A 56931-nucleotide genomic window follows, 5' to 3' on the forward strand; every position below is an offset into this window, starting at 1 on the left:
AACGAACAGATCCAAGTCAATCCAGTCTCTCTCACATCCAACCACTCAAACCAAAGGCCCAAGCAATCAAACTCGAAACACTTAAAAACGCATATCCAAAAGACATACGAAAAACAGCATCCCAAGAGAAACCAAAACACCCAGAACAAACCAGATGCCCAATCCTCCAAAACAACCCAAATCTCTCCAGGTCGTCAGAACGCCGCCAACATATCCCTTCCAAATCACATATTCTATTGTCAAAGACCAGGACCGAAGGGGCAGTGCCGTTCGGTGAAGCGGCTTTTACGGGGACTGGCGGGGGATGTCAACACACTGTCTCGCCTGCCAAAAATCGCCGTTTCCGCCGGAAAACCGCCATTCCCGCCCCCTATCCCCGCAGGCGGGCCGAAAGAATGATGAATTTTTTTCGTCAGCGACCGGCAAATGACCGGGGAAGGCGGAATCCGCCTTCCCCGGTCGCCGTCAGGCCGCCCCGATCGGCTTGCCGTTGATGGTCAGGCCGCCTTCGTTGGCAGACACCCGCACCGTTTCCCCATCATGGATGGTGCCTTCCAGCAGCAGGCCCGCCAGCGGGTTCTGCAAGGCGCGCTGGATCACCCGCTTGAGCGGACGCGCGCCATAGACCGGATCGTAGCCTTCCTCGGCCAGCCACAGGTGGGCGGGCTCGTCCAGCGTCAGTTCGATATGCCGGTCGTCCAGCAGCTTACGCAGGCGGGCGATCTGGATATCGACGATGCGGGTCATGTCGGCGCGTTGCAGGCGCGAGAACAGGATGATCTCGTCCAGGCGGTTGAGGAATTCCGGCCGGAAATGATCCCGCACCACCTTCATCACCTCGGCCTGCACCATGTCGGTCGATTCATTGTCCGGCAGGTGGGCCAGCACGTCGGACCCCAGATTGCTGGTCAGCACGATGATGGTGTTGCGGAAATCGACCGTCCGGCCCTGCCCGTCCGTCAGGCGTCCGTCGTCCAGCACCTGCAGCAGGATGTTGAACACGTCCTCGTGCGCCTTCTCGACCTCGTCGAACAGAATCACCTGGTAGGGACGACGCCGCACGGCCTCGGTCAGCACGCCGCCCTCCTCATACCCGACATAGCCCGGCGGGGCGCCGATCAGGCGGGAGACTGCGTGTTTCTCCATGAACTCGCTCATGTCGACACGCAGCAGCGCCTTTTCGTCATCGAACAGGAAGCGGGCCAGGGCCTTGCACAATTCGGTCTTGCCGACACCGGTCGGGCCGAGGAACAGGAACGACCCGATGGGCCGGTTCGGGTCCTGCAGACCCGCCCGGGCGCGGCGCACGGCGTGGGCCACGGCCGTCAGCGCCGGCTCCTGACCCACGACACTGCGGCGCAGTTCGTCCTCCATCCGCAGCAGCTTGGCGCGCTCGCCCTCCAGCATCCGGTCCACCGGCACGCCGGTCCAGCGCGAGACGATCGCGGCGATGCCCTGGTCGGTCACGGCCTCGCTGACCAGGCCGGCCCCTTCGGCCGCCCCCTCGATCTCCTCCTGCGCGCGGGCGATCTGGTCTTCCAGGCCGGGGATGACGCCGTACATCAGTTCCGACGCCCGCCCCAGGTCGCCGCGGCGCTGCGCCACCTCGACATCCGAACGCGCCTGATCGAGCTGTTCCTTCAGCTTCTGGACCGCGTTCACCCGGTCCTTCTCGGCGTGCCAGGCGGCGGACATGGCGTTCGATTTTTCCTCGATCTCCGCCAGTTCGGCCTCCAGCTTCACCAGCCGTTCGCGGCTGGCGGAATCCTCTTCCTTGCGGATGGCCTCGCGCTCGATCTTGAGCTGGATCAGGCGGCGGTCGAGTTCGTCCAGTTCCTCGGGCTTGCTGTCGATCTGCATGCGGAGCCGGCTGGCGGCCTCGTCCATCAGGTCGATCGCCTTGTCGGGCAGGAAGCGGTCGGTGATGTAGCGGTTGGACAGCGTCGCCGCCGCCACCAGCGCATTATCGGTGATCCGCACGCCGTGATGGAGTTCGTACTTCTCCTTGATGCCGCGCAGGATCGAGATCGTGTCGGCCACCGACGGTTCGCCGACATAGACCGGCTGGAACCGGCGGGCCAGGGCGGCGTCCTTCTCGATATACTTGCGATATTCGTCCAGCGTCGTCGCGCCGATGCAGTGCAGCGTGCCGCGGGCCAGCTCCGGCTTGATGAGGTTGGACGCATCCATCGCGCCATCGGACCGGCCGGCGCCGACCAGCGTGTGCATCTCGTCGATGAACAGGATGACCTGCCCCTCGGCGCTTTCGATTTCCTTCAGGACGGCTTTCAGCCGTTCCTCGAACTCGCCCCGGAACTTCGCCCCGGCGACCAGCGCGCCGAGATCGAGCGACAGCAGCTTCTTGTTCTTCAGCGCCTCGGGCACGTCGCCATTGACGATCCGCAGCGCCAGCCCCTCGACGATGGCGGTCTTGCCCACTCCGGGTTCGCCGATCAGCACGGGGTTGTTCTTGCTGCGCCGCGCCAGGACCTGGATCGCGCGCCGGATTTCCTCGTCCCGGCCGATGACGGGGTCGAGCTTGCCCTGCTGCGCGACCTCGGTCACGTCGCGGGCGTATTTCTTCAGCGCGTCGAAGCTGGCCTCGGCGTTCTCGCTGGTCACGGTGCGGCCCTTGCGGATGGCGGCCACCGCCTTGTCCAGCGCCTGCGGGGTGGCGCCGCCGTCGCGCAGGGCGCGGCCCGCCGGCGTCTCGGACGCCGCGATGGCGACCAGCAGCCGGTCCTGCGCCACATATTCGTCGCCGGCCTTCTGGGCCGATTGCTGCGCCGCATCCAGCAGCCGGACCAGGTCCGGCGTGGCCTGCGGCTGCCCGGCGCCACCACCCTGCACGCGGGGCAGTTTCGCCAGCGCGGCCTCGACCGCCGACACGATCGCCGGCGTCTGGCCGCCCGCCGCGCGGATCAGCGCCGACGCGGCCCCTTCCTCGTCATCCAGCAGGGCCTTGAGCAGATGCTCCGGCGTCAGCTGCTGATTGTACTCCCGCACCGCGATGGTCTGCGCGGCCTGGAGGAAGCCGCGCGACCGTTCGGTGAATTTTTCGATATTCATGATCCCATGTCCCTTTCACTCAGGCGACCTGACAACCGGCGACATCGCCCCTTCTCGAGGCAGCGGCGTCACCGGATCAAATCCGAGATGGGGTGCCCCAGGCGTTATGACAAGAGGACCGCCATGGGCGGGCGGGATGGCGGCCCCCCGTGGGACGGGAAGGTCGGGCTTCGCCCGAACCCGGCAAGGGCCGAGGCCCTTGCCTTCCCCTTTCGCCCCGCTTCAGTTCCGGAAGTCGATCACCATGCGGCCCTGCACCGTGCCGTGTTCCAGGTCGTCGAAGATGCGATTGATGTTCTCCAGCCGTTCCGGCGCCACCACGGTGCGGACCTTGCCGTCGGCGAAGAAGGACAGGGCTTCGATCATGTCCAGGCGAGTGCCGACGATGGACCCCCGCACCGTGGTGCCCGCCATCACCATGTCGAAGATCGAGATCGGGAATTCCCCCGGCGGCAGGCCGTTCAGCACGATCGTCCCGCCCCGGCGGGCATAGCCCATGGCCTGGGCGAAGGCGCTGCGCGACACCGCCGTCACCAGCGTGCCATGCGCGCCGCCCACATGGTCCTGGATGAAGGTGGCGGGATCGGCCTGGGCCGCGTTGACCGTCAGCGCCGCACCCAGCGACCGGGCCGTGGCCAGCTTGTCGTCGTCGATATCGACGGCGATCACGTTCAGGCCCATGGCCACGCCATATTGCACCGCCATCTGCCCCAGCCCGCCGACGCCCGAGACCGCCACCCACTGGCCGGGGCGGGTATCGGTCATCTTCAGGCCCTTGTAGACCGTCAGCCCCGCGCACAGCACCGGCGCGACCTGGACCGGATCGACCCCCTTGGGCAGATGCGCCACGTAATTCGGGTCGGCCACCACGAACTCGGCGAAGCAGCCATTGACAGTATAGCCGGTGTCGTCCTGCGTCTTGCACAGCGTTTCCCACCCGCCCAGGCAATGTTCGCAATGCCCGCAGGCGGAATACAGCCAGGGCACGCCGACCACGTCGCCCTCGCGCACCCATTTCACCGCGCTGCCCACGGCCACCACATGGCCCACCCCTTCATGCCCCGGAATGAAGGGCGGCGTGGGCTTGACGGGCCAGTCGCCGCGCGCGGCATGCAGGTCGGTGTGGCAGACGCCGCAGGCGTCCATCTTCACCAGGATCTGGTCGGGCCGGATGTCCGGAATGGCCAGTTCCTCGATCGTCAGTGGTGCGCCGAACGCCCGCACGACGGCCGCCTTCATTGTTCCCGCCACCCGTTCCTCCATCCGAACATATTCCGGCCCTCAGCAAAGGAGGTACAGCCCCCGTGCACCATGACGCAGATCAACGCCAGGGGCGCGGGTCGGCCGGCGCGCTAGCGGAACTGCGGCGAGACCTCCTTCAAGGCATCGACGGCGCAGGCCTCATCCTTGTCGCCGCCGGGGGCGCCGGACACGCCGAGGCCCCCCAGGATGCTCCGGTCGGCGCGCCGGATCAGCGCGCCGCCGGGCACGAACAGAACCTGCGGGATGGTGTTCAATGCCCCGTTTTCCGGACCGGTCACCTTGGCCGCGATCAGGGCGCTGGTCGTGTCCTTGTCGAAGACCATGCCGTAGGCATAGGCCGTATAGGCCTTGCGATAGGACACCGACAGCGATTGCAGCGGCACGGTATCGCCCTTGATGATGACCTGTTCATGCCCCGACGGGTCGACCACCGCCGCCGTCACCGACCAGCCGCGCTCGGCGCAGATCCGCACCGCCGTCGCGGCCAGGCGTTCGGCCAGTTCCCATGACAGTTTCTGGGTCGTGACGACCGGCGAGCCGGCCGCCCGGGCGGAGGACGCGGCGATCAGGGCGGAGGCGACGAGGGCGGCGCAGGCCATGCCCATCGCCATGAGGGTGGAACGGGTCACCGCCGCTATGCCGTCTTGATCGAAGGGCCGAGCAGCAGCAGGTCCGCCGCCGACAGCCGGTCCGACGCCGTGCTGGCCTGGTGCCAGTACGGATAGAGCAGCGGCGGCGCGCTGGCCGCGTCCAGCCGGGCCATCTCCTCGGTCGACAGCGCCAGTTCGGCGGCCTTCAGGTTGTCGGCAAGCTGGGCGTCGGTACGGGCGCCGATCACCACCGAGGTGATGGCCGGGCGATGCGCCACCCAGGCCAGCGCCACCTGGGCCGCCGACACCCCGCGTTCCGCGCCGATCGCCACCAGGACCTCGACCACGTCGTACAGCTTTTCGATGTCGTGGACCGGCGGTTCGTTCCACTGGGCCAACTGGCGCGTGCCTTCGGGCTCGGGCTTGCCGCGCCGGTGCTTGCCCGACAGCAGGCCGCCGGCCATCGGGCTCCAGACCTGGACGCCCAGGCCCTGGTCCAGCGCCAGCGGCAGCAATTCGTACTCGGCCTCGCGCGCCTGCAGCGAATAATAGATCTGCTGCGATACCGGAGCGATCAGGCGATTGCGCTCCGCCGTGCCCAGCGCCTTCATGATGTGCCAGCCCGAGAAATTGGACACGCCGGCATAGCGGATCTTGCCCGCGCGGGTCAGGGTGTCCAGGGCCTCCAGCGTTTCGTCCAGCGGGGTCTGGCCGTCCCATTCATGCAGGTAATACAGGTCGATATGGTCGCGCCCCAGGCGGCGCAGGCTGGCCTCGCACGCACTGACGATATGATAGCGCGAGGACCCGGCGTCGTTCTGCCCCGCCCCCATGCGGAAGCGGGCCTTGGTGCCGACCAGGATTTCCTGCGAGCGACTCTTCAGCGCCTCGCCCAGGATCTCCTCGGACACGCCCGAGGAATAGACGTCGGCGGTGTCGAACATGTTGATGCCGGCGCTGATGCACATGTCGATCTGTCGCTTCGCGCCTGTCAGGTCGGTGCTGCCGGTCTTGGCGAAGGCGCCCTTGCCGCCGAACGTCATCGTCCCGAGGGTGAAGACGGAAACGCGCAGGCCGGAGCGGCCGAGCTGGCGATACTGCATGATGGATCCTCCCGGTCGAATATGATCGAATATCCGTGGGGACTATGGGCGCCGCCGCCGGGGAATGATAACCGTCGAAATCGGGAAACAGTTTCCGGAAAAGGCGAAGGATCAATGCGCGACTCGGACGAAATGGAGATTTTCGTCGAGATCGTCCGCCAGGGCGGCCTGTCGGCGGCGGCCCGTCACCTGGGGCTGGCGCCCTCGGTCGTCAGCGAACGGCTGTCGCGGCTGGAACGCCGGCTGGGCGCCCGCCTGCTGGTCCGCACCACCCGCCGCCAGACCCTGACCGAGGCGGGGCGGATCTATCTGGACGAGGCCGCCGCCATCATGGCGGCCACGGCGGAGATGGAAGCCCGGGTCCGCGCCACCGTCAGCGCCCCCGGCGGCATGCTGCGCGTCACCGCCCCCGTGCCGTTCGGCCGCATCCGCCTGGCGCCGTTCGTCGCCGGGTTCGTCCGGCGCCATCCCGACATCCGCGTCCATCTGGCGCTGGAGGACCGGATGACCGACATCGTGGGCGAGGGGTACGACATCGCCATCCGCGCGGCCCCGGTGGTCGACACCACGCTGACCGGGCGGCGGCTGATGGAAAGCCGGCGGGTGCTGGTGGCCAGCCCCGACTATCTGGTGCGGCACGGGCGGCCCGACACGCCGGGCGACCTGGCCCGCCATGCCTGCCTGGTTGCCAACATGACGGGACAGTGCCGGGGGGAATGGCGGTTCGGCCGGGGAAAGGACGTCCGCATCCTGCGGGTCGACGGCGTGCTGGCGTCCAGCCATTCGGAATTGCCCGTCCACTGGGCGCTGGACGGGCTGGGCCTGACCCAGAAATCGCTGTGGGAAGTCGAGGACCATCTGCGCGCCGGCCGGCTGGAGACGGTGATGGAGGCCTGGGAACCCGACCCGGTCACCTTCTACGCCATCCACACCGTCAGCACCGCCCAGTCGCACAAGATCGCCCTGTTCATGGGCGAATTGCTTCAGCCGGGCGGGATTGACCGGGCGCCATCATAGTAAAGGAAGGTCGGGCTCCGCCCGAACCCGGCAAGGGCCTCGGCCCTTGCATCCCATTCGTTTGTAAAGGCCTGGGTTTCCAAGAGGCCAGGCCCTCGCCTTGGCGCCCGATCACGCCCCGTAGGTCACGTCCAGTTCGCCGATGCCGTCGCAGGTCGCATGCAGCACGTCGCCGGGCTGCACCGCGCCCACGCCCGCAGGCGTGCCGGTCATGATGAGGTCGCCCGGGGCCAGCGCCACGAAGGCGCTGAGCTGCGAGACGATTTCGGCCACCGGCCAGATCATGTCCGCCAGATCGCCCTGCTGCCGGACCGTGCCGTTCACGGCGAGGGCGATCCGGCCGGCGTCCGGGGCGCCGAACTGGTCCGCCGGCACGACGGGGCCGATCGGGCAGGATTGGTCGAACCCCTTGGCCAGCGCCCAGGGCCGGCCGGCCTTCTTGGCCTCGGCCTGCAGATCGCGCCGCGTCATATCGAGGCCCAGCGCGTAGCCATAGACATGCGACAGGGCGTCGGCCGCCGGGATGTCCCGCCCGCCCCGGCCGATCGCCACGACCAGTTCGACCTCGTGATGCAGATTGGACGTCTTCACCGGAAAGGGCAGCGCCCCGCCGCCCGGCACCACTGCGTCGGCGGGTTTGGCGAAGAAGAAGGGCGGCGCGCGGCCGGGTTCCTGCCCCATCTCGCGCGTGTGTTCGGCATAATTCTGGCCCACGCACCAGATGCGGCGCACCGGAAAGCGCGCATCGCTGCCCACGACCGCCAGGCTAGCCTGCGGCGGCGGGGGAATGACATAATCGACCATCTATCCTGCGTCCTGTCTGTTGCCACGATAAGCGTGCCGCCACATAGCATGCACGATGCGGCGGGATGACGCACGAGCCGGTGAGGCCGCATCCGTGTCGCGTTACCCAGGGAAAGGGCCCGCCATGCGCCGTCACGTCGTCAGGCATGCGCGACATATCGGGGTCGTCGCCCTGGCCGCGGGCCTGGGGGGATGCTTCGCGCCGACCGGCCCCATCTACGGCCAATGGTCGGGCTATCAGCCGGACGGCGCCCTGGGGTACGAACGCAATGTGCGGCTTGTCCTGGAGGGCACGCCGGACGCGCGCGCGGGAACCTACCGGATGCGGATAACGCCGATCAATCCGGCCGCGCTGCTGCAAGGCGCGTCGAGCGCCTACTACAGCGATCGCTGGACACTGGAAACCGGGGTCGCCGACGGGCGGGCCTGGACGCGCCTGCATCTGACGGGCCTGCCCGGCACGCAGTTCGATACCTACGACATGCTGCCGGACCGGACGCTGGTGCCCTACACCTACGACCCGTCGCCGCAGGGGGCCATGCCCTACCGGCTTGGCCCCCTGCCGCCGACCACGTACGGCTACGGGCGGATCTGAAACCGTCCTGCCCGACGTTCGGGGCCGCAGGCCCCTGACGACTGGATTTCAAAGGCAAGCCTTTGATGGGGTCCAAGGGGCAAAGCCCCTTGAACCTTCACCTGCCAGGATCAGTTGCGGGTCTTGTCGACCAGCTTGTTCTTGCCGATCCACGGCATCATGGCGCGCAGCTTCTCGCCGACCTGTTCGATCTGGTGGGCGTTGTTGCGGGCGCGGATCGCCTTGAAGCCGACATTGCCGGACTGGTTTTCCAGGATGAAGTTACGCACGAACGTGCCGTCCTGGATGTCGGTCAGGACGCGCTTCATCTCGGCCTTCGTCTCCGGCGTCACGATGCGCGGGCCGGTGGCGTATTCGCCATATTCGGCGGTGTTCGAGATGGAGTAGTTCATGTTCGCGATGCCGCCCTCATAGATCAGGTCGACGATCAGCTTGGTTTCGTGCAGGCACTCGAAATAGGCCATCTCGGGCGCGTAGCCGGCCTCGACCAGCGTTTCGAAGCCGGCGCGGATCAGCTCGACCAGGCCGCCGCACAGCACCGCCTGCTCGCCGAACAGGTCGGTCTCGACCTCTTCCTTGAAGGTCGTCTCGATGATGCCGGCCCGGCCGCCGCCATTGGCCGAGGCATAGGACAGGGCGATTTCCAGCGCGTTGCCCGACGCGTTCTGCGCCACGGCGACCAGCGAGGGCACGCCGCCGCCGCGCTGATATTCGGAACGCACGGTGTGGCCCGGGCCCTTGGGCGCGATCAGGAACACGTCCAGGTCGGGACGGGCCTCGATGATGCGGAAATGGATCGACAGGCCATGCGCGAAGGCCAGCGCCGCGCCCTGCTTCAGGTTCTTTTCCAGATGCTCGGCATACAGCGCGCCCTGGCCCTCGTCCGGCGTCAGGACCATGACGACGTCGGCCCAGGCGGCGGCCTCGGACGGACCCATCACCTTGAAGCCCGCGGCCTCGGCCTTGGCCACCGCGGATGAGCCCGGACGCAGGCCGATCACCATGTCGGTGACGCCGCTGTCCTTCAGGTTGTTGGCGTGGGCATGGCCCTGGCTGCCGTAGCCGATGATCGCGACCTTCTTGGACTTGATAAGGTTCACGTCGGCGTCGCGATCGTAATACACGCGCATGGAAAACACTCCTGTTGAAACGATGGAAAACGAAAAGACCCGTCGCGTCGGGACCGGCCGGGGGCGTCAGATCGTCCGGGGACCCCGGACGATGGCGGCGACCCCGGTGCGGGACACCTCGGCCAGGCCGAGCGGACGCATCAGGTCGATGAACGAATCGAGCTTGTCGGTCGCGCCGGTCAGCTCGAAAACGAAGGATGTGGCCGTCGTGTCGACGGCGCGGGCGCGGAAGGCCTCGGCGATACGCAGGGCCTCGGTCCGGGCCTCGCCGGAGGAGACCACCTTCACCAGCGCCATTTCACGCGCGACATGCGGGCCCAGCGCCGTCAGGTCCGACACGCGATAGACCGGCACCAGCCGCCCGACCTGGGCCTTGATCTGCTCGATCACCTGCGGCGTGCCGGACGTCACGACATTGATGCGCGACTGGTGGCGCGATTCCTCGACCGGGGCCACCGTCAGGCTTTCGATATTGTAGCCGCGCCCCGAAAACAGGCCGATCACGCGGGCCAGCACGCCGCTCTCGTTCTCGACCAGAATGGAAATGACCGCGGAGACCGTCGTCTCCTCCTGCGTGGTCATGATATGTCCGTTTCCTGCATGGGTATCGGCGCGGGGCCTCGTTGCCCCTGCCGCCGACTGGAAAAAATGAAGCTCCGGCCGAAAGCCGGGGGCGCGTCGGTCAGACCAGCATGCGCCCCTCGGCACTGACCGTGACCTCGCCATCCTGTTCCGGCCCCAGCAGCATCTGGTTGTGGGCGGCCCCGGACGGGATCATCGGGTAGCAGTTCTCGTCCTGCGCCACGCTGATGTCGGCGACCACCGCGCCGGGTTCGGCCAGCATCGCGCGGATCACGTCGTCCAGTTCGCCCACGCAGGTCGCGCGCATGCCACGGGCGTGGAAGCTTTCGGCCAGGCGGACGAAATCCGGCAGGGCGGCGCTGTAGCTTTCGGAATAGCGCGACCCATGCAGCAGTTCCTGCCACTGCCGGACCATGCCCATATACTGGTTGTTGAGGATGAACAGCTTCACCGGCAGGCGGTACTGCGCGATCGTCCCCAGTTCCTGGATGTTCATCAGGGTCGAGGCCTCGCCCGCGATGTCGATGACCAGCGCGTCGGGATGGGCGATCTGCGCGCCGACCGCCGCCGGCAGGCCATAGCCCATCGTGCCCAGCCCGCCCGAGGTCAGCCAGCGGTTGGGCCGGTCGAACTGGAAATGCTGGGCCGCCCACATCTGATGCTGGCCGACCTCGGTCGAGACATAGGTGTCGCGGCCGGTTTCCATGGCCAGTTCGTACAGGCGGCGCACCGCGTGCTGCGGCCGGATGATCGCCGAGGGCGTCATGTCCTGCTCGAAATGCAGGCTGCGGATGCCGCGCCAGGCGTCGATCTGCTGCCACCACTGCGCCAATGCCACATTATCGGGGGCGGCGGACTGGCGGGCCCATTCCTCGATCATCATCTCGATGGTCCGGCCGGCGTCGCCCAGGATCGGCACGTCCACCCGCACGATCTTGTCGATCTGCGACGGGTCGATATCGGCGTGGATCTTGAACGAGCCGGGCGAGAACGCATCCAGCCGCCCGGTGACGCGGTCGTCGAAGCGCGCGCCCAGCGCCACCAGCACGTCGCACCCATGGGTGGCCAGGTTGGCCTCATAGGTGCCATGCATGCCCAGCATGCCCAGGAACTGCCGGTCGGTGGTGGGAAACGCCCCCAGCCCCATCAGGGTCGAGGTGCAGGGAAAGCCCGTCATCCGCACCAGCCGGCCCAGCGCCTCGCTGGCCTGGGGGCCGGAATTGATGATGCCGCCGCCGGTATAGAACAGCGGGCGCTTCGCCCCCTTCATCGCGGCGACCGCGCGCGCCACCGCCTCGCGGTCCGGCTCGGTGCGCGGACGATAGGACGGATGCGGCGTGCGGGGCGCCGGCTGGTAGGGCGCGGGACCCACGGTCAGGTTCTTCGGCAGGTCCACCAGCACCGGGCCGGGGCGGCCGCTGCGCGCGATATGGAAGGCCTCGTGCGCCACGCGGGCCAGGTCGCCCGCGCGGCGCACCAGATAGTTATGCTTGGTCGCCGGGCGGGTGATGCCCGTGGTGTCGGCCTCCTGGAACGCATCGGTGCCGATCAGCGGCACGCCGACCTGGCCCGAGAAGCAGACGACCGGAATGGAATCCATCAGCGCGTCGACCAGGCCGGTCACCGCATTGGTGGCGCCGGGGCCGCTGGTGACCAGCACCACGCCGACCTTGCCGGTCGAACGCGCGTACGCCTCGGCCGCGTGCACGGCCGCCTGTTCGTGCCGGACCAGCACGTGGCGGATCGCGTTCTGCCGGAACAGCGCATCATAGATCGGCAGCACCGCCCCGCCGGGATAGCCGAAGATGACTTCGACACCCTGATCGACGAGAACGCGGAGCAGGACCTCGGCCCCGGAGAGGACGACGTCCCCCGCCCCGGCGCGCGTGTTCGGCTTCAGATCGTTCAGGTTCGGTGTCGCGTTCATATCCCTGGCTCCTCCGTCCGGCGTGTTTCGGAAAGCCCCCAACGTGGGCCGTCCGGACGGAATGTCGGCTGGGTTTAGGGAATGCTCCGGCCCACGTCAATCCGGTTTAGAATAAAAGAAACGATATCGCCGTCATTTCTTTCCATTTGTTGCGTATCGGCGGAAATCCTCGCCCCGACCACCCGGCTGTCCTCGGGCGCGGCCAGGGCATGATGGCCGAACCAGGTCGATTGCCGCCGGGTGTAGCGCCCGGTGGCCAGCACGGCGCGGCGTTCGGCCTCGTCCAGCGCGATCTCGCCCCGCAGGTGGGCGGCCAGTTCGGGCACGCCGTGCGCCCGCATCGCCGGCAGGGCGGGCGACAGGTCCCGGGCCAGCAGGGCGCGGACCTCGTCCAGCGCGCCGGCCCGCACCATCGCCGCGAAACGGGCCGCGATCGCCGCGCGCAGCATCTCGCGCGGCGGGTCCAGGCGCACGGCGACGAACCGGCAGGCCAGCGGCGGCAGCGTCGCCTCGCGTCGCCACTGGGCGATGCCCCGGCCGGTGCCCGACCAGACCTCCCACGCGCGGGCGATCCGCTGGGTGTCGGCGGGGTGCAGGGCGGCGGCGCTTTCGGGGTCCGCCTGCACCAGGCGGGCATGCAGGGCGGCGGGGCCTTCGGCCGCGACCAGCGCCCGGGCCTGCGCCCGCGCATGGGCGCCGGGGTCAGGGATGTCCGTCAGGCCGTCGGTCAGGGCGCGCAGATACATGCCGGTGCCGCCGCACAGCACCGGCAGCCGGGATTGGGCCCACGCGGCCTCGATTTCCGCGATCGCGCGCTGGCGCCACCAGGCGACGCTGCCGGTTTCCCCGGCCGGCAGCACGCCGTAGAGGCGGTGCGGCGCCGCGTCCTCGTCCGCCGGCGAGGGGCGGGCGGTCAGGATCCGCAGGTCGCGATAGACCTGCATGGAATCCGCATTGACGATCACCCCGTCCGCCGCGCGCGCCACCGCCAGGGCCAGCGCCGATTTCCCCGAACAGGTCGGCCCCGCGATCACCACCACCGGCCGCGCCGGCCCATCCGCCGCTTGCGTCATGCCGTCATCCCTGCCACACGCCTTGCGTCATGTCGCTGTCCCATACCCTTACGCTCGTCGCCCGCCGCGACGCCACAACCCTGACCGACGCCCTAGTCCGCGCCGCGCGCGACATGGTGCGGGGCGCAGCACCGGTCATCCTGTCGCCGGGCGAGGCCGTGGACATCCCCTGCCCCGCCACCGAGCCGGGCATGCCGACGCTGGACACCATCCGCGCGGTCTTCGGCCCCCGCCATGTCGACACCCTTCTGACGCGTTCGCGCGGACGACGCAAAGGGCTTCTGATCGCGGATATGGACAGCACCATCGTCGCGAACGAGACCCTGGACGACCTGGCCGCCCATGCCGGCATCGGCGAACGCATCGCCGAGATCACGCGGCGGTCGATGAACGGCGAGATCGACTTCGAATCCGCCCTGCGCGAACGGGTCGGCCTGCTGAAGGGCCTGCCCGCGTCCCTGCTGGAAACCGCATGGAAGGATGTGCGGCTGAACGAGGGCGCGCGCGAACTGGTGGCGACGATGCGCGCGCGCAATGCGCGCACCGCGCTGGTGTCGGGCGGCTTCACCTTCTTCACCGGCCGCGTTGCGGCGCTGTGCGGGTTCAGCGAACATCACGCCAACGTGCTGGAAAGCCGCGACGGCACCCTGACCGGCGAGGTCGGCGCCCCCATCCTGGGCCCCGACGCCAAGCGCGCCCACCTGCATCGCCTGGCCGAGGCCGGCCGGCTGAAACCCGCCGCGACCCTGGCCGTCGGCGACGGCGCCAACGACCTGGCCATGCTGCGCGACGCCGGGCTGGGCATCGCCTTCCACGGCAAGCCGATCGTCCGCGCGGCGGTGGCCAACCGCGTCGATCACACCACGCTACGCACCCTGCTGTTCGCCCAGGGCTATCCGGCCGCGTCCTTCGTCGGCACGGACTGACGACGGGGGCATCGCCCCTTGAACCCCGTCCAGTCGTTTACGAGGCTGGTTCAGCACTACAGTTGCGCCTCAAGGCTTCATGACGACCTTGATGCATCCGTCGCGCTTGTCACGGAACGTCTTGTAGAGCTCGGGCCCCTCTTCCAGCGTGGCCCGGTGCGTGATGACGAAGGACGGATCGATATCGCCCTTGACGATCCTGTCCATCAGCCTCGGCAGGTAGTGCTGTACGGGTGTCTGGGCCATGCGGAACGTGAGGCCCCGGTTGATGGCCGACCCCATGGGAATCTTGTCCAGAAGGCCGCCATAGACCCCGACGATGGAAACGGTGCCGAAATTCCTGCAGCACATGATGGCCTGCCGCAGCACATGGGGACGGTCGGTTCCCAGGAATGTCGCCGTCTTGATGCGGTCCACGACCGCGTCGATGCCACTCCAGGTATCGGCCTCGGTGCCCACGGCGTCGATGCAGGCGTCGGCGCCACGGCCGCCGGTCAGGGCCTGGATGCGGTCGTAGACGTCCTCGCTCCTGAAATCGACCGTCTCCGCACCGCCCTCCCGCGCCAGGGCGAGCCGTTCGGGGACGGTATCGATGGCAAGGACGCGTTCGGCGCCCAGTAGAAAAGCGCTGCGGATCGCCATCTGTCCCACCGGGCCGCAGCCCCAGATCGCGATCGTCTGTCCGGGCTGGATAGCGCAGAATTCCGCCGCCATGTAGCCGGTCGGAAAGATGTCCGACAGAAACAGCGCCTGTTCGTCCGTCAACTGGTCCGGAACCTTGATCGGTCCGACATCGGCGTAGGGAACACGCAGATATTCCGCCTGCCCGCCCGCATAGCCGCCAAGAAGGTGGGAGTAGCCGAACAGGCCGGCCGGCGAATGGCCCCACAGCTTCTCCGCCCTGGCATGATCCGGGTTGGTCCGCTCGCAGCCCGAGTAAAAGCCGTTCCTGCAAAAGAAACATTCCCCACACGCGATGGTGAACGGCACCACCACGCGGTCGCCGACCCTCAGGTTCCCGACGCCCTTGCCCACCTCCACCACTTCGCCCATGGTTTCATGGCCGAGGACGTCGCCACGGTGCATTTCCGGTATCATTCCATCGAAAATATGAAGATCCGAACCGCAGATTGCACAAGCGGTCACCCGTATGATCGCATCCCGGCCATCCTCCAGAATCGGATCCCGGACGCTTTCGCAGCGGATATCGCTCTTGCCGTGCCATACCAGTGCCTTCATGGATCGTCTCCTTGCCCCGGGGGCGGCGGGGCGGCCGCCCGGACGAAGCATCCAACGGTTACAACATCGGCCGTCCTCCGGTGACGGGGATGATGGCGGAGGTCATGTAGCTTCCCTCGTCGGAGGCCAGCAGGACATAGGCCGGCGCGACTTCGGCCGGCTGCCCGGCGCGGCCGATCGGGGTGTTCTGCCCGAATGTCCGCACGGCCTCGGGCGGCATTGTCGAGGGGATCAGCGGCGTCCAGATCGGCCCTGGCGCCACCGCATTGACCCGTATGCCCTGAGGCGCGAGAAGCTGCCCCAGACCGGCCGTGAAGTTCGCGATGGCACCCTTGGTCGCAGCGTAGGCCAGCAGGTGCGGAGAGGGCGACGTCGCATTGATCGACGTGGTGTTGACGATCGCGGCCCCCGGCTTCATGTGCGCCGCCGCCGCCTGGCAGAGGAAGAACATGCTGTAGATATTGGTGCGGAATGTCGTGTCCCACTCGGCCTCGTCGATGTCGGCCAGCTTTTCGATGCTTTTCTGATGTGCGGCATTGTTGACGAGAACGTCGATGCCCCCGAAGGCTTCGACCGTCCGCTCGATGAGCATGAGACAATGCTGCCTCTCCGCCACGTCGCCCGGCAGCAGTATGGCATTGCGACCGGCTTTCTCCACCCAGGAGGCGGTCTCGCGGGCGTCCTCGTGCTCATTATAATAGGCAATGGCGATGTCGGCGCCCTCGCGGGCGAAGGCGATCGCCACTGCGCGGCCAATCCCGGAATCCGCCCCCGTGATGAGGGCCCTCTTTCCCGACAGGCGTCCCGAACCTTTGTAGGTGGTTTCGCCATGATCGGGCCGGGGCAGCATGGCGTCGGTCTGGCCCGGCGGCTCCTGTTGCTGCCCGGCGAAGCTCCCGTCGCTGTTTCCTGTCATTCGGCCTCTCCATCGTCGTGAAGATGCGTCTGGCGGCGTGATTTCACGTCGGGCCTGAAAGGCGGCCGATGCCACGCATGCCGGTGACCCTCGACGGACATCTCGCGGCGAGGCAGTGCTGTCTACGCGGCCGGACGATGCGGGTTCCTCCTGCAGTGGCTCCTCGGCGGAGTTTCAGTCTTCGGGGCGGGTCGCCCGACGACGGAAGACAGCCAGTCCCAACACCGTCAGAAGGATCACAATGGCCAGTATTCGCCTGTTGCCCCTGCTCCGCGGCCATGACCGGAGACCACCGTCGATATGTCCCTCATCGCCATAAGGTGCGAACAGATTGCCGTCCGTCGCCGCCGCCGTATCGGCGCTTGCGAGATATCGCGTCAACAGGCGGTTCATGATTCGTGCCGTCGTGGCCGGGGCCAGCATATGGGCGAGCCGCCCGCCCCAGGCTCCGGCCCCGATCATGACGGTGTCCTTCGGGTGCGCCAGAAGGTTCACGATCGCGGCGGCAACGCGCCGCGCATCCAGCAGGGGCGGCGGCGCCGAGAGGCGGTGGCCGGTATAATTCGCGCCATGGGAAATGCCGGGCGTGTCCACGAAGCTGGGATAGACATCGCAGATGTGAATATGGGGATATCCGGACAGTTCCCCGCGCAGGGCCTCGGAAAATCCCCGCAGGCCGAATTTGCTGGCGCTGTAGGCGGCGGCATAGGGGGCGGCGCAGAACCCGCCAACCGAGATGACATTCACGAAGGTGCCGAAACCCTGGTCGAGGAAGATCGGCAGAACCGCATGGGCGTCGTTCATGTGACCAAGCAGGTTTGTCCGGACGACCTGTTCATGCGCCCTGACGGGGACCTCGTGAAATCGGCCGACGGCGCCGACGCCGGCATTGCTGACCCACATGTCGATCGTGCCGGCAAATATACGGGCCTGCTCCGCCAGTTTCCGCACGGCGGCGGCATCCGTCACATCGGTCGGGATCACCACCACCCGGGCCCCCGCCTCGCGGCACCGCGCCGCGACGGCATTCAGGGCGTCGGCATTGCGGGCAGCCAGCACCAGCACCGCACCCGGACGGGCCAGGGTTTCCGCCACCGCCTGGCCAATGCCGCTGGATGCACCGGTCACCACCACATTTGCGGATGGAAATTCGGACATCCGTCGGGTCCTTTCGGAATGGGCCGCCGGCCGCGCGTGATCGCGGGCGCCGGATACGGCGTTCAGGTCTGGCCTTGCGCGGACATGTCCATCCTGATCGCATGCTCGCTCATTTGCCTCAGAGCGCTCAAAACGTGGCTTTGACTGACGGTCCTAGAAGGCGTCCCTATGGCGTCCGCCGACGGCTCCCGCAACGCAGGATATGAATGCTCCGATAAGCATGGAGAAAAACGTATAGAGTGCGAATGACGAGGCGGCTTTACGGGTGACATCTGCAATATGCTTGGCTTTTGCCATGGCGTCCCGCCCGGCGGCAACCGCCTGGTCGACGCGTTTTCCGGCATCTTCGGCCGAAATGCCGGTGCGGGTCGCGACCACCTGAGCCAGATAGTCATGGTCCGCCGGCGTGATTGTGCCGGCGGCGGCGATTGCCAGGATCCGTCCGGCTTCAGTTTTCACGTCCTGACCGGACGACGATGTATCGGGTTGGGTAGGGCGAAAGAGGGTATCAAGCACGTAACCGCTTGCAGGCGACGCGGAAGAGCCGAGGGCGCTGGTGCCCACGCCGGCAACCGCCGCGGCGGCGCCTTTCCCCATGCCTGCGGCCACTGACCAGGTGCCCGCACCCACCAATCCAGCGAAAAGCACAACTGCGACCGCCCAGGCTACGAAACCGGCTGCGGTGTCGCGAAACGTAATTTCGGTTCGATGGACACCAGAGGCGGCAGGGCGGAGCCGACCGGCAAGGTATCCTCCAAAGAACGAGGAAACCCATTGGACCACGATCAGCCAGATTGCGGTCACTACGGTAAAGGTCATGCCTGATGGGTTGTTTTCGGAAACAGGTGAAACCCACGCAAGTCCAAGACCCGAGCCAAGCGACGTCAGCATGATGGCCACCGCCGTCGCGACGACGGCGCCACCGAGAACGGCTGCCCACGATATTCCGGCACGCGGTAATATTGCAGCCGTGTCATCTCTCACTATGGGCATGACTGATCCTTTCAGTGATAGAGCAGAAGGAGAAGGATGATGATTGGAATGGGGATGCCAAGGAGCCAGAGTAGAATTGGCATGATATGAATCTCCTGTGTGGACGGCTCCAACGTCCTCGGTTCTCCGAAGTTCGCAAGCGTGTTCCAGGAGAAGAAAACGGAAACCACAGCTATCAGAGTCCTCGGGGCCCGATTGCCGATGAGGCCACAATGTCGCCTCTCCTCGGGACGGCGGGTGCAGATCCGTGTCCACGAATGTTATCGGCGCGGGCACGAGCCTCTCGGTTGTTCGCCGACATGGGGTCGCGGGTGCTTGCATGAAATATGCGCGAGAAACTTTTAATCCCCGGCAACCATTCCCGCTGGAACGCGTAGGTTCGAACGTGGCCCCCAATGGAAGATGCCATCGATGTTGGCCCTGCGCGACGGGTCAAGCCTCTTCGCCGGGATTGTGCAGATGCTGGCGAATGCCCGCACGCGAAGGCCGCCTTGAAGACATCCTTGGGAAAAAGAAGCTGCATGCCGGAGTGAGGCGGCCTGCATCTCGCCGAGAGTTCGACGCTTTATGTGACGTGCACAAGGAAAATGCCGGCGTAAGGCCGCCTTGGAACGCACGGGAATCCGCGCTCCAGCGGGCGCGACTCCATATGTTCGATGGTGCGGGCGCCGCCGGGTCCTGACGCAGCCGTCCAAACGGAGAGGAATTTCATCATGGTCACGCAGGAGAAGACCCTGTCGGACGCGTTTTATGAGACGCTGAAAGACGTTTATTTTGCCGAAAAACAGATCCTGAAAGCTCTCAAGAAATCGGCGCGTGCCGCTCAGGCTCCGGAATTGAAGAAGGCATTCGAAACCCACGCAACCGAGACTGCCACTCACGTCGAGCGATTACACGAAGTATTCGGAATGATCGGCAAGACGGCCCGCAGCAAGACCTGCGAGGCGACGCAAGGCATTCTGGCCGAAATGGAAGAAGATCTCGAAGAATTTGGAGAAACCGAAGCGGCGGACGCGGTCCTGATCGCCTGTGCCCAGGCCATCGAGCATTATGAGATTGCTCGGTACGGCACGCTGAAGGCGTGGGCCGCCAATCTCGAACTCGCCGAAGCGGAAAAACTGCTTGGCGAGACCCTTGAAGAGGAGAAGCGCACCGATGCCTTGCTGTCTGACATCGCCGAACGTGACAGTAATCTGAAGCCTCATCAGGCGGCATGAGACCCGCACGGATCGCGCCACCGGCAGCGTGTGCTGGCCCATGGTGAGCAGTCCGGACGACGTGGGTCATGCCGGCTGCACGAAGTGGGCCGCCCTTTCCGCCGTGGGCGCAGACAGTGACGTTCTGTCCGGGCATCTCCCCCGGCTTTCCCAGGACTGTCGCCGATAAGCCGTGCCGTCAAAAGCCGCCGCTCCAGTGTCGGCCCCCGAGCGGTCGGTGATTCAACCGAGCCATCAGCTTCCATCAGTTGTTGAACAATTCATTTCTTAGCTTGCATTCAACGAAAATTTCTACAAGCTGAAACGCGTTCTGCGTGGCGGCGCCATAGGTGGTGTTGTCGAAGATCGTCCAAACCTCAACGCCGCGCGTGACAAGCGAGGCAACGACTTTCGCATGAGCTTCAATGGCCTCCTTTCCATAAGGTGACTCATAGATGCGAGGGGAGCCGTGCAGCCGAAAATAGGCGAGGCCGCTCCAGCCTCCGGGTTGCGCCGCAAGCGGTGGTTTGGCCGGATCCGCCGCGACCCGTGACACCTGGTGCCTCCCTAACATATGGTCGACCTCCGGCTGGAACCAGCTGGCATGTCTCGGCTCCAAAACGATAGCTCCAGTCATCGTGGCCTTCAGCTCATTGATGAATCGTTCGGCGACGTCGCCGGGATAGGCGAAACTCGGGGGAAGCTGAACCAGGACGGGACCACGTTTGTCGCCCAAGCCGCTCGTTTCCTCGGCAAAGCGCTCGATGAGCGCCCGACAATCGATCAAGCGGCGCTCATGCGTAATCATCCTGGGCAGTTTGACGGAGAAGCGGAACTCGGGCGGCACGCTTGCTGCCCAGCGCTCATAAGTCGTGCGCCGGTGCGGTCGATAGAAACTGCTGTTAACTTCAACAGCAGAGAAGCGTGCGCCATAGCGTTCAAGATGCGTGCCGACCGAGGGAAACTGCTCGGCAAGCGCGGACGGGATCGACCAGCCGGCAACGCCGACGCGAATGGACATGCAGATCCTCCTCTGACCGGACGACGACGGATCGCGGCTTTCAGCTTGCGCCACCCTGAAACTCGATCTTGCATGCAAGGGATCGGCGGGGACGTCTGTCGAGGATACGCTGGAGCTTTGGGTGGGTTCACTGCCTCCTGCAGGGTTGGGCGGCACTATACCGGCTGCCCATATCCTCGCGTGGCCCGTCTTTCGACGAGCCCATCAAGCCGCAGCCAGGCACTCACACCTCAAGAGAAATATGCAACCGTAGTGCCAGGCTTACTGCATCATGACATTGGGGCGCGGGGAGTCGCGGGACGTTTGCAAGGCGGCTGTGCCGGTCTGATGCGACAGGCATGTCATCAATTTTTCACTGTCGAACACGTAAAGAGTCGCTCCCTCCAGAGGGATGATCTTTTTTGCCTTCCCGAATCTATCATCGAAATATTGCTCGATATCGGTCGGCGAAGATCCGGTCTGACCCGCGGATTGCTGAGGAGCATCAGTATATCCGGACAGAATGAAAAATTCACGATTCCCGGACAGGTATTGTTTCGTATACCAATTTTCGTTCCGCAACCAGCCCGATGGTTCGATCCCGCATAGCTTCGCAAGGATGGCGATCCTGGTCTGCTGTTTGCCGTCGCTTAGCAAATTGATCGGCCTTGCGACGATATGCCCGCCCGTCTCTACTGTAATGATGGACGCATGCCAGTAATTGGCATAGCCGAAATTCAGATGGTTGGCCTCCAACGCCCTGATGATGGACTGTCTGTCACGCGGGAGAGAAAGCCCGATGGCAACCTCGGACTCTTTCCTGACAGTCCATTCCACGGAGAGGGCGAAGACCGACAGGACCACGGGCAACACCATCACCATCCTGCCCAGGACCGGGGACTTCAGGATTGACAATGCAGGACCCGTCCGCGCAGCCAGGATCGCGCCGAAAATCAGAACCGGAGAGAAGAAGCGAATGATTTCTTCGGAATGCGATAGAAGCGGATTTATAAAGATTCCTGCGACAAGCGTAAGGATGAGGCCGATGCTCATCATGATGGCGACGGGATCGACAGCCTGGATATCGCGTCCCTTCGCCGGTCCATTCGCGATGGCGCGTAAGGTGGAGCGCAGCGCCATGACGGCCGGCAGCACGCTCGCCCATCGCGCCAGGGGAACGATGGCCATGTGATGCGCCTGGTGCCCCCACAGGGACAGGCCAAAAAAATTGATCCCGAACAGATCCAGCAACGAGCGGACGGACATCCCGAAATGTGCCGGAAAATCATCCAGGCTACAGAAGAACACAGGAAGTCCCGCACTACGGAATCCCCCCAGACTCTGGCGCAGGAACGCAACACTCATGCCCAGCACGACCGCGGCCAGAACAAGCATCAGCAAGTTTCGTGCCACGTCACGATCATGATTACGGCACCACATCCACGCGGCGGTCAGCACGGCCGGCATGACAAAGCACACCTGCCCGAACGGATCGCTGACGCACACGATGAAGACAGTTGCAGAAATTCCGATCGCGTAAATCGCCCGGCGATTTTTCAGGAAGCGATCAATGCAGGTCAGGCCGGCCAGGACGAATGCCATCGTCCCCAGATGGTAAGGCATCAGGGTCAAGAAGCCGATCGCACCGCCGTCCTGGAAAGGGGGCAGAACGAGCAGAACCAGAACGGGAAGGAGAGACGTAAACGATCGTCTTTTCGTGGAACAGGACAGGATGCAGGAGAATAAGGTGATAAGTCCCCACCAGATCGGGGGCAGCAGATACAAGGGCCGCAGGCTGAGTCCTGTGACGGCCGATATCAACCCTGTAGCAACGACATCTTCCAGCCAGAAACTGTCCGAGGGCATTTTCCAGCCGGCCAGAAGCGGATTCCCGTGCAGAAATTCATAGCCGGCCAACAATGTTGAGGATTGATCGGCCTCCCGAACGTAACGAAATCCGAAATGATAGCATAAAAACGAAGAAAATATAGCCAACACAACATAATATAGAAATATTATCACATTTTTATTTTTATAACTATATTCTAATTCGGCATGATTATTATATAGTTTATATTTTAATATTTCCATCCGAAAATTTCCCGCTCACTTCCCGTGCGTGGAATTACTGATTTTCTGGACATTTTTCAATCGGGAAAATCATAAAGTGGATGTATCCAGGAGCATATTTATTTGGGGAGAACGTCCGCGAGACGTAACGATGATATCCTGCCATATATCGACGACAGGGCCGGCTTCAGACCAGCCTCGGGGCGCCGGGGGCCAGGCGGTCGCGGCCATCCTGCGCCTCGATGAAGGCATGGGTGATTTCGGGGAAGCTCTCCTTGATCCGCCGTTCGATCCGCGACACCGCGCCTTCCACGTCGCCGGCCGACCGGGCGTCGTCGAAATCCAGGCTGAGCGCCACCAGAACGTCCGACGGGCCGAAATGCATGGACCGGATCTCGTTCAGGCCCAGCACGCCCGGTTCGGCCAGGGCGATGGTGCGGATGCGGGCCAGCCCTTCCGCCGCCATGCCCTCGCCGGTCAGCAGGGACTGCGATTCCCGCGCCAGGAACAGGGCGGTGAACGCCAGGATGCCCCCGATCAGGATCGACGCCACCCCGTCCAGCACCGGCTGGTCGAACAGTTCGGACAGGATGGTGCCCGCCAGCGCGACCGCCAGGCCGCACAGCGCAGCGGTGTCCTCGAACAGCACGGTGAAGACGGTCGGGTCCTTGCTGTGGCGCACCGCCTCGATCCAGCCGCGCCGGCCCTTGCCGTGGCGGCGGAACGCCCGCAGCGCCGTCAGCCAGACCCCGCCCTCGAACACCAGCGCAATGCCCAGCACGGCGTAATTGACCGCCACATGGTCGACGGGATGCGGATGGCGAATTCGGGCGACCCCTTCCAGGATCGACGCGCCCGCCCCTACGCCGAAGATCAGCAACGCCACCACGAAGGTCCAGAAATACAGTTCCAGCCCGTAGCCGAACGGGTGCAACGCCGTCGCCGGCCGGGCCGCACGCCGCATGCCCACCAGAAGCAGCATCTGGTTGCCGGTATCGATCAGCGAGTGGATGGCCTCGCTCAGCATCGCCGAACTGCCGGTCAGCGCGGCAGCGCCGAATTTCACAAACGCGATCAGCAGGTTGCCTGCCAGCGCGGCATGGATCACGAAACGGGAGGACGAGGAGGCCATGGTTGCTCCGCCAGGGGATGGACGATCATAGCCTGCCCCGGCCGCGGCCCCAAACGCCGCCCCCGCGCCCGGCCGGGCCGGCATGACGGCGGCTGTTGCAGTCCCGTCGGCCGGCCCCCTATAAGCAGAGGACAACGATCGGCATGCCGCGCGCGGTGCGCGCGTCCTCGGTATGGAGTTTCACGTGCGCACCACTGTCGTCCAGATGGCCCCCGGGTCGTCCCTGCCGGACAATATCGACCAGGCGCGCCACCTGATCGAGGCCGCGATCCGCGCCGACCGGCCGGACCTGGTGGTGCTGCCGGAGATGTGGAGCTGCCTGGGCGGCACGCGCGACGTGAAATTCGCCAGCGCCGAGGCATTGCCCGCCCCGGGCGCCGCCGACGACGCGGCCGGGCCGCTCTATCGCTTCATGCGGGACATGGCGCGCACCCATGGCGTCACCCTGCATGGCGGGTCCATCGGCGAACGCCGTGGCGACCGGCTGATGAACACCAGCCTGCTGTTCGACGCCCAGGGGGTCGAACGCGCGCGCTATCGCAAGATCCATCTGTTCGACATCACCACCCCCGGCGGCGAAGGCTATCGCGAGAGCGACACCTACGCCCCGGGCGAGGACATCGTGACCGCCCCTGTCGGGCCGTTCACCGCCGGCCTGGCCATCTGCTACGATATCCGCTTTGCCGAACTGTTCCTGGCCCTGCGGCGCAAGGGGGCGAACCTGATCGTGCTGCCGGCGGCCTTCACCGCCGAAACGGGCGAGGCGCACTGGGCGACCCTGCTGCGCGCCCGCGCCATCGAAACCCAATGCTGGGTCGTGGCCTGCGGCACCACCGGTACCCATGTCGACGCCGGGGGCAACGCACGCAGGACCTACGGGCATTCGATGATTATAGACCCGTGGGGCACGCTGGTCGCGCAGGCCACCAACGGCGCCGGATGGACGACGGCCCGGCTGGACATGGATCTGGTGCACAAGGTGCGCGCCGGGATTCCGGTGATCGACCATCGCCGCCTGCCCCTGTGACGACGACGCCCCGCGCCGACCGATGACCGAGCCCCACCAGCCCCCGCCCTGGCCCGTCGGCACGATACCGCGCCGCTTCGCCTTCGTCGCGGCGCCGAACCCTGGCGCCCGCCAGACGCTGGCCGCCCTGACCGCCCGCTACGGCCAGCACGACCCGCAGGAGGCCGACGCCATCATCTGCCTGGGCGGCGACGGCTTCATGCTGGAGATCCTGCACACCACCCTGGGCCGCGCCATCCCGGTCTACGGCATCAATTGCGGATCGGTGGGGTTCCTGATGAACCCGGCGATCCCCGACGACCTGCCGACCCATCTGGCCAAGACGCAGGCGGCGACGCTGCATCCGCTACGCATGCAGACCACCACCCGGACCGGCAAGGTGATCGAGGCGCTGGCGCTGAACGACGTGTTCCTGTTCCGCCAGACCCGCCAGGCCGCCAAGATCCGCATCGAGGTCGACGGTCGCGAACGCCTGTCCGAACTGATCTGCGACGGGGTGCTGGTCTCCACCCCGGCCGGATCGACGGCCTACAACCTGTCGGCGCACGGGCCGATCGTGCCCCTGTCGGCCAACCTTCTGCCGCTGACGCCGATCAGCGCCTTCCGCCCCCGGCGCTGGCGCGGCGCGCTGCTGCCCGCGACCGCGCGGGTCACCTTCACGATCCTGGAGCACGACAAGCGCCCGGTCGCCGCCGTGGCCGATTTCACCGAGGTCCGCGACGTGATCTCGGTCGAGATCGAGGAAGACCGGACGCTGCATACCATCTTGCTGTTCGACCCGGACCAGAGCCTGTCCGAGCGCATCCTGGCCGAACAATTCACGGTATAGCCCCCCATTGTCTGACAGGTGCCGCATTTTTACTCATCCGCGTCATGAATCGCTGTTCGGTGGCACGCCTCAGGGCGCTGCCCTGAAACCCGCCAAAGGGCAGCGCCCTTTGGAAACCCAATCGTTGGTGCATGCCCTGGTGGGTTCGGGCAAAGCCCGCGTTCTATCATTACTATTGGCCGCCCTGCCGGTGCTGCCCGCCCTCCCCGCCCACGCACAGGACATCATCGTCCGCGAAGCCCGATCCGTGACCGAGGCCGGCGGCCGGCACGCCATCGTCGGCACCGCCGAAAACCAGTCGGGCCGGATGCTGCAAACGGCCAAGCTGATCTTCAATTTGTACGGCGAACACGGAACGATCATCGGCAGCGCCATCGACGAAACCCACGATCTGCCCCCCGGCGGACGTTGGACATTCCACGCCCGGGCCTGGACGCTGTTCGCGGATTTCGGGTTGGCGAAAATCCGGACCGTGCCGGCGGCGCGCTGACGAACGGCGCGCCCTTTGCCCTGACCAGAAGCATTGATCCTTGAATTTCAACCACGAAGGTCTGCGAGCTGCGGGACTCGAACCCGCACGCCCTTGCGGGCGCAAGATTTTAAGTCTCGTGCGTCTACCATTCCGCCAAGCTCGCCCGGCTCGCCCTCTAGCACACTCGTCGGGCGGGTAAAATCCGTTGGCGGGGGTTTTTGCGCCTATGCGGCGCGCAGCAGCGCCGTGCCGTGGCGGCGCAGCCAGGCTTCGGCCGCGCGGCGATGCGGGGTCAGGGTGGCGACCAGGGTCCAGAAGTCGGGGCCGTGATTCAGGTGCCGCAGATGCGCCAGTTCGTGGGCGATGACGTACTGCTGGACCTCGGCCGGGGCCATCAGCAGCCGCCAGCTCAGCATGACGGTGCCGTCGGCGTTGCAACTGCCCCAGCGGCTGCTGGTGTCCTTGATCGTCAGGCGCCGGGGGCGCAGGCCCGACTGGGCGGCCAGGTCCGCCACCCGCGCGCCCAGCCGCACCCCGGCTTCGCGCCGCAGGAAGGCGCCCAGGCGGCGCGGCAGGAACGGGACCTCGCCGCTGACCAGGACGATGCCGTCCTCGATCCAGACGCCGCGCCGGCCCTGCGGGCAATGGCGGATGGCATGGGGCCGGCCGTCCAGCAGCACCTGCCCCCCGTCCTGCCACGGCGTCGGCGCCGGCAGCGTGTCGATGCGCGCCACCACCCAGTCGGCGTGCGTACGCAGCAGGCTCAATCCGGCCTCGCGCCCCACACGCGGCGGCAGGGTGACCACGACCCCGCCGCCGCGCGGGTCGATCCGCAGCGACACGCGGCGCGCCCGTGCCGAACTGCGCCAGCGCAGCGGGACCTCGCGCCCCGCCAGATGAATCGTCTCACCCGTCCCGCCCGCGCCATCGGACAGGGGGGCGGTCATCGGGACTCGCCGTCCGGGCCGGACCGGTCCCGCGCCTGTCGCCGCACCCGGGGCTTGCGCGCGGCCGGCATCTGGCCCGGCCAGTCGGCGATATGATGTTCCAGCGGGCCGGCGCGTCGTTCGCTGATGGCGCGCCCGCGCACCGAAACCCCGGCCTCATGCACCGTTTCCGGCCGGCCCGACACCAGCGGATGCCACCAGGGCAGGGGCCGGCCGGCCGCCACCAGCCGATAGGCGCAGGACGGCGGCAGCCAGTCGATATCCGCCAGCGCGGCCGGGGTCAGCCGGACGCAATCCGGCACCTTGCGCTGCCGGCCGGCATAATCCGAACAGCGGCAGCTATCGGTATCCAGCAGCCGGCAGGCCACATCGGTATACAGGACCGTGTCGGTCTCGTCCTCGCGCAGCTTGTGCAGGCAGCAGCGGCCGCAGCCGTCACACAGCGATTCCCATTCCTCGGTCGTCATCTCGTCCAGGCGCCGGGCCTGCCAGAAAGGGGGGGAATCGGTCATGGGGCCGTTTTACGCACTCCGCCCCGCCCCGAAAAGGAAAAGGCGCGGCAAAAGCGCCTATCGGGCATCGACCAGCGCGACCAGCACCGACCCGCCGGCCGCCAGCAGCAACGCCGCCAGGCCGGACGGCCCCAGCAGCGGCAGCCACAGCATGCGCGCCCGCGTCCCTCGCCCGGCCCCCAGCCCCTCCGCCGTGCGGGACAGCCCTGCCGGCAGGCGGCAGACCGCCCCCAGCGGCGGCAGCAGCGCCAGCGGCACCAGGCACAGTCCTTGCAGGACGGCGCGGGGCACGCCGCCATCGCCCCCCGCCAGACGCGGCAGCAGCAGCGCCAGCGCGCAGCCGGGAATCGCCAGGGAAACGGCAAGGACGCGACAGGCCGCCAGCACGCGGCCGGACAGGCCCGGCCCGGCGGCGCGCAGCAGCACGAACGCCGCCATCCCCACGCCGGTCGCCACCACCGCCACCCCCAGGCAGGCCGCCAGTTCGGTCACGCCGGGGCCGCCAGCCAGTCCGCGAACTTCCGGGCCAGGTCGGGCAGGTGATCCTGCCAGAACGCCGCGTCCATCGGCAGGGGCTGCATCGCCTGATCGTCGGGACGGGCGCGATACAGGGCGGCGAAGCGGGCGACGCGCTCCGTTCCGGCCATGTAGTGCAGCAGGTCGCGCGCCCGGTCGCGCTCGGCCGCGTCCAGCCCGGGGGCGATGCCCCAGCACAGGCCGTCATCCAGGCCCTGCGCCCACTGGAGCCCGACATCGCGCCGCCCCCGTCCGGCGGCAGACGACGCGGCATCCTGGGCCGCGACCTCGCCCGCCGCCGCGCTGGTCATCAGCACGCTGCCATTGCCGATGATCCTCGCGGAGTCCGCCCCCGTGGTCCACCAGACGATATAGGGCCGCAACTGGCTGAGCTTGTGGAACGCCCGCGCCACGCCCTCGGGCGTGGCCAGCACGGTATAGACGTCCGCCGGCGCCACCCCGTCGGCCATCAGCGCGATTTCCAGCGTCGAGCGCGGGTCCTTCCGCAGGCCCCGCTTGCCGGGATAGCGAACGACGTCCCAGAAATCGCTCCAGCGCGGGGCGGACGGAATCCGCCCCCGGTCCCAGGCCAGGACGACGCCGTCATGCAGGGCCGGCACGCTGCAGGCCTCCGCGCTGCCGGCACTGCCGCCCAGGCGTTGCAGCGACCCCTGCATGCAGGCGATGCGGGCGGTGCTGTCCTCCATCAGGGCCATCGCCCAGGCGTGGCGTCCCCGCGCCGGACGGTTCGCCGGGACCGGCGCGTCGCCATCCCAGGCGAACCGCCGGACGCCGACCCCGGTGGCGCGCGCGAAGGGCTGGAAGAACGCCTGGTCCTGCGCCTTGCCCAGGGCGCCCCCCCAGCTGGCGACCACCAGCGTGTGCCCGCCGCCCCGGGCATCGGCCCGGGCCGGCGCCGACAGCGCCAGCAGCAGAAAGGCCCCCGAAAGGGGACGGGAAAGCCTGAAGAACGGGCTGAAAGACGGGCGGGGCGGGGCGGACAGGGGGATCACTTTCACAGCGCGGAACGAAGGGCGGAAAACTAGACCAGTTCGCCACGAAACGGAAAGGCCACCGCATGCGCCGGCTGCCACGCCAGAAGGGCGCGGCGGCCGGGGGACAGGCCAGCCAGGGTCTGGATCGGCGGACGGCGGACCAGCACCTCCTGCCCGTCGGGCAGCCGCAGGCGCAACCGCACGTGATCGCCCATGTGATGGACCGCCACCAGGGTGGCGGGGACGTCGCCGTCACCGCCATCCGCCGCGTCGCGGCCATGGAACGGCCCGGCGGAGAATCCGGCGGGAAACAGCGTCGCGATCCGGTCGGGCCGGACGCACAGGGTGCACAGCGCGTCGGCTTCCAGCCCCTCGGCGGCCATCGCCTCCATCACCGCGCCGCTGGCCAGGCGGACGCGGGCCTGGTCGTCCTCGACCCATTCGACACGGCCGGTCAGGCTGTTGGCGTCGCCGAATCCGGTGGCGACCCGGTCGCAGGCCGGGCGGTCGAACAGCTCGGCGGCCGTCCCCGTCTGCAACAGCGTGCCCCCGGACAGAAACCCGATCCGCTCACCCAGCAGCAGCGCATCCTCGCGGTCGCGGGTGGCCAGCAGGACGGTCAGGCCCTGCGCCCGCGCCAGGCGGGACAGCAGGGTACGCATCGCCCGCCGCCCCTCGGGCTCCAGCGCCGCGAAAGGGTCGTCCAGCAGCAGGACGGGGGGCGCGAAGGCCAGCAGGCGCCCCAGCCGGACCCGCCAGGCCTGCTCAGCATCCAGGTCGGCAGGGCGGCGCGACGCCTGCCCGTCCAGCCCCAGCAGGGCCATGATCTCGCGCACGCGGGCCGCGGCCTGCGGCCGGGACATGCCCCGCGCGGCCAGCGGAAACGCCAGGTTCTGCCGCACGGTCAGGTGCGCGAACAGCGGATCGCGCACGCTGAACAGGCCCATGCCCCGCCGGCCGGGCGGCAGGGCGGTGACGTCCTGCCCATCGACGGCGATGCTGCCCGCCACGGCCGGCAGGTGCCCCGCCAGCGTATCCAGCAGGCAGGACAGGTCCGCCGCGCGGTTGCCCAGCAGCGCCAGGCACGTGCCGGCGGCGACCTGCACGCTCAGGCCGGGGCGCGAGGGGTCCAGCGGCGCGCGCACAAGTCCGCGAACGTCAAGACGTGGGAGGGAAGGTGGCATGCAAGAACCGAAACCTGACGAACGGGCGGGACGTTGGTAACAATGTACACAACCGCATCGAAGGACACGACCCATGTTCGGCTGCAAGACCAAGAAACCCACCCAGGAAGCCCTGAAGGCGACGCATGACGAACTGCTGTCGCTGAAGTCGCAGGTGGAGCGGCTGATGAACGAGCACGTGACGCCGGTGCTGGCCGACGCGGCCGACAGGGCCGAGCACGTCGTTGCCAATGCGCGCGAACTGACCGATCATCAGGTCCAGGACGTCACCAGCCGCGTGCGCGCGAAGCCCCTGATCGCCATCGCCATCTTCGCCGCGGTCGGCTATCTGCTCGGGCGCGTCACCCGGTAGGCCGTCCGAGGAACGCAGCAGAGGGACGAAGCGAGGACCATGAGAATAGCCGAACTTGGCAAGGCCACCGTGCAGGCGGAACTGACTGTCCGCCGGCAGATGGCCATCCGCATAGGCCGGCAGGCGGCTTTCCTGGTCATCGCAGGGGTGTTCGGCCTGCTGGCCATCCTGTCGGGCCACGCGCTGCTGTGGGCGTTCGCCTACCAGACGCTGGGCTTCAGCGTCCTGGGCGCGGCGGTCCTGGTCTTCGCCGCCGATGCCGTCGTCGCCCTGCTGTTCCTGCTGCTGGGCCGGCGGTCCATCATGACGCCGCAGGAAATCCGCGCGCGCTTCGAACGCGACCACGCGATCAACGAACTGCGCCAGGCCATGGCCCTGACGGCGGTCACCACCGCCGTCGCCGGGCCGGTCGGCCGCCAGGCCGGCCGGGCCATCTGGCATGTCGTGCGGTCGGCCTTCGGCCGGAAGGGCAAGGCCTGACCCCCTTTTCCGCCGGAAACGGAGGGATGGCATTGCCGGAAGGTATCCATGCTGAAATTGCATTGGCCCCCGTCCGGCATTTCTGGAAACGTGCCCCCGGATGATGATCGTGAGCACGCGAACGGTTCGTGTGCTCATCAAATTGGGAAGCCGGGTAGCAGAAACGGATGGCCGAGACCGAGCGGAGCGCGCGGGAGCGATCCTTTGGACGTCGCCTGGCCCATCTGGGGGCCGCCTGGCGGCGCCAGATCGATCATGACCTGCGGGATTTCGGCCTGACCGAGGCCACCTGGCGCCCTATCCTGTACCTGGGCCTGCTGCCGCCCCCGGTCCGGCAGAGCGACCTTGCCCGCGCGCTGGAGATCGAGGCCCCCTCGCTGGCGCGCCTGCTGGACGTGCTGGAACGCAGGGGCCTGATCGTACGCACCCGCGACAAGGAAGACCGCCGCGCGAAACTGGTGCGCCTGAGCCCCGGCGGCCAGCGCATCGAGCATCAGGTCCGCCAGGCGGCCGATTCCGTCTCGGCCCGCCTGTTGCGTGACGTGACACCCAACGAATTGCAGGCCTGCTACGCGGTGTTCGACCGGATCGAAAGCGCGCTGGGCGCCCCGCGCGACGCCGATGGCGCGCCCATCGCCGAGACCGTGGCGGCCGGAACCGTGGCGGCGCTGCCATGCGGCTGATCCCGCCGGGCAGCGCGCTGTCCCTGTCGACCCCCCTGATCCGCTTCGGCAACGTCGCCTTTCCGAAATGGAAAATCATCAGGCCGACGGCGGCCTATGCGGCGCGGGTGCTGCTGGCGCTCGGGCTGGCGCTGTTCCTGTCGTTCTATTTCCAGCTCCAGACACCGATGTCGTCGGTGACGACGGTCCTGATCGTCGCCAATCCGGTCGTCGGCGCCATGGTGTCCAAAAGCTTCTGGCGCATCTTCGGCACGGTGATCGGGGCGGCCGGCGCCATCGTCCTGATGGCCCTGTTTCCGCAATCGCCGCTGCTGTACTTCCTCGGCCTGTCGCTGATTATCGGCATCGCCTGCTGCGTGTCGACCCTGCTGCGCTTCTTCAAGGCGTATGCCGCCGTGCTGACGGGCTATACCATCGTCCTGATCTCGGTCTCGGCCTTCAGCGAGCCCGACCATATCTTCATGTCCGCGATGTCGCGCCTGTCGGCGGTGACGGTGGGCATCGTCTGCACGGCGGTCGTCTTCCTGGTCACGTCCGTCAGCCATCCCGAGCGGATCCTGCGGCAGGTGGACCAGACCCTGCGTAATATCACCGCCCGCTTCTCGCACCCCGCGGACCTCGAAGGGGCGGTCGCCGGCTCCACCCTGATGCCCGACGACAGCGGCCAGCCGCTGTCGTTCCGGGCCATGACGGTGACCAGCTACGACGAACGCGCGCGCCTGCTGTCGCAGGCCAACGCGCTGGTCGAGGCGATCGAATATGCGGCCGCCGACAATTTCGCCATCGGCCGGCGCGCCCGCGGCCTGCACGCCGGCGTGGCCCGCCTGCTGGGATTGCTGAGCACCCATCACCCGATCTGGGAGGATGTGCCGCTCGACACCCCGCATTCGGCCGAGGCGCGCCGGATCGTGCAGGAGGTGATGGCGCTGTTCGCCGCCACCCCGCCCGAGAACCTGCATCTGGACGACCCCGGCGACATGCGCGCGCGCATCGCCGCCGCCATCGCCCGCCTGGACGAACTGACCGAGCAGACGCAGGACCTGCCGACGATCGCGTTCATCGACAACGAGCGCGACATCCTGGACCAGTTGCGCGCCGCGCTGGACGATTTCGTGGGGCCGCAGCAGCGCGTCCGCCGCCTGCCGCTGAAGGCGTATTTCGACTGGCCGGCGGCCCTGCGCAACGGCGCGCGCGGGGTATGCGTAACGTTGCTGGGCTGCCTGGCCTGGTACGTCCTGCGCTGGTCGAACGGCGCCACGATGCTGACGTACCTGATCCCGGCCTCGTGCCTGCTGGCGACCAGCCCGCTGGCGTCGCGGGCCAGCACCATGTTCGCCAGCGGCACGCTGGTCGCCATTCCCGCGGCCTTTATCTGCCAGACCTACATGCTGCCGCGCATCGACGGATATCCGCTGCTGTGGCTGGCGCTGTCGGTCTGCCTGCTGCCGGGCATCTGGATCCAGTTCCATCCGCGCCATGCCATGCGCGGCTTCGGCTATGCGGTGTTCTTCAACGCGATGGTGCAGATCCGCAACCCGATTTCCTATGACGATATCTCGCTGATGAACCTGTGGCTGTCGTACCTCATCGCCCTGGTCGGGCTGGTCCTGGTGTTCAGGGTGATCCTGCCGGCCGACCACCGGCTGGATACCGGGCGGCTGGTGATGTCGATCGTCCGGGCCACCGAACATCTGGCGTGTCGGCCGATCCACCGGCAGGTGGACTGGATGGTGTGGGAAAACCTGCAGATGCAGAAGATCCTGCGCCTGATCCAGCGATTCTCGCTCGTCGCGCCGCCGCGCCGGGTGTACGAGGTCACGGACGCGGCCTTCATCGCCGTGTCGCTGGGCCGGGTGGTCGCGCGCCTGCGCGGCCTGGCCCAGAACCCGGCGGTGCATCAGGACGACCGCGACCGCACGCGCGCGGCCCTGGCCGCCTTCCGCCACCTCCGCAGCCGCCCGGGCCTGACCGCAACGACCCTGCGCGAAACCGCCCAGGCGATCATGACGCATGTCGAGGGACGGCACGCGGCCTCGCACGTGCCCACGCGCCGGATCGCCGCGTGCCTCGAACAGGCGTCCCTGCTGCTGGACGCGATTCCGGGATTCTTCCATACGCATGGACCGCTGCAACTGGCGGCCGACATGCCGGGCGCCGATAACCGGCTGACCCTCGCCATCCCTCCGGGAACGCCCCTGTTCGGAATGAAAGCCGCATGATGCTGACCGAGTTCAATTTCTTCGGCGTCTTCATGGCCCCGATCGTCGTCTACGCGATCGCGGCCCTGCCCGTGACCATGCTGATCCGCTTCGTGCTCTGGTGGAGCGGCATCATGAAATGGTTCTGGCACCTCGCCCTGTTCGAGGTCGCCCTGTACACCTGCGTCCTCTGCCTGATGATCCTCTACGTCTGAACTGCTGCCCCCAGGAAGGTTCGAGAATTTACAATGCCCCTTCTGCGCACCCTGATCCGCGTGGTCCTGACCCTGACCGTGGTGGCCCTGGCCATCGTCATGGGCGTCACCCTCTGGGACACCTACATGATCGCGCCATGGACCCGCGACGGGCGCGTCCGCGTCTATGTGGTGGACGTGGCGCCGGAAGTGCCCGGCACCGTGGTGCAGGTGCCGGTGGTGGACAACCAGTTCGTCCATAAGGGCGACCCGCTGTTCGTGCTGGACCCCGTGCGCTTCCGCCTGGCGATCCGCGAGGCCCAGGCCCGGCTGGACGGCGCGCTGGAAGAGCTGAAGCTGAAGCAGAACGACGCGAAGCGCCGCATGGGCCTGGGCGGCATCGTCTCGGCCGAAGAACAGGAAGTGTTCAATTCGAACGTGGCGACCCAGGTCGCCGCCGTCGACGCCGCGCGCGCCTCGCTGGACCTGGCGAAGCTGAACCTGCAACGCTCGGTCCTCTATTCCCCGGTCAACGGCTATGTCACCAACCTGAACCTGCGGGTGGGCGACTATGTGACCTCGGGCGCCGCGCGCCTGGCGGTGATCGACGCCGATTCCTACTGGGTGAACGGCTATTTCGAGGAAACCAAGATGTGGGGCGTGCATGTCGGTGACGTCGCCCGCGTCAAGCTGATGGGCTACAAGCAGATCATGCCCGGCCATGTCGTCTCCATCGCCCGCGGCATCAACGACCAGAACGGCGCCCCCGACCGCCTGGGCCTGCAGGACGTCAACCCGATCTTCACCTGGGTCCGCCTGGCGCAGCGCATTCCCGTGCGTATCCATCTTGACCACGTGCCCGACAGCGTGACGCTGGCCGCCGGCATGACCTGCACCGTCACCGTCGGCCCCGAATCCCGGGGGCAGCGGGGACGCCTGACCACCTGGCTGCAAGACCATCTGTAAGGCGCCCGGCACCCCCATGACCATGAAGACGATGACCCGAAGGGCCGGCCTGTTCCTGACCTCCGCCCTGTTCCTGGCAGGGTGCACGGTCGGGCCGCGCTACCAGCCCGACCGGATGAAGCTGCCGCCGGCCTTCACCGAGGACGAGCATCCGGCCACCCCGGACGAGATCGCGCGCACCAATGCCGAATTGAAGGAATGGTGGCACCGGTTCGACGACCCGGAGCTGGACAGGCTGATCGACCGCGCGATCGCGGGCAATTACGACCTGCAGATCGCCGGCCAGCGCATCCTGGCCGAGCGCGCGCTGCGCGACGTCCAGGCCTCGGCCTGGTATCCGCAGGTGGACGCCAACACCACCAACGGCGACAGCCGCTATTCGCTGAACGTCGACAACTGGCCGCTGCGTCCGGGCAACCCGGCCAACCGGCCCGGCGCGTCCTACCTGTCGTACGGCGTCAGCGCCAGTTGGCAGGTCGATGTGTTCGGCCGCATCCGCCGCAGTGTCGAGGCCCAGGAACACGCGGTCGAACAGACGATCGAGGAACGCCGCGCCGTCCTGATGACCATGCTGTCCTCGCTGGCCAGCGACTATATGGTGCTGCGCGACACGCAGTTGCGGCTGGATATTTCCAACCGCAACATCCGCGTGGCGCAGGACGCCTACGATCTGACGCAGCGCCTGTACCTCGAAGGGGTGGGCAATACGCTGCAGATCGCCCAGGCCAAGGCCGAACTGGACGCCCAGCTGGCGGCCCGCGAACCCCTGCGTACCCATATCGCGCAGATCACCCACGCCCTCGACGTGCTGATGGGCCAGATGCCCGGCACGACCGAAGCCGAATTGAAAATCGCCCGGCCGCTGCCCAGGGTGCCGGCCTTCCCCGCCACCCTGCCATCCATCGTGCTGGCCAACCGGCCCGACATCCGCCGCGCCGAACGCGCCTATGCCGAGGCCACGGCCCGCATCGGCGTCGCCGTCGCCCAGATGTACCCGAATTTCAGCATTCCGCTGAACTTCAACCCCAATGCCTCGGCCATGTACCAGCTGTTCGAGGCCGGGGCGCTGAGCTGGCAGTTCTTCATGCTGGCGTCGGTGCCGCTGATGCATGGCGGCAAGCTGACCGGCCAGATCCGCGCCGCCCAGGCCGCGGCCGAGGCCAGCCGCCTGGGCTACCGGCAGACGGTGCTGCAGGCGTTCCGCGAGGTCGAGGACGCGATGGCCGCGTGGCACGACGACGTCGAACATACCGAACTGCTGCACCGGGCGGCGGAAGACAGCACCCTGGCCAGCCAGCGCGCGCGCAAGCTGTACGGCGCGGGCCTGGTCGGCTTCCTGGAGGTGCTGACCACCGAACGCACCGCCCTGGCCGCCGAAAATGCCGAGGCCGTGGCCCAGCTTGAACGGTTGCAGGACGCCATCGACCTGTACACCGCCATGGGCGCCGGCTGGCAGGGCGTCGCGGTCACGGCGGCCGCTCTGCCGGTGTCGCTGGAAACGCAGAACGTCCTGGCCCGGGCGCTGAAACAGTAAGAGACGGTCGGGCGTTGCCCTTGTCCCACCAAAGGGCAGTCGCCCTTTGGAAACCCATTCGGTATCAAATTGATTGGGGTGCAGGGCCTCAGGCCCTGCCGGGTCCAGGGCAGAGCCCTGGTTATACGTCAATCTCAAGGCGGGTCGGTATTATTTGATGAAATAGAAATGCCACACGGGGGAAAGAGGTTTCCCCAACCACGCGTTCAAAAGTGCGCGGGACGCGGGAAAGAGCGGATCGGGCAGACATTCGCGGCGCATCCACGCCCAGCACGCGAAGACATGCGGCTCGAGAACCTGAGGCTCCACGTCGTCGCCAACCGCCGCCACCACCCCGCAGGTAAGCGCGGAAACGGGGGCCGCACCGTCCAGGACCATAATCGTCGCGGTCACCGGTGCGAGAATGGTCAGTCCCGTTTCTTCGGCGATCTCCCGCACGGCCGCCTGTTCGAAACTTTCCCCGGCTTCGACATGGCCGCCGGGCAGGCACCAGCTTTCCGGCTCGCCCATTTTTATCCGGCGCCCCAGCAGCACCTCGCCCTTGCCGTTCAGGACAATGGCGCCGACCCCGACGGTCGCGTTGCGTCGATGACGGTCCGGGGCCAGAGGGCCTGGGGTCCCTTGGCCGGGGTCGGGCAGAACCCGCCCTTCCCCGGCCCGATCGGTTACGACCAACGCCACTCCTCGATTTCGGGCATGTCCCGCCCATGTTCGGCGATGTAGCGCGTGTGATCGACCAGCTTGTCGCGGATCGCCTGCTTGGCGTAGGCCGCGCGGGTGGCCAGGCCCGGCACGCGGTCGATGACGTTCGACACCAGATGGAAGCGGTCCAGATGGTTACGCACCACCATGTCGAAGGGGGTGGTCGTCGATCCTTCCTCGCGGAATCCGTGGACGTGGAAGTTCCGCGCGTTGGCCCGCCGGTAGATCAGCTTGTGGATCAGCTGCGGATAGCCGTGGAAGGCGAAGATCACAGGCGTGTCCGGGGGAAACAGCGCGTCGAACGTGGAATCCGGCAGGCCGTGCGGATGCTGGCTGGCGGATTCCAGCGTCATCAGGTCGACGATATTGACCACGCGGATCTTCAGGTCCGGCACATGCTCGCGCAGCAGCTTGACGGCGGCCAGCGTTTCGATGGTGGGCACGTCGCCCGCACAGGCCATCACCACGTCGGGCGTGCCGCCCTTGTCGGTGCTGGCCCATTCCCAGATGCCGATGCCCGAGCTGCAATGGCGGATGGCGGCATCCATGTCCAGCCACTGGGCCTCGGGCTGCTTGCCGGCGACGATGACGTTGATGCGGTCCCAGCTTTGCAGGCAATGCGCTGCCGTGCACAGCAGCGTGTTGGCATCGGGCGGCAGGTAGACGCGGACGATATCGGCCTTCTTGTTGATGACATGGTCGATGAAGCCGGGGTCCTGGTGGCTGAATCCGTTATGGTCCTGCCGCCAGACATGCGACGTCAGCAGGTAGTTCAGCGAGGCGATCGACCGCCGCCACGGCACCTCGCGCGAGGTCTTCAGCCATTTCGCATGCTGGTTGACCATCGAATCGACGATGTGGATGAACGCCTCGTAGCAGGACATGAAGCCGTGGCGGCCGGTCAGCAGGTAGCCTTCCAGCCAGCCCTGGCAGGTGTGCTCGCTGAGGATTTCCATGACATGGCCGTCGCGGGCCAGATGGTCGTCATAATCCAGCGTCTCGGCGTTCCAGGCGCGGTTGGTGACGTCCAGCACCGCGTTCAGCCGGTTCGAATTGTTCTCGTCCGGCGCCAGCACGCGGAAATTGCGCGACGCCAGGTTTTCCTTCATCACGTCGCGCAGCCACGCCCCCAGGACCCGCGTGCCCTCGGCCGTATCGTGGCCGGGCGCGGCCAGCGGCACGGCGTGGCCCGTGATGTCCGGCAGTTTCAGCGGATGCCTCAACTGCCCTCCATTGGCATGGGGGTTGGCGCTCATGCGCCGGTCGCCCACCGGGGCCAGCGCCGCGATCTCGGGGAACAGGCGGCCGGTTTCGTCGAACAGTTCCTCGGGCCGGTAGCTACGCAACCAGCTTTCCAGCGCCTGCAGGTGCCCCGGCTGGGTCAGGTCCGAGAACGGCACCTGGTGCGACCGCCAGTAGCCCTCGGTCCGCAGGCCGTCGATCTCCTTCGGGCCGGTCCAGCCCTTGGGGCTTCGCAGCACGATCATCGGCCAGACCGGACGGGCGGTCTCGCCCCCCTCGCGCGCCGCCTTCTGGATCGCGGCGATCCGGTCGAACGCCAGGTCCATGGCGGCGGCCATCTTCTGGTGCATCGGGTCGGGGTCGTGGCCTTCGACGAAGATCGGGTCGTAGCCGTAGCCGCGCAGCAGCGCCGTCAGCTCGGCGGGCGGGATGCGGGCCAGGATGGTCGGGTTCGCGATCTTGTAGCCGTTGAGGTGCAGGATCGGCAGCACCGCGCCGTCGGTCTGCGGGTCGAGGAACTTGTTGCTGTGCCACGAGGTCGCCAGCGGCCCGGTCTCGGCCTCGCCGTCGCCGACGACGCAGGCGACGACCAGGTCGGGGTTGTCGAACACGGCGCCATAGGCGTGCGACAGCGAATAGCCCAGTTCCCCGCCCTCATGGATCGAGCCGGGCGTCGTCGCGGCGGCGTGGCTGGGAATCCCGCCGGGAAAGGAAAACTGCTTCAGCAGCCGGCCAAGCCCTGCCTCGTCCTGCGACACGGCGGGGAAATATTCGCTGTACGTCCCTTCCAGATAGGTGCTGGCCACGATGCCGGGCGCGCCATGGCCCGGCCCCGCGATGAACAGCACATTGGCGTCGCGCGCGCGGATGATGCGGTTGAGGTGCAGATACAGGAAATTCAGCCCCGGCGTGGTGCCCCAGTGGCCCAGCAGGCGCGGCTTGGTATGTTCCAGCCGCAGCGGCTCGCGCAGCAGCGGGTTGGCCATCAGGTAGATCTGGCCCACGGACAGGTAATTGGCGGCATGCCACCACCGGTTGAACAGCCCGACCTCGGTCGCTGACAGGGGGGATGCCGCCGGCGTCCCGCTTTTCGTTTCACTCATCTTGGGTCCTTTCGAAACTGTCGCGCAGGGAACGGTCAGGCCCCTGCCAGGCAATCCGCGACATGGCGGCGGATCATGCTTTCCTCGTCGGTCGGGATCACACGGACCTCCACCGTGCTGTCCGGGGTGCTGATGACCGGCGCGTGGGCCGCGTTGGCGCCCGCGTCCAGCCGGACGCCCAGCCAGGACAGGCGCGCGCAGGCCGCCGCGCGCACCGCGGCATCATGTTCGCCGATGCCGGCGGTGAAGACCAGCCCGTCCAGCCCGCCCAGCACCGCCGCCATCGCGCCCACCTGCTGCACCAGGCGGTAGGTGAACAGGTCCAGCGCCTCACGCGCCTGGGCGTCGGCGGCGGCGCGGTCCTGAAGGTCGCGCATGTCGCTGGATGCGTCCGACACGCCCAGCAGGCCCGAATGCCGGTACAGCACGTCCTCGACCCCTGCGGCGTCCAGCCCTTCGGCCCGCAGCATGTACAGGATGACCCCGGGATCGAGCTGCCCGCAGCGCGTGCCCATCACCAGCCCGTCCAGCACCGAGAACCCCATCGTGGTCTCGACGCTGCGCCCGGCGTCCAGCGCGCACAGGCTGGCCCCGTTGCCCAGATGCGCCACCACCGTGCGCCCCCCCGCCAGCCGTTGCGACAGGCCCGGCAGGCAGGACGCGATATATTCATAGGACAGGCCATGAAACCCGTAGCGCCGCACCCCCCGCTGCCCATAGGCGCGCGGCAGCGCCAGCCGCGTCGCCGCCGCCGGCATGGTGTGGTGGAAGGCGGTGTCGAAACACGCCACCTGCGCCAGGTCGGGGCGCAGCGCCGCCAGGGCGCGGATCGGGCCCAGGCTGGCCGGCTGGTGCAGCGGCGCGAACGGGGTCAGCGCGTCCAGCCGGGCCAGGATGTCCGGCGTGATCCGCACCGGCTGGATGAAATCGGGGCCGCCATGCACCACCCGGTGCCCCACCCCCGCCAGCGGCACGTCGCCCAGATGGGACGTCACCCAGTCGATCAGGCTGCCGACCGGCCCGTGATGGGCGTCCGTGGTGTCGGCCGGGTCGGGGGCCGGCCAGGTCCGTTCGGCCAGCACATGCCCGTCGGCGTCCACGGCGCGGAAATGCGGATGGGTGGTGATGCCTTCCAGTTCGCCCGAGGCGATACGCCGCGCGGTTCCCCCCGCCTCCTGATGGAACAGGGCGAACTTGACGCTGGACGAACCGGCATTGAGCGCGAGTACCGCTGTCGCCATGACATGTCCCTTCCCTTCCGTCCGGCGCGTAACCTAACAGGCCGGAGGATGAAAGGACATTGACCCGTGTCAAGCCGGCCCCACCGCGCGGCAGGACCCGAGGGCCGCATCAGGCGGGTGGAGCCGCCGGGTCCACCAGGTCGAAGAACGGTTGCAGATCGACGGTGAAATGGCGGGAGTAGGCCGGGTCGTTGCGATAGATCGGCCGGTCGCCCCATTTTTCCTGCATGAACTGCGTTTCCGCGAAGAAACGGGCCTCGGTCTCGGGCCGGTTGTCGCTGCCACGCGACAAGCTTTCGTGATGATGGGCGACGAATTCGTTGCACTGGATGATGCGATAGCCGGCCTCGCGCACGCGCAGGCACAGATCGACGTCGTTATAGGCGACGGTCAGGTTCTGTTCGTCGAACCCGCCGACGGCGCGGAACAGGTCGGCGCGGATCAGCATCCCCGCCGCCGTCACGGCCGAGACCTCGTGCGAGAGCTGCGCCCGCCCGATGAAGCCGTACTCGTTGCCGTCCAGCCCGCGATGCACATGCGCCGCCACGCCGGCCGGCCCGACCACGACGCCGACATGCTGCACCGTGTCGTTGGGGTAGAGCAGCTTGCCGCCGACGACGCCGATATCGTCGCACGACATCGCCTCGTTCACGATCGTCTTCAGCCAGCCGGCATCGCGGACGAAGACGTCGTTGTTCATGAAGAAGTAGAAATCGGCGTTGCTCTCCCGCGTCGCCAGATTGTTCAGGCGGGAATAGTTGAACCCCTCCTCGACCGTCAGGACGCGGATGCGGGGGGTGGCGGCCATTTCGGCGCAGAACAGTTCGGCCTCGCGCGTCAGGGACCAGTTATTGACCAGGACGATATCGTATTTGCGATAATCGGTCGTCGCCAGCACCGTCTCGACGCATCGGCGGGTGATGTCGATCTGGTCCTTGAACGGGATGATGACGGTGACCGAGGGCTGGGCGCGCGGGGCCTTCCAGTCCACGCGATACAGGGTCAGCCCCCGCAGCGACGACACGCTGGCCTTCTTGCCGACCCGCTTGAGATGATCGCCGACGCAGCGGACGCCGGCGTCGATGGCGTAGGTCTTGTTCCCGATCGCCACCGCCGTGGAATTCGGCGTCTTGCGCCAGTGATACAGGATTTCCGGCACATGATGGATCTGCCCATGCGCGACCGCCTCGGTCAGCCGCAGGACCAGATCGTGGTCCTGCGCGCCGTCATACTCCGAGCGGATCTCGCCCACCGCGCGCATCACGGCGGCATCGACCATCAGCAGGTGGCAGATGTAGTTGCAGCCCAGAAGATAGCGATAGTTGAAGTCGGGCTTCAGGTTCGGCTCCAGGAAATAGCCGGCCTGGTCGATCTTGTCCTCGTCCGAATACAGGATTTTCGCCCCGGTCCGGCGCGCGTCCGCCACCATGACCTCCAGCGCCACATCGACCAGCAGGTCGTCATGGTCGAAGAAGACGATCCAGTCCCCCCGCGCCGCCTTCAGCCCCGCGTTGGTCGCCCCGGCGATGCCGAGATTCTTCTTCAGCGGCACGGAGCGGATACGGGAATCCGCCCGGCAATAGTCCTCGATCCGCGCCGCCACCTGAACGGATTTCATCCCGTCATCGACGATAATCAGTTCCCAGTTCCGGTAGGTCTGCGCGATGACCGACTCCACCGCCGCGGTGAAATCGCTCATTTCCGGCTTGTAGGTCGGACAGATCACGCTGACCAGCGGTTCGGCCTCGGGGTGTCCGTCCGCCACGCGCCGTGCGGCCACGCGGGCGCGCAGGCTGTCGTAATAGGCGCGCGCCCAGCGGTCGTAATCGCCCAGATTGTAGCCCGGGCTTGGGATCAGATCGACCATCTGCCGCCGCAGGGACGTGATTTCCCCATGCAGGCGCGCGATGGTCGCGGACAGATCGAGCAGCCGGCCTTCGAGCTGGTCGGTGACGATGGACGTCTCGACCGGACTGCCGCCCAGTTCGACATGATCGGGCATGGCGAAGAAGCGGAACCGCACCGCGCCGAACCGGCGGCGGGAATTGGGCACCACGAGTTCGAACCCGCAATTGGCCTCGCCGCCGATGGCCGCCGTCACGTCGCCGCGATAGCGATCGGCCCGCACCTGCGCGATCGGGGCATCGTCCATCGTCACCAGGACATGGCAATGGCCGCCGACCTCGCCCGTCAGCGTGTCGATCCGCTGGATCCAGCCCCGCAGCGCCCCGGATTTCAGCCCGTCGACGAACGAGCGGTATTCGTATTTCGAGCGGATCCGGAAGCTGCAACTGTCGCCGAGCCGCGACGGATCGTCCGCATCCAGCGTCGGCACCACCGAGCGGTCGGGAAAGCGCAGCGACAGGCTGTGCGGGCGATCGTCGATGAACTGGTCGGGAATGGGAAAGGCGAAGCCCAGGTGGGTGGCGGTGGTGCCCAGGATCTGCTGCACGTCCGGACGGGGCTGCCCGCACCGGATCGTCCCGACCTCCTGCTCGTCGATCAGGACATGAAGTTCCGTGACATCGTCGGGCGCGTTGGCGTCGAACGCCCACCCCATCGCCAGCCTGCCCGTCACGCCATCGAAATGACCCTGGAAATTCGTCGCCTGACGAAGCGGAACCGGACTGGACATGCACCCTCTTTTCAGACAGGCGAGGCCGCCACGGAACGCGATCTCCGTCATGCGCCTCGCCGGACAAATCCGACGGGCCCCAGCACAGACGCGAAACATTGAAATTAAATTAAAGGGATCGGCCGAAATATCGGGCCTCGCCCGACCTTCCCTTGGCGCCTACGACGTCTGCAAAAAGCGCCCACGCAGAAAGGCGATGGCCCGCGCCCGCGCCCGCGCCGCGTCGCGGCCCAGCGCCACCAGGGCCGGAATCTGCCAGGGGCGGCGCAGGACGCTGGCCAGGATGCGGCCGAGGCCGATGCCGCCGTCCGGTCCCAGCGCCAGCACCGCCGCCGGCGGCAGGCTGCGGTTCGCCGGATCGCAGACCACGCGCAGCACCGCGAACGGCACCCCGGCGCTGGCGCAGGCCCCGGCGACGATGCCGCTTTCCATGTCCAGCCCGGCGCAGCCCGTGCGGCGGAAGCAGGCCCCCTTGCGCCCGGCGGTCACCACCACATCGTCGCTGTGCAGCAGGTCCGCCGGCACGATGTCGGGGCGGCCGTCGCCCAGCCAGGCCAGCCAGGCCGGATCGGCCGGCAGGCGCCGCCCGTCGGGCAGCAGGACATGGCGCGGCGCCAGGACCGCGCCGGGCCGCAGGGCCGGGTCCAGCCCGGCCGCCAGCCCGAAGGACAGGATCGCGTCCGCCCCCGCGTGCAGCAGGCGCGCCACGGCGGCCTCGGCCCCCGCGCGGGTGGCGCCGCTGACGCCGATGGCGGCATGGGGGGCGAAGGCGCGGATCAGCGCGGCCTCGGCCTCCATCCCCACCACGATGCCCGGCCGCGCGGCCGGCATTCCACCTGGGCTATTACCCTGGCCCGCCGCCGTGTCGCGCGCCGCCCCCGCCCCGTCCGGCGCCATCAGAAGCCGAACGCGACGTGGCGGCTGTTGCTGGAAGCCAGGTTGCGATAGCGCGACAGCGCCATCAGCGGGAAGAACTGGCGATAGCCGTGATAGCGCAGGTAGAAGACCTTGGGGAAACCCACCGCGTTGTACGGTTCCTCGTCCCACTCGCCGTCCGCGTTCTGCATCCGCGTCAGGAAGGCCATGCCGCGCGCCACCGCCGGGTCGCCATGCTGGCCCGCCGCCATCAGGCCCAGCACCGCCCAGGCGGTCTGCGAGGGCAGGCTTTCGTGGTAAATGCCGGGGGTGGCGCCTTCGTACGACGCGCAATCCTCGCCCCAGCCGCCGTCCTCGCGCTGGACGGCGCGCAGCCACTCCACCGCCCGGACCATCGAGGGGTCGTCATGCGCCACCCCCGCCGCGTTGTAGGCGCACAGGACCGACCAGGTGCCGTAGATGTAGTTGGTGCCCCAGCGCCCGAACCAGCAGCCTTCCTTTTCCTGGTCCGACCGCAGGTAGGCGATGCCGCGTTCGATCACCGGCCGGTCCTCGGGGTGGCCGAGCTGCGCCAGGAACGAGATGCAGCGCGCGGTCACGTCCGCCGTCGGCGGATCCAGCAAAGCGCCGTGATCGGCGAAGGGAATGTGGTTGAGGAATTCGAGGTTGTTGTCGATATCGAACGCGCCCCAGCCGCCATTGCTGCTCTGCATCCCGATGATCCACTGGCGGGCGCGTTCGATCGCCTCGTCATTCGCGGGGTCGCCCTCGCGGTGCAGCAGCATGCCGACCACCGCCGTGTCGTCGACGTCGGGGTAATGATCGTTGCGGTACTGGAAGGCCCATCCGCCGGGCGCCACGTCCGGGCAGTTGATGGCCCAGTCGCCCTTGACGTCCAGGATCTGCCGGTCGCGCAGCCAGCCGGCGGCGGCGGCCAGCTTCTGGCGCGTTTCCTCGGGCCGGACGCCCTCGGGGCCGGACGCGGCCTCGATCATCGCGTGGCCGGCCAGGCCGGTGTCCCAGATCGGCGACACGCAGGGCTGGCAATAGGTTTCCTCGCCGTTCTCGACCAGCAGGTTGCGTACCGCCTCCCACGCCGTGGCGGCGCGCGGATCGCTGTCGGGCACGCCCAGCGCGCGGTACATCATCACCGTGTTGGCCATGGCGGGATAGATCGCGCCCAGCCCGTCCACGCCGTTCAGGCGGGGTTCGATGAAATCGACGGCCGCCTTGATCGCGCGGCGGCGCGTGGCCTCGGGGATCAGTCGTTCCGCCGGGCGCACCAGCTTGTCGACATATTTGAACACGCGGCCCAGCGGCGAGCGGTACGGCCCGCGGATCCAGTCGTGGATGCGCGACGGCGGGGTGACGAACAGTTCCGGCACATGCACGCCGCGCGGGTTGAGCGCGCGCGGCCGCAGCGCCGCCAGCACCAGCAGCGGCGCGATCACCGTCCGCGACCAGTAGGACATGTTCCACATGGAAAAGAACGCCTTGCGCGGCAGCAGCACCAGTTCCACCGGCATGGCGGGCGTGGCATGCCAGGGCACCTCGCCATACAGCGCAAGCTGGAAGCGGGTGAAGACGTTGCTGCGCTCGGCCCCGCCATGGTCCAGGATGGCGGCGCGGGCGCGCGCCATGTGCGGGGCGTTTATATCGTCGCCGATGGCCTTGAGCGCGAAATACGCCTTCACCGACGCCGAGATGTCGAACTTGCCGCCGTAATACAGCGGCCAGCCGCCGTGCTCGCCCTGGATGCGGCGCAGATAGACGCCGATGCGCGCCTGCAACGCGGGGTCGATCCGGTCGAGGTAGTGTTCCAGCAGGACATATTCCGCCGGAATGGTGGCGTCGGCCTCAAGCTCGAACACCCAGTGCCCGTCGTCGTTCTGCCGCCGGCCCAGCGCCGCGTGGGCGCGGTCCGTGGCGCGGTCGATGTCCGCCATCGGCACAATCGGGTCCCGTGCGGCGGGGCGGGAGAGATCGAGGGTATCGGTCGCGTTCGGCATCATTCCACGTTCCCCGCCATCCGGCGCGGGCCTGTCCAAATTTCCTGTCCGGAGGGGATCGGCGCGCCGCGCATCACCCCGTCGCCCGGGCGGACCGCCCGCGCGCACGCAGGACGCGTATCGCAGTCGCCCCGGATCTCATTGCACCTTCGATTGTTGCGGGCAACCCCGTGGCCGTCCAGTCCCCGGCCAGCAGCAGGTTGCCCAGCGCCGTTTCGCATCCCGGACGCAGGCGTTCCTGCGCCGGGGTGGCGGCGAAGGTGGCGCGCTTTTCGCGCACCACGCGCACCGGCGGCATCGCCACCGGCAGGGGGCCGGCCAGCGCGGGGTCGAGGGCGATGCGGACCTCGTCCCAGATCGTCGCCGCCAGCGCGTCCGGGTCGCGGTCGGCGTAGCGGTTGGCGGCGCTGACGGTGACCGACAGCACGTCGCCCTTGACGAACACCCATTCGCCGATCCCGCCGACGATGCCGATAAAGCGCGCCTGCCCCAGCGCGCCCAGCGCCAGGGGCGGAACAGGCATGCGGAAATGGACGTTCAGGATGCTCTCGAACGCATCCGGCGCGGTGAAGCCCGGCACCTTGCCGGCCAGCAGGCCCGCCGCCACCGGCGCCGGCACCGCCAGGATCACCGTATCGTCCGGCCCCACCGGCACCAGCCGCCCGGGCAGGCGCAGGCCGGTCACCCGCCCGTCCGCGACCTCGACCGCGGCGACGCGGCAGCCGGTCTCGACCTCCGCCTTCAGCAGCGACAGATGCGCCAGCGCCGGATCGACGAAGCTTTCCGACAGCCCCACCTCGGGGAAGCAGGGGATGCAGGCGCGCCCCCCCTTGGCCAGGCTTTCGCGGATCACCGCCCCCAGCAGGGCGGCACTGCCGGTATCGCACGGCGTGTTCAGCGCCGAGACCGCGAACGGCGCCAGCAGGCGGGTAGCCAGCATGCCGGGCGACAGGCAGTCGGCCACCGTTTCGTCCGGGCCGGCCTGGGTCAGGCGCGTCAGGCCACGGATTTCCGACAGGCGCATGCCGGGCACGCGCCGGCGCTTCGACAGCAGCCAGAACGGCACCCGGCCCCGCGACAGGTCCAGCGTCCAGCGCGACCGGTCGCCAAGATCGACGAAGGGAAAGATCGGCCGGCCGGGGCCGGTCAGGCTGCGTTCCGCCCCGATCAGGCCCAGATAGCGGAACACCGCGTCGTTCGCCGACAGCAGCAGATGGTTGCCGTTGTCGATCCGGCAGCCCAGATGCCGGTCTTCGTACGACCGGGCGCGGCCGCCGCAGGCCGGCCCGGCCTCGTAGACCGTGATCCGCACCCCGCTGCCCGCCAGTTCGACCGCCGCCGACAGGCCCGCCAAGCCGCCGCCGACGATGTGGACATGTCCCGTCATGCGGTCAGCCTACCAGCGCGCGCGCCGCGATCAGCAGCTTGCGCGGCCGCGACAGCGACACCCGCCGTTCCGGCGTGCGCCAGCCCTGCTTTTCCTGCGCCGCCAGAATCGCCGCATAGGTGGCGCCCATCAGGCGGGCCGGCCGCATGGCCTGCCGGTCGCACCGGCCCATCGCCCGGTAGGCGGCGCGGAAATGATCGCGCGCGCGGCCGGCCAGCACCCGGCACACGCCGTCCAGCCGGCGGGCGCGCGCCACGCGGGCGGGGTCGGCGGGCACGTCGAAGCGCGCCAGCAGTTCGCGCGGCAGGTACAGCCGCCCGCGCGCCGCGTCCTCGGCGATGTCGCGCAGGATGTTGGTGATCTGCAACGCCCGCCCCAGATGGTAGGCCACGCGGTCGGCCTCCGCCGAACTGTCGCCGAACACCCGCACCGACAGCCGTCCCACCGCCGAGGCCACGCGGTCGCAATACAGGTCGAACGTCGCTTCGTCCGGGGCGACGATGGGGCCGGCGGCATCCATCATCATGCCGTCGATCACCGCGTCGAAATCCGCCTGCCGCAGGTCGAACCGGCGGATCACCACCCCCAGCACGCGGTCCAGCGCATCCTCGGTCCGGCCCGCATACAGGCCCGCGATCCGCTCGTGCCAGGCCCGCAGGCGGGCGCACCGGTCCTCGGCATCGCCTTCCTCATCGTCCGCCACGTCATCGACCAGGCGGCAGAACGCATAGACGGCATACATCCCGTACCGCCGGTCCGCCGGCAGGATCCGCATGCCCTTGCCGAACGACGTGCCCGACGCGGCGACCACGCCCTCGACCTCCGCCAGGTCGGCGGGGTCGCACCCCAGGGGGGGCGCATCCGCCGTTCGCCCGCGTACAAATCCCATTCCCGCCTTCCCGTTCAAATCCCGCGTCCTCACACCAGCACCCGCAACGCGCCCAGGCCCGCCTTTGCGACGTCGCCCTTCGACAGCTTCACCCGCCCGGCCACCGGGTCCTCGCGCCGCAGGCGTTCGGTCAGGCGATGGGCCAGGCCGACGATCACGGCGCTTTCCAGCCGCATGCGCCGGTCCCGCACCAGGCCGGGCAGGCGCGCGGCCTCGCGGTTGAGCCTGTCCACCTGGTCCAGCAGGGCGTCGATCACCCGACGCAGGCCGGGGGACACGCGGCTGGCGCCCAGGTCGTCCAACGACGCCCCTTCGCGCTCCAGCCACGGCAAGGGCAGGTAGCAGCGATCGAGCACGCGCAGGTCGTCCGCGCAGTCCTGAAGGTGGTTCAGCACCTGCAACGACGTGCACAGCGCATCCGACGGGCCGAAGGTGGCCGCGTCCTCGCCATGCAGGCCCAGCAGGAACCGGCCGACCGGATTGGCGGAATAGCGGCAATACTCCACCAGCTCGTCCCAGGACTGGTACCGCCCCTTCACCGCGTCCTGGCGGAACGCCACGATCAGGTCGGTGGCGGTCGTCACCGGCACGCCGGTCAGCGCCAACGCCCGCCCCACCCGCACCGCCGTCCGGGCGTCGCGGCGCGGCGGGGCCTGGCGGCGGCCCAGCACCACGTCCTCCATCGCGTTCAGGCGCGCGATCTTGGCGTCGGCGTCCAGCCGGTCGGTATCGACGATGTCGTCGATCACCCGGGCGAAATCATAGTACGCATGCACATGCGGGCGCAGCCGCCGGCTGATGAGCAGCGACCCCACGGGAAAATTCTCGTCCGACGCGCCCTTGCCGGACGACACGTCCTCCGTGCCCCACACGGCGTCCAATGCCGGGGTCCCACTGTTGTTCGGGCTGGCGTTCACGTCCTGTCCTGTCATCATCGTCATGCGGGGCGGACACTATCGCGTGCCGTGGCCTCTGCCTACCGTCCGCCGGGGACGCCGTCACCAGCCCCGGTCGGGTCGGTGTAGGCGCGGCTTTTCCAGACCACGCCGCGTCCGCGATGATGGTCGATGGCCGAGCCGATGGTCGCCGCGGTGTAGAACACCGCCACCAGCGGCAGCAGCGGCGCCCAGGCCGGCGACAGGCGGAACCGGCGCAGGGTCGGCAGGAACGACGCCATCGACGCCCCCCAGGCCAGCACCCCCAGCAGGCGCGTCGCGCCATGGCCGGACAGGGCGAACAGCATCGGCGCGATCCAGACCAGCACCATGCCCAGCACGGTGCCCGCCAGCAGCACCGGCGAATAGCGCAACTGCACATAGGCGGTGCGCGCCACCATGCGCCAGATGTCGCGCGGATGCGGGTAGGGGCGGATCGAGCGGGCCAGCCGGCTGTGACCCAGGTACAGCCGGCCGCCGCTGCGCTTGACGCGCACGGCCAGGGTGCAATCGTCGATCAGCGCGCCGCGCAGCGACTCGATCCCGCCGATGCGCGCCAGCGCGCCGCGCCGGATCAGGATCGACCCGCCGGCGGCCCCGGCCACCCGGCTGCGCGGATCGTTGACCCGCGCGAAGGGATAAAGCAGCGCGAAGAAGAAGACGAAGGCCGGGACCAGCATCTGTTCGGCCACGCTCTGGCAGTTCAGCTCCACCATCTCGGACACCTGGTCCAGGCCGTCGGCCTGCGCCTTGGCGACCAGGGTGGCGAGGTGGAGCGGATCATGCTGGATGTCCGCGTCGGTCAGGAACACGAACCCCTCCTCGTCGGGCACCTGCCGCCGGGCCTCGGCCACGCCCTGCGCCACCGCCCAGAGCTTGCCGCTCCATCCCGCCGGGCGCTCCTGCCCCGTGATGACCGTCAGGCGGCCCAGCGGGTCGGGCACCGCGCGGGCCAGGGCGCCGGTGCCGTCCGTGCTGTTGTCATCGACCAGGATCAGGCGCAGCGGTCCGGGATAATCCTGCCCCAGCAGCGAGGCCACGCAGGCCCGCACCGACTCGGCCTCGTCCCGCGCGGGGACGACGATGCAGACGGCGGGCCAGGCAGCCCCGTCCGGCCGGGCCGGGGCGAGGATCGGGCCGGCCTGCCAGAACCGGCCATGGAAGAAGACAAGGACGACCCAGATCAGGACTGACAGCAGCGACAGGACCAGCCAGAGCATTCGATCGAATCCTTACCCCAGCATGCCGCTCTGGCGAAACCAGGCGACGGCGTCGGACACCGCCACGCGCGCCGGGCGGGGGGCGTAGCCCAGTTCATGCTCGGCCTTGGCCGAGGAAAAGAACATCTTCTTGTGCGACATGGCCAGCATCTCGCGCGTGACGCGGGGCGCGATGCCGAAGCCGCGCGACAGCCATTCCGAGACGACCGCCACCGGCCAGATCACCGATTGCGGCAGGCTGATGCGCGGCGGCCGCACGCCGGCGATGTCCGCCGTCATGGCGAACAGGTCGCGCAGCAGGTAATTCTGGCCGCCCAGGATGTATTTCTCGCCCACGCGGCCGCGTTCCAGCGCCAGCGCGTGCCCCTCGGCCACGTCATCGACATGGACGATATTGACGCCGGTATCGACATAGGCGGGCATCTTCCCGGCGGCGCAGTCCAGGATCATCTGCCCGGTCGGCGTCGGCTTGATGTCGCGCGGCCCCACCGGGGTCGAGGGGTTGACGACCACCGCCGGCAGGCCGCGTTCGCGCACCAGGCGCAGGACCTCCTGCTCGGCGCGGTATTTGGACCGCTTGTAGATCCCGATCACCGCGTGTTCGTGCACCGGCGTGGTCTCGTCCGACACGCTGCCGTCGCCGATCAGCCCCAGCGCCGCGACCGACGAGCAATAGACGATGCGCTCCACCCCCGCCTCCTGCGCCGCGATCATCAGCTGCCGGGTGCCCTCGACATTCGCCATCATCATCGGCGCCGGGTCGGGCACCCACAGCCGGTAGTCGGCGGCGACGTGAAAGACGTAGCGGCAGCCCTTCACCGCCGCCGCAAAGCCCGCCGGCGCCGACAGGTCGCCCTCGACCAGTTCGGCCGGCAGGTCGCGGATGTTCGTCAGGTCCGCCCCCTTGCGCGCCATCAGGCGCAGCGAATGCCCACGTTCGAGAAGGTTGCGGGCAACGGCCGAGCCGACAAAACCGGTCGCACCGGTCACAAGCGTGGGGGCAGTCATGATGCGGCCGGGTGCTCCGATAACGTGAGAAGGCGCGCCCTGGGGAAACCTTCGGGCGACGGGGGTTCATTTATCCCGACACCTCATGGTGGCGCCAGACCCTGCTGTGGTGTAAGTCAGGCCCAACCCATGCGCCGGAACGCCCCGTCAAGGACGCTCGTGGCGCGGCAGACGAAGTGCGATCCATCCTTGAAAAAACTCACGATCCTGCTGGCCTTCCTGGGACTGGCCCTGATTACCGGTTGTACCGCGTGGCTGGGCGCGGGGTCGGTCGTGAAGGCCGTCCTGTCCATCGGACTGGTCGGATTCGGCGCCACCGTGCTGGCCCAGCTTGCGGTTGACGCAATCCTGGGTCTTGCCTGGCACGCGGCTTGCCGCGAGATCGGGCTGGGGCACCTGACGGGGTCGCGCATGGTGCGCGACGCTGCGGCGACCTGCCTGCCGTTCTCGCAACTGGGCGGCATCCTGGTGGGCATCCGCGCCACCTGCTCGGGCCTGTCGCAGGGGCGGGGCGGCCGCCCTGTCGAATGGCCCGAGGCCGCCAGCGCCAATATCGTCGACCTGACGACCGAGGTGCTGGGCCAGATCGTCTTCGTGCTGGTGGCCGTCGTCTTCCTGGTCGCGCACCAGCAATCGAGCCCGTTCGCCAAGCCGGTCATCATCGGCACCGCCCTGCTGGCCCTGGGCATCGGCGGCTTCATCTGGACGCAGCAGCATGGCGGCACCATCCTCAAGCGGGTCGCCCGGGGGCTGAGCCGCAACATCGCCTCGCAATGGCACAGCGCCATGCTCAGCAGCGCCGACACCATGCAGCAGCGGCTGGACGAGGTCTGGTCCCATCCCGGCCGCATCGCCCAGGCCGCCCTGCTGCACGTGGTCGCCTGGATGGGCAGCGCGGTCACGGTGTGGGTGGCCTATTATTTCCTTGGCGCGCATCTCAGCTTCACCGGCGCCATCGCCATCGAGGGCGTGGCCTGCGGCATCATGTCGGCGTCGTTCCTGGTCCCGGCCGGGCTGGGCGTGCAGGAAGCGGCCTACATGGCGCTGGGCTCGGCCTTCGGGATCGACCCGTCGCTGTCGCTGGGCCTGTCGCTGCTGCGGCGGGGCCGGGACCTGGTGATCGGCGTCCCCGTCCTGCTGCTGTGGCAGGCGTCGGAAATGCGCCTGCTGCGCCAGCGCGAACGCGCCATCCCCCCGGCGCGCGAACAGAAGCCGGCCGCCTATGCCGCGTCGGAACGCTCGCGCTGAAACAGGCCCCGTCATGACCGATTCCATCACCGCCTCCCCCGCCCCGCTGTTCCGCAGGCTGGCCATCATCGGCCCCGGCCTGATCGGCTCGTCCATCCTGCGCCGCGCGCGGCAGGACGGCACGATCGCGGCCCGGCTGGTGGCCTGCGACATCAGCCCCGACGTGTGCCGCCGGGTGGCGGAACTGGGCCTGGCGGACGAGGTGGAGCACGACCCGCTGCGCGCCGTCGCCGACGCCGATTGCGTGATCCTGTGCGTGCCCGTGGGCGCGATCGCCGAGGTCGGGGCCCATATCCTGCCGGCGATGAAGCCCGGCGCCATCCTCAGCGAGGTCGGATCGACCAAGCTGTCGATCCTGACCGCCATCGCCCCGGCGCTGCGCCCCGACGTGCCGTTCGTGCCGACGCACCCGATGGCCGGGACCGAGCATTCCGGCCCCGACGCCGGCTTCGCCACCCTGTTCGACGATCGCTGGTGCCTGCTGACGCCGCTGCCCGAAACGCCGGCGGCGGCGACGGACCTGATCGTGGAGATGTGGCACCGCATGGGCGCGCGCACCCGCATCATGGACCCGGCCCATCACGACCGGGTCTGCGCGATCGTCAGCCATCTGCCGCATCTGCTGGCCTTCACCATCTGCGGCACCGCCGACGACCTTGCGGACGAAACCCGGTCCGAAGTGCTGGATTTCGCGGCCTCGGGCTTCCGCGACTTCACCCGCATCGCGGCGTCCGACCCGGTGATGTGGCGGGACATCTTCCTCAACAACCGCGAGGCGCTGCTGGAAATGCTGGCCCGCTTCATGGAGGACGCGCAGGCCATGGCCCGCGCCATCCGCTGGGGCGACGAGGAATTCATCGTCGACCGGATCGAGCGCGGGCGGCATATCCGCCGGAGCCTGATCGAAAACCGCCAGGCCTGATCTCGGGCGGCGCCCCGACCTTTCCGCCCGCCGGTCTCAGTCCGCCAGGTCGTAGGCCGGACTGTAGGTCATGCCCTCGATCCACGAGCGGATATCGGCGGGGCGGTCCACCTGCGCCATGCCGGACTCGAAGATATATTCGGCCAGGCGGCAGGCCGAGGTGATCTGGACCTCCAGGATCTGGCTTTGCGGCGGGTAGAGCATGCCGCGCGCCTGCGCCGTCACATCGACCTGGTCGGCCAGGGCGTGCGCGGCCTCGATAATCAGGGCGTCGGTCATCAGGCGCGGCCGGGTGGCGTAGGTCGCCAGCCCCAGCCCTGGGAAGATGTAGAAATTATTGGCCTGCCCGGGGCGGAAGACGGCCTCGCCGCGCGTGACCTGCGGAAACGGCACCCCCGCCGCATACAGCGCCCGCCCGTCCGACCAGGCATAGGCCTGTTCGGCCGTGCATTCGGCATGAGGGATCGACAGCGGGAAGATCACCGGACGCACGTTGATTTCGGCCATCAGCGACACGACCTCGCGCGTGAAGGCCCCGCCGGCGGTGGACACGCCGATCAGCACGCTGGGGCGCACCCGGCGGATGGTGGCGGGCAGGTCGCGCGTGGGCTCGGCCGTGTGGGCGTAGCGGCGCTGCTCGTCGCTCAGGTCGGTGCGCGAGGGCTCGACCAGCCCCCGGACGTCCATCATGGTGATCCGCGCCCGGGCCTCGGCCTGCGACAGGCCCTCGGCCTGCATCGCCTTCACCAGCAGGTCGGAGGTGCCCAGCGCCGACGACCCCGCGCCGAGGAACAGGAACGTCTGGTCCGACAGTTTCTCGTCCTTGATCCGCAGGGCGGTAATCAGGCCGGCCAAGGTCACCGACGCGGTGCCCTGGATGTCGTCGTTGTAGCACAGCACGCGCTCGCGATACTGCTCCAGGTAGCGGATGGCGTCCGTTCCCTTCCAGTCCTCGAAATGGATGCAGCAGGCGGGAAAGACCTCCTGCACGGCGTCGACGAATTCCGCGACGAACGCATCCAGTTCGGCCTGTGGCGGCGGCTCGCGCCGCAGACCGAGGTACAGCGGATCGGCGCGCAGGGCGGCGTTGGTGGTGCCGATGTCAAGCTGGATGGGCAGCGTGGTCTGCGGCGGCACCGCCGCGCAGGCGGTGTAGAGCTGCAGCTTGCCGATGGGGATGCCCATGCCGTTGGCGCCGATGTCGCCCAGCCCCAGGATGCGCCCGCCGGTGGTGACGCAGATGAACCGCACGTCGGCGACCGGCCAGTTCCGCAGGACCTCGGCCAGGCGGCCCTTCATCTCCAGGCTGAGATACATGCCCCGGGGGCGACGATAGATGTGGCTGAAGGCCTTGCAGGCCTCGCCCAGGGTGGGGGCATAGACGATCGGCACGAAACGCGCCGGATCGGACATCAGCACCTTGTAGAACAGGGTCTCGTTCCGGTCGACCAGCGCGGACAGGTAGATATAGCGTTCCAGGTCGGTCGGCTTGGCGTCCAGATGGCGCAGGGCGCGTTCCGCCTGCCGGTCCAGCGTCTCGATCTGCGGGGGCAGCAGGCCCTCCAGCCCGTAGGCGCGCCGTTCCTCGCCGGTGAACGCGGTGCCCCGGTTGAAGGCGGGGTCGTTCAGCAGCGCCGTGCCGCGCAGGCTGTGGTGGGCGGATTCGTTCATTTTTATCGCTCTCCCTGGAATTATATGGCCTTGTCGGGCGGCCTTTTTTGAATCATCACGGGCGGGGCGGCGTCAGACCCCCGGAAGTTCGTTGACGGTGACGATGCGCCAGGCCTCGGGGAAGCGTTCCACGATCGTCAGCGACAGGTTCTGGATCGAGAAATGCAGGGCCGTATCGGCATGCACGCGCAGGGCATGCGCCAGCGCCGCCCGGATGGCCCCGCCATGGCTGACCACGACCATGTCCCGTCCTTCGTGCCGGCGCGCCAGGCGATCGAGGGTTTCGCCGACGCGGGCGCAGACAGTCAGCATGCTTTCGCCGCCGGGCGGGCATTCGGTGGCCGACACCGACCAGAACAGATGCGCCGGCAGCGTCAGGCAATCGGGCAGTTCGTGATGGCGCAGCCCGTGCCATTCGCCCATCGACTGTTCGGTGAAGCCGGGTTCGACCGTCCAGTCCGTGGGGCCGTAGCCGGCCTCCTGAATCGCCTGGGCCGTCCGGTGCGTCCGCCCCAGCGGCGAGGTGAACCACAGCGCCTCGGGCGGCAGGCGGGCCGCCAGCGCCTCGTACATCGGGCGCTGGGCGATCAGGCTGTCGGGGCAGAGCGGCACGTCCAGCGACCCGTAGAGCCGCATCCGGGCATTTTCCTCGACCAGCGCGTGGCGGATCATCCAGAAGCGGGTCACCCCCGGCTGGAGTTTTGGGGTGTCGAGGAAATGGCCGTGATTCTGGGTCATGCGGGCGGATCCGATCGGCAAGGGGGCAATTTCACATCGGCATCCATAACCGGATACGGGGCGTAGGTCTGTACCGGCGCGGCCCCGGCGATGGCCGGCCAGTGCCGCAGGATCAGCCCGATCTTGGCCACGACCCGCAGCGCATCGCCGATTTCCCGATCCATGCGCCTGTCGGGAACCAGCCCGTCGTGCGAGGGCTCGCCCGACACCAGGCGCGCCCCGGCCGAGAGACGCAGCGCCCCCGCCAGCCCGTCCGCCCGCCCCGCGTGCGGCAGCGGAACCGGCTGGCCGACATGGCACAGCAGGCCCGCCAGGGCGCGGTCGGCCTCCGGCGGGACCAGCCGCGACAGGTCGGTGTTCAGCCAGCGATAGAGGGCGCGCGCGTCCTCCAGCGACAGCGGCGCGAACGACGCGCCGGGCGCCGCCGGGTCGC

Annotated in this window: 52 protein-coding genes and 1 tRNA gene (1 of these 53 only partly in view); 17 read left to right on the plus strand and 36 right to left on the minus strand. The window is 67.9% G+C overall.

Going from position 1 to position 56931, the window contains the following annotated elements; all coding sequences use genetic code 11:
* A partial coding sequence (locus HLH21_RS16900) for a hypothetical protein (RefSeq protein ID WP_220789738.1) occupies window positions 1-399 on the plus strand: 399 nt, incomplete at its 5' end.
* A gap of 66 nt (window positions 400-465) precedes the next feature.
* Here HLH21_RS16900 and clpB read toward each other — a convergent pair.
* The 4 genes from clpB to HLH21_RS08550 form a co-directional block, all read right to left on the minus strand.
* Entirely contained in the window at window positions 466-3069 is a 2604-nt protein-coding gene (gene clpB, locus HLH21_RS08535; RefSeq protein ID WP_182943289.1) for an ATP-dependent chaperone ClpB, read from the minus strand.
* Window positions 3070-3291: 222 nt separating this feature from the next.
* Window positions 3292-4320: an alcohol dehydrogenase AdhP gene (adhP, locus tag HLH21_RS08540; protein ID WP_182943291.1), complete on the minus strand. Its 1029-nt coding sequence runs from the start codon at window positions 4318-4320 to the stop codon at window positions 3292-3294.
* Window positions 4321-4421: 101 nt separating this feature from the next.
* Window positions 4422-4937: a GlcG/HbpS family heme-binding protein gene (locus HLH21_RS08545; protein ID WP_220789743.1), complete on the minus strand. Its 516-nt coding sequence runs from the start codon at window positions 4935-4937 to the stop codon at window positions 4422-4424.
* 29 nt (window positions 4938-4966) lie between these two features.
* On the minus strand, window positions 4967-6025 hold the full coding sequence (locus tag HLH21_RS08550; RefSeq protein WP_182943293.1) for an aldo/keto reductase: 1059 nt from the start codon (window positions 6023-6025) through the stop codon (window positions 4967-4969).
* Between the two features lie 114 nt (window positions 6026-6139).
* Here HLH21_RS08550 and HLH21_RS08555 point away from each other — a divergent pair, with 114 nt between their 5' ends.
* Window positions 6140-7042 (plus strand): LysR family transcriptional regulator, encoded by a 903-nt coding sequence (locus HLH21_RS08555; RefSeq protein WP_182943295.1) that lies wholly within the window; start codon window positions 6140-6142, stop codon window positions 7040-7042.
* Window positions 7043-7153: 111 nt separating this feature from the next.
* Here HLH21_RS08555 and HLH21_RS08560 read toward each other — a convergent pair whose 3' ends face one another.
* On the minus strand, window positions 7154-7846 hold the full coding sequence (locus HLH21_RS08560) for a fumarylacetoacetate hydrolase family protein (protein ID WP_182943296.1): 693 nt from the start codon (window positions 7844-7846) through the stop codon (window positions 7154-7156).
* A 124-nt stretch (window positions 7847-7970) separates the two neighbouring features.
* Here HLH21_RS08560 and HLH21_RS08565 point away from each other — a divergent pair, with 124 nt between their 5' ends.
* Window positions 7971-8441: a hypothetical protein gene (locus HLH21_RS08565; protein WP_182943297.1), complete on the plus strand. Its 471-nt coding sequence runs from the start codon at window positions 7971-7973 to the stop codon at window positions 8439-8441.
* 110 nt (window positions 8442-8551) lie between these two features.
* On the opposite strand, the gene ilvC is transcribed toward HLH21_RS08565, so the two are convergent.
* The 4 genes from ilvC to miaA form a co-directional block, all read right to left on the minus strand.
* A complete protein-coding gene (gene ilvC / locus HLH21_RS08570) occupies window positions 8552-9571 on the minus strand; it encodes a ketol-acid reductoisomerase (protein ID WP_182943298.1) in 1020 nt (339 codons plus the stop codon).
* A gap of 66 nt (window positions 9572-9637) precedes the next feature.
* Entirely contained in the window at window positions 9638-10153 is a 516-nt protein-coding gene (gene ilvN / locus HLH21_RS08575) for an acetolactate synthase small subunit (protein ID WP_182943299.1), read from the minus strand.
* Between the two features lie 100 nt (window positions 10154-10253).
* A complete protein-coding gene (gene ilvB / locus HLH21_RS08580; RefSeq protein ID WP_182943300.1) occupies window positions 10254-12080 on the minus strand; it encodes a biosynthetic-type acetolactate synthase large subunit in 1827 nt (608 codons plus the stop codon).
* 74 nt (window positions 12081-12154) lie between these two features.
* Entirely contained in the window at window positions 12155-13153 is a 999-nt protein-coding gene (miaA, locus tag HLH21_RS08585; protein WP_182943301.1) for a tRNA (adenosine(37)-N6)-dimethylallyltransferase MiaA, read from the minus strand.
* Window positions 13154-13182: 29 nt separating this feature from the next.
* Between miaA and serB the strand changes: the two genes are divergently transcribed.
* Window positions 13183-14079 carry a phosphoserine phosphatase SerB gene (serB, locus tag HLH21_RS08590; protein ID WP_182943302.1) on the plus strand — a complete coding sequence of 299 codons (897 nt, stop codon included), beginning with the start codon at window positions 13183-13185 and terminating at the stop codon, window positions 14077-14079.
* Window positions 14080-14148: 69 nt separating this feature from the next.
* On the opposite strand, the gene HLH21_RS08595 is transcribed toward serB, so the two are convergent.
* From HLH21_RS08595 to HLH21_RS08610, 4 genes are all read right to left on the minus strand, one after another.
* Window positions 14149-15318 (minus strand): zinc-dependent alcohol dehydrogenase, encoded by a 1170-nt coding sequence (locus HLH21_RS08595; RefSeq protein ID WP_182943303.1) that lies wholly within the window; start codon window positions 15316-15318, stop codon window positions 14149-14151.
* A gap of 58 nt (window positions 15319-15376) precedes the next feature.
* Window positions 15377-16234 (minus strand): glucose 1-dehydrogenase, encoded by an 858-nt coding sequence (locus HLH21_RS08600; RefSeq protein WP_182943305.1) that lies wholly within the window; start codon window positions 16232-16234, stop codon window positions 15377-15379.
* Window positions 16235-16408: 174 nt separating this feature from the next.
* The gene (locus tag HLH21_RS08605) at window positions 16409-17392 is read right to left on the minus strand and encodes an SDR family oxidoreductase (RefSeq protein ID WP_182943307.1); all 984 of its coding nucleotides are present in this window, start codon (window positions 17390-17392) and stop codon (window positions 16409-16411) included.
* Window positions 17393-17545: 153 nt separating this feature from the next.
* The gene (locus HLH21_RS08610; RefSeq protein ID WP_220789740.1) at window positions 17546-18283 is read right to left on the minus strand and encodes a hypothetical protein; all 738 of its coding nucleotides are present in this window, start codon (window positions 18281-18283) and stop codon (window positions 17546-17548) included.
* 815 nt (window positions 18284-19098) lie between these two features.
* On the opposite strand from HLH21_RS08610, the gene HLH21_RS08615 reads away from it, so the two are divergent.
* Window positions 19099-19602: a YciE/YciF ferroxidase family protein gene (locus HLH21_RS08615; protein WP_182943311.1), complete on the plus strand. Its 504-nt coding sequence runs from the start codon at window positions 19099-19101 to the stop codon at window positions 19600-19602.
* A 244-nt stretch (window positions 19603-19846) separates the two neighbouring features.
* On the opposite strand, the gene HLH21_RS08620 is transcribed toward HLH21_RS08615, so the two are convergent.
* From HLH21_RS08620 to HLH21_RS08630, 3 genes are all read right to left on the minus strand, one after another.
* A complete protein-coding gene (locus HLH21_RS08620; RefSeq protein ID WP_182943313.1) occupies window positions 19847-20602 on the minus strand; it encodes a DUF72 domain-containing protein in 756 nt (251 codons plus the stop codon).
* Between the two features lie 261 nt (window positions 20603-20863).
* The gene (locus HLH21_RS08625; protein ID WP_182943315.1) at window positions 20864-22672 is read right to left on the minus strand and encodes a hypothetical protein; all 1809 of its coding nucleotides are present in this window, start codon (window positions 22670-22672) and stop codon (window positions 20864-20866) included.
* Between the two features lie 166 nt (window positions 22673-22838).
* Window positions 22839-23783, minus strand: a complete 945-nt coding sequence (locus tag HLH21_RS08630; protein ID WP_182943317.1) for a cation diffusion facilitator family transporter — start codon at window positions 23781-23783, stop codon at window positions 22839-22841.
* Window positions 23784-23967: 184 nt separating this feature from the next.
* Between HLH21_RS08630 and HLH21_RS08635 the strand changes: the two genes are divergently transcribed.
* The 3 genes from HLH21_RS08635 to HLH21_RS08645 all read left to right on the plus strand — a co-directional run bounded on the left by HLH21_RS08635 (window position 23968) and on the right by HLH21_RS08645 (window position 26129).
* Entirely contained in the window at window positions 23968-24810 is an 843-nt protein-coding gene (locus HLH21_RS08635; RefSeq protein WP_182943319.1) for a carbon-nitrogen hydrolase family protein, read from the plus strand.
* Window positions 24811-24832: 22 nt separating this feature from the next.
* Entirely contained in the window at window positions 24833-25639 is an 807-nt protein-coding gene (locus tag HLH21_RS08640) for an NAD kinase (RefSeq protein WP_182943321.1), read from the plus strand.
* A gap of 127 nt (window positions 25640-25766) precedes the next feature.
* A complete protein-coding gene (locus HLH21_RS08645) occupies window positions 25767-26129 on the plus strand; it encodes an FxLYD domain-containing protein (protein WP_264811525.1) in 363 nt (120 codons plus the stop codon).
* Window positions 26130-26191: 62 nt separating this feature from the next.
* Here the strand turns inward: HLH21_RS08645 and HLH21_RS08650 are convergent.
* From HLH21_RS08650 to HLH21_RS08675, 6 genes are all read right to left on the minus strand, one after another.
* Window positions 26192-26274, minus strand: a tRNA-Leu gene (locus HLH21_RS08650).
* A 61-nt stretch (window positions 26275-26335) separates the two neighbouring features.
* On the minus strand, window positions 26336-27058 hold the full coding sequence (locus tag HLH21_RS08655; RefSeq protein WP_182943325.1) for a M48 family metallopeptidase: 723 nt from the start codon (window positions 27056-27058) through the stop codon (window positions 26336-26338).
* The gene (locus HLH21_RS08660; protein WP_182943326.1) at window positions 27055-27570 is read right to left on the minus strand and encodes a YcgN family cysteine cluster protein; all 516 of its coding nucleotides are present in this window, start codon (window positions 27568-27570) and stop codon (window positions 27055-27057) included. The genes HLH21_RS08655 and HLH21_RS08660 overlap by 4 nt, the downstream gene beginning before the upstream one ends.
* Window positions 27571-27627: 57 nt before the next feature.
* Window positions 27628-28062, minus strand: a complete 435-nt coding sequence (locus tag HLH21_RS08665; protein ID WP_182943328.1) for a hypothetical protein — start codon at window positions 28060-28062, stop codon at window positions 27628-27630.
* Complete coding sequence (locus HLH21_RS08670; protein WP_264811523.1) at window positions 28059-29105, minus strand: extracellular solute-binding protein; 1047 nt, start codon at window positions 29103-29105, stop codon at window positions 28059-28061. Before HLH21_RS08670 ends, HLH21_RS08665 begins: the two co-directional genes overlap by 4 nt.
* 23 nt (window positions 29106-29128) lie before the next feature.
* Window positions 29129-30265, minus strand: a complete 1137-nt coding sequence (locus tag HLH21_RS08675) for an ABC transporter ATP-binding protein (protein WP_182943330.1) — start codon at window positions 30263-30265, stop codon at window positions 29129-29131.
* 73 nt (window positions 30266-30338) lie between these two features.
* Here HLH21_RS08675 and HLH21_RS08680 point away from each other — a divergent pair, with 73 nt between their 5' ends.
* The 7 genes from HLH21_RS08680 (at window position 30339) to HLH21_RS08710 (ending at window position 36672) form a co-directional block, all read left to right on the plus strand.
* Window positions 30339-30617: a hypothetical protein gene (locus HLH21_RS08680; protein ID WP_182943332.1), complete on the plus strand. Its 279-nt coding sequence runs from the start codon at window positions 30339-30341 to the stop codon at window positions 30615-30617.
* A gap of 39 nt (window positions 30618-30656) precedes the next feature.
* Entirely contained in the window at window positions 30657-31097 is a 441-nt protein-coding gene (locus HLH21_RS08685) for a hypothetical protein (protein ID WP_182943334.1), read from the plus strand.
* Between the two features lie 167 nt (window positions 31098-31264).
* Complete coding sequence (locus HLH21_RS08690) at window positions 31265-31780, plus strand: MarR family winged helix-turn-helix transcriptional regulator (RefSeq protein ID WP_182943336.1); 516 nt, start codon at window positions 31265-31267, stop codon at window positions 31778-31780.
* Window positions 31771-33999, plus strand: coding sequence for an FUSC family protein (locus tag HLH21_RS08695; protein ID WP_182943338.1), 2229 nt, complete (start codon window positions 31771-31773; stop codon window positions 33997-33999). Before HLH21_RS08690 ends, HLH21_RS08695 begins: the two co-directional genes overlap by 10 nt.
* Complete coding sequence (locus tag HLH21_RS08700) at window positions 33999-34193, plus strand: DUF1656 domain-containing protein (protein ID WP_182943456.1); 195 nt, start codon at window positions 33999-34001, stop codon at window positions 34191-34193. The genes HLH21_RS08695 and HLH21_RS08700 overlap by 1 nt, the downstream gene beginning before the upstream one ends.
* A 33-nt stretch (window positions 34194-34226) precedes the next feature.
* On the plus strand, window positions 34227-35138 hold the full coding sequence (locus tag HLH21_RS08705; RefSeq protein ID WP_182943340.1) for a biotin/lipoyl-binding protein: 912 nt from the start codon (window positions 34227-34229) through the stop codon (window positions 35136-35138).
* 16 nt (window positions 35139-35154) lie between these two features.
* Window positions 35155-36672, plus strand: a complete 1518-nt coding sequence (locus HLH21_RS08710) for an efflux transporter outer membrane subunit (protein ID WP_182943342.1) — start codon at window positions 35155-35157, stop codon at window positions 36670-36672.
* 150 nt (window positions 36673-36822) lie between these two features.
* Here HLH21_RS08710 and HLH21_RS08715 read toward each other — a convergent pair whose 3' ends face one another.
* The 11 genes from HLH21_RS08715 to hpnA form a co-directional block, all read right to left on the minus strand.
* Window positions 36823-37353 carry a nucleotide triphosphate diphosphatase NUDT15 gene (locus HLH21_RS08715; protein ID WP_264811524.1) on the minus strand — a complete coding sequence of 177 codons (531 nt, stop codon included), beginning with the start codon at window positions 37351-37353 and terminating at the stop codon, window positions 36823-36825.
* On the minus strand, window positions 37338-39719 hold the full coding sequence (locus HLH21_RS08720) for a phosphoketolase family protein (protein WP_182943346.1): 2382 nt from the start codon (window positions 39717-39719) through the stop codon (window positions 37338-37340). The genes HLH21_RS08715 and HLH21_RS08720 overlap by 16 nt, the downstream gene beginning before the upstream one ends.
* 35 nt (window positions 39720-39754) lie before the next feature.
* Window positions 39755-40960: an acetate/propionate family kinase gene (locus HLH21_RS08725; RefSeq protein ID WP_182943348.1), complete on the minus strand. Its 1206-nt coding sequence runs from the start codon at window positions 40958-40960 to the stop codon at window positions 39755-39757.
* A gap of 109 nt (window positions 40961-41069) precedes the next feature.
* Window positions 41070-43595 (minus strand): glycosyltransferase family 2 protein, encoded by a 2526-nt coding sequence (locus HLH21_RS08730; protein ID WP_182943350.1) that lies wholly within the window; start codon window positions 43593-43595, stop codon window positions 41070-41072.
* A gap of 159 nt (window positions 43596-43754) precedes the next feature.
* Entirely contained in the window at window positions 43755-44426 is a 672-nt protein-coding gene (locus HLH21_RS08735; RefSeq protein ID WP_246379435.1) for a phosphorylase family protein, read from the minus strand.
* A gap of 65 nt (window positions 44427-44491) precedes the next feature.
* Window positions 44492-46483, minus strand: coding sequence for a squalene--hopene cyclase (gene shc, locus HLH21_RS08740; RefSeq protein WP_182943354.1), 1992 nt, complete (start codon window positions 46481-46483; stop codon window positions 44492-44494).
* A 70-nt stretch (window positions 46484-46553) separates the two neighbouring features.
* Window positions 46554-47867, minus strand: a complete 1314-nt coding sequence (hpnE, locus tag HLH21_RS08745; RefSeq protein ID WP_182943356.1) for a hydroxysqualene dehydroxylase HpnE — start codon at window positions 47865-47867, stop codon at window positions 46554-46556.
* Window positions 47868-47871: 4 nt separating this feature from the next.
* A complete protein-coding gene (gene hpnD, locus HLH21_RS08750) occupies window positions 47872-48756 on the minus strand; it encodes a presqualene diphosphate synthase HpnD (RefSeq protein ID WP_182943358.1) in 885 nt (294 codons plus the stop codon).
* 29 nt (window positions 48757-48785) lie between these two features.
* Window positions 48786-49688 carry a squalene synthase HpnC gene (gene hpnC, locus HLH21_RS08755; RefSeq protein WP_246379465.1) on the minus strand — a complete coding sequence of 301 codons (903 nt, stop codon included), beginning with the start codon at window positions 49686-49688 and terminating at the stop codon, window positions 48786-48788.
* 44 nt (window positions 49689-49732) lie between these two features.
* Window positions 49733-50911: a glycosyltransferase gene (locus HLH21_RS08760; protein ID WP_182943362.1), complete on the minus strand. Its 1179-nt coding sequence runs from the start codon at window positions 50909-50911 to the stop codon at window positions 49733-49735.
* 12 nt (window positions 50912-50923) lie between these two features.
* Entirely contained in the window at window positions 50924-51919 is a 996-nt protein-coding gene (gene hpnA, locus HLH21_RS08765; protein WP_182943364.1) for a hopanoid-associated sugar epimerase, read from the minus strand.
* A 189-nt stretch (window positions 51920-52108) separates the two neighbouring features.
* Between hpnA and HLH21_RS08770 the strand changes: the two genes are divergently transcribed.
* Both HLH21_RS08770 and HLH21_RS08775 read left to right on the plus strand, forming a co-directional pair.
* Window positions 52109-53167: a lysylphosphatidylglycerol synthase domain-containing protein gene (locus tag HLH21_RS08770; RefSeq protein ID WP_182943366.1), complete on the plus strand. Its 1059-nt coding sequence runs from the start codon at window positions 52109-52111 to the stop codon at window positions 53165-53167.
* A gap of 13 nt (window positions 53168-53180) precedes the next feature.
* Complete coding sequence (locus HLH21_RS08775; protein ID WP_182943368.1) at window positions 53181-54089, plus strand: prephenate/arogenate dehydrogenase family protein; 909 nt, start codon at window positions 53181-53183, stop codon at window positions 54087-54089.
* A gap of 36 nt (window positions 54090-54125) precedes the next feature.
* Here HLH21_RS08775 and HLH21_RS08780 read toward each other — a convergent pair whose 3' ends face one another.
* From HLH21_RS08780 to HLH21_RS08790, 3 genes are all read right to left on the minus strand, one after another.
* A complete protein-coding gene (locus HLH21_RS08780; RefSeq protein ID WP_182943370.1) occupies window positions 54126-55760 on the minus strand; it encodes an NAD-dependent malic enzyme in 1635 nt (544 codons plus the stop codon).
* 72 nt (window positions 55761-55832) lie between these two features.
* Complete coding sequence (locus HLH21_RS08785) at window positions 55833-56498, minus strand: histidine phosphatase family protein (RefSeq protein ID WP_182943372.1); 666 nt, start codon at window positions 56496-56498, stop codon at window positions 55833-55835.
* Window positions 56495-56931: the 3' portion of a hypothetical protein gene (locus HLH21_RS08790; protein ID WP_182943374.1), read on the minus strand. The gene runs 1675 nt beyond the window's last position; only the last 437 of its 2112 coding nucleotides appear in the window; its start codon lies beyond the right edge, outside the window; the stop codon is at window positions 56495-56497. Before HLH21_RS08790 ends, HLH21_RS08785 begins: the two co-directional genes overlap by 4 nt.

It is taken from the genome of Gluconacetobacter johannae (genome assembly GCF_014174305.1).
Classification (GTDB): Bacteria; Pseudomonadota; Alphaproteobacteria; order Acetobacterales; family Acetobacteraceae; genus Gluconacetobacter; species Gluconacetobacter johannae.

Excerpts from the sequence above, each read along its gene's own strand:
- clpB (WP_182943289.1), bottom strand. The coding sequence starts at position 3,069 with ATGAATATCGAAAAATTCACCGAACGGTCGCGCGGCTTCCTCCAGGCC.
- HLH21_RS08600 (WP_182943305.1), bottom strand. The coding sequence starts at position 16,234 with ATGACAGGAAACAGCGACGGGAGCTTCGCCGGGCAGCAACAGGAGCCG.
- hpnD (WP_182943358.1), bottom strand. The coding sequence starts at position 48,756 with ATGGGATTTGTACGCGGGCGAACGGCGGATGCGCCCCCCCTGGGGTGC.
- hpnA (WP_182943364.1), bottom strand. The coding sequence starts at position 51,919 with ATGACTGCCCCCACGCTTGTGACCGGTGCGACCGGTTTTGTCGGCTCG.
- HLH21_RS08640 (WP_182943321.1), top strand. The coding sequence starts at position 24,833 with ATGACCGAGCCCCACCAGCCCCCGCCCTGGCCCGTCGGCACGATACCG.
- HLH21_RS08725 (WP_182943348.1), bottom strand. The coding sequence starts at position 40,960 with ATGGCGACAGCGGTACTCGCGCTCAATGCCGGTTCGTCCAGCGTCAAG.
- miaA (WP_182943301.1), bottom strand. The coding sequence starts at position 13,153 with ATGACGCAAGCGGCGGATGGGCCGGCGCGGCCGGTGGTGGTGATCGCG.
- HLH21_RS08700 (WP_182943456.1), top strand. The coding sequence starts at position 33,999 with ATGCTGACCGAGTTCAATTTCTTCGGCGTCTTCATGGCCCCGATCGTC.
- HLH21_RS08655 (WP_182943325.1), bottom strand. The coding sequence starts at position 27,058 with ATGACCGCCCCCCTGTCCGATGGCGCGGGCGGGACGGGTGAGACGATT.
- HLH21_RS08610 (WP_220789740.1), bottom strand. The coding sequence starts at position 18,283 with ATGCTGACGTCGCTTGGCTCGGGTCTTGGACTTGCGTGGGTTTCACCT.
- HLH21_RS08730 (WP_182943350.1), bottom strand. The coding sequence starts at position 43,595 with ATGTCCAGTCCGGTTCCGCTTCGTCAGGCGACGAATTTCCAGGGTCAT.
- HLH21_RS08775 (WP_182943368.1), top strand. The coding sequence starts at position 53,181 with ATGACCGATTCCATCACCGCCTCCCCCGCCCCGCTGTTCCGCAGGCTG.
- HLH21_RS08735 (WP_246379435.1), bottom strand. The coding sequence starts at position 44,426 with ATGCCGGCCGCGCGGCCGGGCATCGTGGTGGGGATGGAGGCCGAGGCC.
- HLH21_RS08605 (WP_182943307.1), bottom strand. The coding sequence starts at position 17,392 with ATGTCCGAATTTCCATCCGCAAATGTGGTGGTGACCGGTGCATCCAGC.
- HLH21_RS08550 (WP_182943293.1), bottom strand. The coding sequence starts at position 6,025 with ATGCAGTATCGCCAGCTCGGCCGCTCCGGCCTGCGCGTTTCCGTCTTC.
- HLH21_RS08625 (WP_182943315.1), bottom strand. The coding sequence starts at position 22,672 with ATGGAAATATTAAAATATAAACTATATAATAATCATGCCGAATTAGAA.
- HLH21_RS08695 (WP_182943338.1), top strand. The coding sequence starts at position 31,771 with ATGCGGCTGATCCCGCCGGGCAGCGCGCTGTCCCTGTCGACCCCCCTG.
- HLH21_RS08760 (WP_182943362.1), bottom strand. The coding sequence starts at position 50,911 with ATGCTCTGGCTGGTCCTGTCGCTGCTGTCAGTCCTGATCTGGGTCGTC.
- ilvB (WP_182943300.1), bottom strand. The coding sequence starts at position 12,080 with ATGAACGCGACACCGAACCTGAACGATCTGAAGCCGAACACGCGCGCC.
- HLH21_RS08780 (WP_182943370.1), bottom strand. The coding sequence starts at position 55,760 with ATGAACGAATCCGCCCACCACAGCCTGCGCGGCACGGCGCTGCTGAAC.
- HLH21_RS08720 (WP_182943346.1), bottom strand. The coding sequence starts at position 39,719 with ATGAGTGAAACGAAAAGCGGGACGCCGGCGGCATCCCCCCTGTCAGCG.
- hpnE (WP_182943356.1), bottom strand. The coding sequence starts at position 47,867 with ATGACGGGACATGTCCACATCGTCGGCGGCGGCTTGGCGGGCCTGTCG.
- ilvC (WP_182943298.1), bottom strand. The coding sequence starts at position 9,571 with ATGCGCGTGTATTACGATCGCGACGCCGACGTGAACCTTATCAAGTCC.
- HLH21_RS08685 (WP_182943334.1), top strand. The coding sequence starts at position 30,657 with ATGAGAATAGCCGAACTTGGCAAGGCCACCGTGCAGGCGGAACTGACT.
- HLH21_RS08615 (WP_182943311.1), top strand. The coding sequence starts at position 19,099 with ATGGTCACGCAGGAGAAGACCCTGTCGGACGCGTTTTATGAGACGCTG.
- hpnC (WP_246379465.1), bottom strand. The coding sequence starts at position 49,688 with ATGACAGGACAGGACGTGAACGCCAGCCCGAACAACAGTGGGACCCCG.
- HLH21_RS08630 (WP_182943317.1), bottom strand. The coding sequence starts at position 23,783 with ATGGCCTCCTCGTCCTCCCGTTTCGTGATCCATGCCGCGCTGGCAGGC.
- HLH21_RS08675 (WP_182943330.1), bottom strand. The coding sequence starts at position 30,265 with ATGCCACCTTCCCTCCCACGTCTTGACGTTCGCGGACTTGTGCGCGCG.
- HLH21_RS08660 (WP_182943326.1), bottom strand. The coding sequence starts at position 27,570 with ATGACCGATTCCCCCCCTTTCTGGCAGGCCCGGCGCCTGGACGAGATG.
- HLH21_RS08595 (WP_182943303.1), bottom strand. The coding sequence starts at position 15,318 with ATGAAGGCACTGGTATGGCACGGCAAGAGCGATATCCGCTGCGAAAGC.
- HLH21_RS08690 (WP_182943336.1), top strand. The coding sequence starts at position 31,265 with ATGGCCGAGACCGAGCGGAGCGCGCGGGAGCGATCCTTTGGACGTCGC.
- shc (WP_182943354.1), bottom strand. The coding sequence starts at position 46,483 with ATGATGCCGAACGCGACCGATACCCTCGATCTCTCCCGCCCCGCCGCA.
- HLH21_RS08555 (WP_182943295.1), top strand. The coding sequence starts at position 6,140 with ATGCGCGACTCGGACGAAATGGAGATTTTCGTCGAGATCGTCCGCCAG.
- HLH21_RS08680 (WP_182943332.1), top strand. The coding sequence starts at position 30,339 with ATGTTCGGCTGCAAGACCAAGAAACCCACCCAGGAAGCCCTGAAGGCG.
- ilvN (WP_182943299.1), bottom strand. The coding sequence starts at position 10,153 with ATGACCACGCAGGAGGAGACGACGGTCTCCGCGGTCATTTCCATTCTG.
- HLH21_RS08560 (WP_182943296.1), bottom strand. The coding sequence starts at position 7,846 with ATGGTCGATTATGTCATTCCCCCGCCGCCGCAGGCTAGCCTGGCGGTC.
- HLH21_RS08620 (WP_182943313.1), bottom strand. The coding sequence starts at position 20,602 with ATGTCCATTCGCGTCGGCGTTGCCGGCTGGTCGATCCCGTCCGCGCTT.
- HLH21_RS08710 (WP_182943342.1), top strand. The coding sequence starts at position 35,155 with ATGACCATGAAGACGATGACCCGAAGGGCCGGCCTGTTCCTGACCTCC.
- serB (WP_182943302.1), top strand. The coding sequence starts at position 13,183 with ATGTCGCTGTCCCATACCCTTACGCTCGTCGCCCGCCGCGACGCCACA.
- HLH21_RS08785 (WP_182943372.1), bottom strand. The coding sequence starts at position 56,498 with ATGACCCAGAATCACGGCCATTTCCTCGACACCCCAAAACTCCAGCCG.
- HLH21_RS08565 (WP_182943297.1), top strand. The coding sequence starts at position 7,971 with ATGCGCCGTCACGTCGTCAGGCATGCGCGACATATCGGGGTCGTCGCC.
- HLH21_RS08545 (WP_220789743.1), bottom strand. The coding sequence starts at position 4,937 with ATGGGCATGGCCTGCGCCGCCCTCGTCGCCTCCGCCCTGATCGCCGCG.
- HLH21_RS08705 (WP_182943340.1), top strand. The coding sequence starts at position 34,227 with ATGCCCCTTCTGCGCACCCTGATCCGCGTGGTCCTGACCCTGACCGTG.